Source organism: Clostridium sp. AF27-2AA, from assembly GCF_003478505.1.
Classification (GTDB): domain Bacteria; phylum Bacillota; class Clostridia; order Lachnospirales; family Lachnospiraceae; genus Brotaphodocola.
Genome location: NZ_QUFI01000017.1, coordinates 1 through 57,671 on the forward strand (window position 1 = coordinate 1; position 57,671 = coordinate 57,671).

At 50.6% G+C, this 57,671-nt stretch carries 52 protein-coding genes (1 of these 52 running past the window's edge); 32 read left to right on the forward strand and 20 right to left on the reverse strand.

Translation table 11 applies throughout. The features are described 5' to 3' along the window. Positions 1 to 59: 59 nt before the first annotated feature. On the reverse strand, positions 60 to 920 hold the full coding sequence (locus tag DWY84_RS10615) for a class I SAM-dependent methyltransferase (RefSeq protein WP_118533084.1): 861 nt from the start codon (positions 918 to 920) through the stop codon (positions 60 to 62). A gap of 274 nt (positions 921 to 1,194) precedes the next feature. Here DWY84_RS10615 and glf point away from each other — a divergent pair, with 274 nt between their 5' ends. The 4 genes from glf to DWY84_RS10635 all read left to right on the forward strand — a co-directional run bounded on the left by glf (position 1,195) and on the right by DWY84_RS10635 (position 5,410). Next, positions 1,195 to 2,298: a UDP-galactopyranose mutase gene (gene glf / locus DWY84_RS10620; RefSeq protein ID WP_118533086.1), complete on the forward strand. Its 1,104-nt coding sequence runs from the start codon at positions 1,195 to 1,197 to the stop codon at positions 2,296 to 2,298. 105 nt (positions 2,299 to 2,403) lie between these two features. Next, positions 2,404 to 3,396, forward strand: a complete 993-nt coding sequence (locus DWY84_RS10625) for a glycosyltransferase family 8 protein (RefSeq protein WP_243024831.1) — start codon at positions 2,404 to 2,406, stop codon at positions 3,394 to 3,396. Positions 3,397 to 3,500: 104 nt separating this feature from the next. After that, on the forward strand, positions 3,501 to 4,529 hold the full coding sequence (locus DWY84_RS10630) for a glycosyltransferase family 2 protein (protein ID WP_178716259.1): 1,029 nt from the start codon (positions 3,501 to 3,503) through the stop codon (positions 4,527 to 4,529). Beyond that, positions 4,526 to 5,410, forward strand: a complete 885-nt coding sequence (locus tag DWY84_RS10635) for a glycosyltransferase family 2 protein (RefSeq protein ID WP_118533090.1) — start codon at positions 4,526 to 4,528, stop codon at positions 5,408 to 5,410. The genes DWY84_RS10630 and DWY84_RS10635 overlap by 4 nt, the downstream gene beginning before the upstream one ends. Positions 5,411 to 5,637: 227 nt before the next feature. Here DWY84_RS10635 and DWY84_RS10640 read toward each other — a convergent pair whose 3' ends face one another. Further along, positions 5,638 to 6,522, reverse strand: coding sequence for a LysR family transcriptional regulator (locus tag DWY84_RS10640; protein WP_178716370.1), 885 nt, complete (start codon positions 6,520 to 6,522; stop codon positions 5,638 to 5,640). A gap of 248 nt (positions 6,523 to 6,770) precedes the next feature. Here DWY84_RS10640 and DWY84_RS10645 point away from each other — a divergent pair, with 248 nt between their 5' ends. Next, positions 6,771 to 9,152 carry a phosphoketolase family protein gene (locus DWY84_RS10645; RefSeq protein WP_118533092.1) on the forward strand — a complete coding sequence of 794 codons (2,382 nt, stop codon included), beginning with the start codon at positions 6,771 to 6,773 and terminating at the stop codon, positions 9,150 to 9,152. Positions 9,153 to 9,235: 83 nt separating this feature from the next. On the opposite strand, the gene DWY84_RS10650 is transcribed toward DWY84_RS10645, so the two are convergent. After that, positions 9,236 to 9,898 (reverse strand): GntR family transcriptional regulator, encoded by a 663-nt coding sequence (locus tag DWY84_RS10650; RefSeq protein WP_178716905.1) that lies wholly within the window; start codon positions 9,896 to 9,898, stop codon positions 9,236 to 9,238. Positions 9,899 to 10,107: 209 nt separating this feature from the next. Between DWY84_RS10650 and DWY84_RS10655 the strand changes: the two genes are divergently transcribed. The 4 genes from DWY84_RS10655 to DWY84_RS10670 are packed head-to-tail and all read left to right on the forward strand — an operon-like array spanning position 10,108 to position 14,155. Beyond that, complete coding sequence (locus DWY84_RS10655; protein ID WP_178716907.1) at positions 10,108 to 11,193, forward strand: TRAP transporter substrate-binding protein; 1,086 nt, start codon at positions 10,108 to 10,110, stop codon at positions 11,191 to 11,193. Between the two features lie 19 nt (positions 11,194 to 11,212). After that, complete coding sequence (locus tag DWY84_RS10660) at positions 11,213 to 11,695, forward strand: TRAP transporter small permease (RefSeq protein ID WP_118533098.1); 483 nt, start codon at positions 11,213 to 11,215, stop codon at positions 11,693 to 11,695. Continuing rightward, a complete protein-coding gene (locus DWY84_RS10665) occupies positions 11,692 to 12,966 on the forward strand; it encodes a TRAP transporter large permease (protein WP_118533100.1) in 1,275 nt (424 codons plus the stop codon). The genes DWY84_RS10660 and DWY84_RS10665 overlap by 4 nt, the downstream gene beginning before the upstream one ends. Before the next feature lie 13 nt (positions 12,967 to 12,979). Next, positions 12,980 to 14,155 (forward strand): mandelate racemase/muconate lactonizing enzyme family protein, encoded by a 1,176-nt coding sequence (locus DWY84_RS10670; protein ID WP_118533102.1) that lies wholly within the window; start codon positions 12,980 to 12,982, stop codon positions 14,153 to 14,155. Positions 14,156 to 14,266: 111 nt separating this feature from the next. Here DWY84_RS10670 and DWY84_RS10675 read toward each other — a convergent pair whose 3' ends face one another. The 4 genes from DWY84_RS10675 to DWY84_RS10690 form a co-directional block, all read right to left on the reverse strand. Then, complete coding sequence (locus DWY84_RS10675; protein WP_118533104.1) at positions 14,267 to 16,009, reverse strand: [FeFe] hydrogenase, group A; 1,743 nt, start codon at positions 16,007 to 16,009, stop codon at positions 14,267 to 14,269. Next, positions 16,003 to 17,835, reverse strand: a complete 1,833-nt coding sequence (locus tag DWY84_RS10680) for an NAD(P)-binding protein (protein WP_118533106.1) — start codon at positions 17,833 to 17,835, stop codon at positions 16,003 to 16,005. Before DWY84_RS10680 ends, DWY84_RS10675 begins: the two co-directional genes overlap by 7 nt. A 309-nt stretch (positions 17,836 to 18,144) precedes the next feature. Further along, positions 18,145 to 18,474, reverse strand: a complete 330-nt coding sequence (locus DWY84_RS10685) for a cupin domain-containing protein (protein ID WP_178716749.1) — start codon at positions 18,472 to 18,474, stop codon at positions 18,145 to 18,147. A gap of 79 nt (positions 18,475 to 18,553) precedes the next feature. After that, complete coding sequence (locus tag DWY84_RS10690; protein ID WP_118533108.1) at positions 18,554 to 20,443, reverse strand: PfkB family carbohydrate kinase; 1,890 nt, start codon at positions 20,441 to 20,443, stop codon at positions 18,554 to 18,556. Between the two features lie 291 nt (positions 20,444 to 20,734). On the opposite strand from DWY84_RS10690, the gene DWY84_RS10695 reads away from it, so the two are divergent. From DWY84_RS10695 to atpC, 18 genes are all read left to right on the forward strand, one after another. Continuing rightward, positions 20,735 to 22,321, forward strand: coding sequence for an ABC transporter substrate-binding protein (locus DWY84_RS10695; protein ID WP_118533110.1), 1,587 nt, complete (start codon positions 20,735 to 20,737; stop codon positions 22,319 to 22,321). An 81-nt stretch (positions 22,322 to 22,402) separates the two neighbouring features. Beyond that, positions 22,403 to 23,335: an ABC transporter permease gene (locus DWY84_RS10700; protein ID WP_118533112.1), complete on the forward strand. Its 933-nt coding sequence runs from the start codon at positions 22,403 to 22,405 to the stop codon at positions 23,333 to 23,335. A gap of 8 nt (positions 23,336 to 23,343) precedes the next feature. After that, positions 23,344 to 24,222 carry an ABC transporter permease gene (locus tag DWY84_RS10705; RefSeq protein WP_118533114.1) on the forward strand — a complete coding sequence of 293 codons (879 nt, stop codon included), beginning with the start codon at positions 23,344 to 23,346 and terminating at the stop codon, positions 24,220 to 24,222. Positions 24,223 to 24,237: 15 nt separating this feature from the next. After that, entirely contained in the window at positions 24,238 to 25,281 is a 1,044-nt protein-coding gene (locus DWY84_RS10710) for an ABC transporter ATP-binding protein (RefSeq protein WP_118533116.1), read from the forward strand. Continuing rightward, positions 25,281 to 26,270, forward strand: coding sequence for an ABC transporter ATP-binding protein (locus DWY84_RS10715; protein ID WP_118533118.1), 990 nt, complete (start codon positions 25,281 to 25,283; stop codon positions 26,268 to 26,270). The genes DWY84_RS10710 and DWY84_RS10715 overlap by 1 nt, the downstream gene beginning before the upstream one ends. A gap of 32 nt (positions 26,271 to 26,302) precedes the next feature. Beyond that, positions 26,303 to 27,199, forward strand: coding sequence for a ribokinase (locus DWY84_RS10720; RefSeq protein ID WP_118533120.1), 897 nt, complete (start codon positions 26,303 to 26,305; stop codon positions 27,197 to 27,199). Between the two features lie 23 nt (positions 27,200 to 27,222). Then, positions 27,223 to 28,263, forward strand: a complete 1,041-nt coding sequence (locus DWY84_RS10725) for a nucleoside hydrolase (RefSeq protein WP_118533122.1) — start codon at positions 27,223 to 27,225, stop codon at positions 28,261 to 28,263. A 122-nt stretch (positions 28,264 to 28,385) separates the two neighbouring features. Then, positions 28,386 to 29,552, forward strand: coding sequence for an NADP-dependent malic enzyme (locus DWY84_RS10730; RefSeq protein WP_118533124.1), 1,167 nt, complete (start codon positions 28,386 to 28,388; stop codon positions 29,550 to 29,552). Between the two features lie 314 nt (positions 29,553 to 29,866). Next, positions 29,867 to 30,196: an AtpZ/AtpI family protein gene (locus tag DWY84_RS10735; RefSeq protein WP_178716753.1), complete on the forward strand. Its 330-nt coding sequence runs from the start codon at positions 29,867 to 29,869 to the stop codon at positions 30,194 to 30,196. A 2-nt stretch (positions 30,197 to 30,198) separates the two neighbouring features. Further along, a complete protein-coding gene (locus tag DWY84_RS10740) occupies positions 30,199 to 30,663 on the forward strand; it encodes a hypothetical protein (protein ID WP_118533128.1) in 465 nt (154 codons plus the stop codon). 19 nt (positions 30,664 to 30,682) lie between these two features. Then, a complete protein-coding gene (gene atpB / locus DWY84_RS10745; protein ID WP_118533130.1) occupies positions 30,683 to 31,384 on the forward strand; it encodes a F0F1 ATP synthase subunit A in 702 nt (233 codons plus the stop codon). A 203-nt stretch (positions 31,385 to 31,587) separates the two neighbouring features. Next, positions 31,588 to 31,848, forward strand: a complete 261-nt coding sequence (gene atpE / locus DWY84_RS10750) for an ATP synthase F0 subunit C (protein ID WP_118533132.1) — start codon at positions 31,588 to 31,590, stop codon at positions 31,846 to 31,848. 53 nt (positions 31,849 to 31,901) lie between these two features. After that, positions 31,902 to 32,417, forward strand: a complete 516-nt coding sequence (atpF, locus tag DWY84_RS10755; RefSeq protein WP_118533134.1) for a F0F1 ATP synthase subunit B — start codon at positions 31,902 to 31,904, stop codon at positions 32,415 to 32,417. Continuing rightward, positions 32,405 to 32,953 carry an ATP synthase F1 subunit delta gene (gene atpH / locus DWY84_RS10760; protein ID WP_118533136.1) on the forward strand — a complete coding sequence of 183 codons (549 nt, stop codon included), beginning with the start codon at positions 32,405 to 32,407 and terminating at the stop codon, positions 32,951 to 32,953. Before atpF ends, atpH begins: the two co-directional genes overlap by 13 nt. Positions 32,954 to 32,974: 21 nt before the next feature. Continuing rightward, on the forward strand, positions 32,975 to 34,477 hold the full coding sequence (gene atpA / locus DWY84_RS10765; RefSeq protein ID WP_118533138.1) for a F0F1 ATP synthase subunit alpha: 1,503 nt from the start codon (positions 32,975 to 32,977) through the stop codon (positions 34,475 to 34,477). Positions 34,478 to 34,496: 19 nt separating this feature from the next. Beyond that, positions 34,497 to 35,360 carry an ATP synthase F1 subunit gamma gene (atpG, locus tag DWY84_RS10770; protein ID WP_118533140.1) on the forward strand — a complete coding sequence of 288 codons (864 nt, stop codon included), beginning with the start codon at positions 34,497 to 34,499 and terminating at the stop codon, positions 35,358 to 35,360. Positions 35,361 to 35,445: 85 nt separating this feature from the next. Next, positions 35,446 to 36,837, forward strand: coding sequence for a F0F1 ATP synthase subunit beta (atpD, locus tag DWY84_RS10775; protein ID WP_118533142.1), 1,392 nt, complete (start codon positions 35,446 to 35,448; stop codon positions 36,835 to 36,837). An 11-nt stretch (positions 36,838 to 36,848) separates the two neighbouring features. Continuing rightward, complete coding sequence (gene atpC / locus DWY84_RS10780; protein ID WP_118533144.1) at positions 36,849 to 37,247, forward strand: ATP synthase F1 subunit epsilon; 399 nt, start codon at positions 36,849 to 36,851, stop codon at positions 37,245 to 37,247. A 78-nt stretch (positions 37,248 to 37,325) separates the two neighbouring features. Here atpC and DWY84_RS10785 read toward each other — a convergent pair whose 3' ends face one another. From DWY84_RS10785 to DWY84_RS10805, 6 genes are all read right to left on the reverse strand, one after another. Beyond that, positions 37,326 to 37,685: a cupin domain-containing protein gene (locus DWY84_RS10785; protein ID WP_118533146.1), complete on the reverse strand. Its 360-nt coding sequence runs from the start codon at positions 37,683 to 37,685 to the stop codon at positions 37,326 to 37,328. Positions 37,686 to 37,797: 112 nt separating this feature from the next. Next, the gene (locus DWY84_RS10790) at positions 37,798 to 38,496 is read right to left on the reverse strand and encodes a response regulator transcription factor (protein WP_118533148.1); all 699 of its coding nucleotides are present in this window, start codon (positions 38,494 to 38,496) and stop codon (positions 37,798 to 37,800) included. Then, on the reverse strand, positions 38,489 to 40,378 hold the full coding sequence (locus tag DWY84_RS10795; protein WP_178716755.1) for a DUF4118 domain-containing protein: 1,890 nt from the start codon (positions 40,376 to 40,378) through the stop codon (positions 38,489 to 38,491). Before DWY84_RS10795 ends, DWY84_RS10790 begins: the two co-directional genes overlap by 8 nt. Before the next feature lie 189 nt (positions 40,379 to 40,567). Then, positions 40,568 to 40,741 (reverse strand): hypothetical protein, encoded by a 174-nt coding sequence (locus tag DWY84_RS17420; protein WP_178716757.1) that lies wholly within the window; start codon positions 40,739 to 40,741, stop codon positions 40,568 to 40,570. Between the two features lie 16 nt (positions 40,742 to 40,757). Continuing rightward, positions 40,758 to 41,405, reverse strand: a complete 648-nt coding sequence (locus tag DWY84_RS10800; protein WP_118533152.1) for a TrkA family potassium uptake protein — start codon at positions 41,403 to 41,405, stop codon at positions 40,758 to 40,760. Positions 41,406 to 41,424: 19 nt separating this feature from the next. Next, positions 41,425 to 42,756, reverse strand: coding sequence for a potassium transporter TrkG (locus tag DWY84_RS10805; protein ID WP_118533154.1), 1,332 nt, complete (start codon positions 42,754 to 42,756; stop codon positions 41,425 to 41,427). Between the two features lie 254 nt (positions 42,757 to 43,010). Here DWY84_RS10805 and DWY84_RS10810 point away from each other — a divergent pair, with 254 nt between their 5' ends. The 3 genes from DWY84_RS10810 to glgB all read left to right on the forward strand — a co-directional run bounded on the left by DWY84_RS10810 (position 43,011) and on the right by glgB (position 47,935). After that, positions 43,011 to 44,045, forward strand: a complete 1,035-nt coding sequence (locus tag DWY84_RS10810) for an NB-ARC domain-containing protein (protein ID WP_118533156.1) — start codon at positions 43,011 to 43,013, stop codon at positions 44,043 to 44,045. 23 nt (positions 44,046 to 44,068) lie between these two features. Next, positions 44,069 to 45,169, forward strand: coding sequence for a DUF3810 domain-containing protein (locus DWY84_RS10815; protein ID WP_118533158.1), 1,101 nt, complete (start codon positions 44,069 to 44,071; stop codon positions 45,167 to 45,169). Positions 45,170 to 45,286: 117 nt separating this feature from the next. Then, complete coding sequence (glgB, locus tag DWY84_RS10820) at positions 45,287 to 47,935, forward strand: 1,4-alpha-glucan branching protein GlgB (RefSeq protein ID WP_118533160.1); 2,649 nt, start codon at positions 45,287 to 45,289, stop codon at positions 47,933 to 47,935. Positions 47,936 to 47,950: 15 nt separating this feature from the next. Here glgB and DWY84_RS10825 read toward each other — a convergent pair whose 3' ends face one another. Together DWY84_RS10825 and DWY84_RS10830 are read right to left on the reverse strand one after the other, a co-directional pair. Then, positions 47,951 to 49,258 (reverse strand): GHKL domain-containing protein, encoded by a 1,308-nt coding sequence (locus tag DWY84_RS10825; RefSeq protein ID WP_118533162.1) that lies wholly within the window; start codon positions 49,256 to 49,258, stop codon positions 47,951 to 47,953. 54 nt (positions 49,259 to 49,312) lie between these two features. Then, on the reverse strand, positions 49,313 to 50,053 hold the full coding sequence (locus DWY84_RS10830) for a LytTR family DNA-binding domain-containing protein (protein WP_347560788.1): 741 nt from the start codon (positions 50,051 to 50,053) through the stop codon (positions 49,313 to 49,315). Between the two features lie 165 nt (positions 50,054 to 50,218). Between DWY84_RS10830 and DWY84_RS10835 the strand changes: the two genes are divergently transcribed. Further along, complete coding sequence (locus DWY84_RS10835; protein WP_118533164.1) at positions 50,219 to 51,676, forward strand: sodium:solute symporter family protein; 1,458 nt, start codon at positions 50,219 to 50,221, stop codon at positions 51,674 to 51,676. A gap of 68 nt (positions 51,677 to 51,744) precedes the next feature. Here the strand turns inward: DWY84_RS10835 and DWY84_RS10840 are convergent, their stop codons facing one another. Together DWY84_RS10840 and DWY84_RS10845 are read right to left on the reverse strand one after the other, a co-directional pair. Next, the gene (locus tag DWY84_RS10840; RefSeq protein ID WP_118533166.1) at positions 51,745 to 53,082 is read right to left on the reverse strand and encodes an MATE family efflux transporter; all 1,338 of its coding nucleotides are present in this window, start codon (positions 53,080 to 53,082) and stop codon (positions 51,745 to 51,747) included. Then, on the reverse strand, positions 53,079 to 53,426 hold the full coding sequence (locus DWY84_RS10845) for a winged helix-turn-helix domain-containing protein (protein ID WP_118533168.1): 348 nt from the start codon (positions 53,424 to 53,426) through the stop codon (positions 53,079 to 53,081). Before DWY84_RS10845 ends, DWY84_RS10840 begins: the two co-directional genes overlap by 4 nt. A gap of 486 nt (positions 53,427 to 53,912) precedes the next feature. Between DWY84_RS10845 and DWY84_RS10850 the strand changes: the two genes are divergently transcribed. Then, the gene (locus DWY84_RS10850; RefSeq protein ID WP_243024832.1) at positions 53,913 to 55,886 is read left to right on the forward strand and encodes an AAA family ATPase; all 1,974 of its coding nucleotides are present in this window, start codon (positions 53,913 to 53,915) and stop codon (positions 55,884 to 55,886) included. A 33-nt stretch (positions 55,887 to 55,919) separates the two neighbouring features. On the opposite strand, the gene DWY84_RS10855 is transcribed toward DWY84_RS10850, so the two are convergent. The 3 genes in view from DWY84_RS10855 to DWY84_RS10865 are tightly spaced (at most 19 nt apart) and all read right to left on the reverse strand, a layout consistent with a single transcriptional unit that may run on beyond the window. Beyond that, positions 55,920 to 56,861 (reverse strand): M14 family metallopeptidase, encoded by a 942-nt coding sequence (locus DWY84_RS10855; protein WP_118533170.1) that lies wholly within the window; start codon positions 56,859 to 56,861, stop codon positions 55,920 to 55,922. 19 nt (positions 56,862 to 56,880) lie between these two features. Then, complete coding sequence (locus DWY84_RS10860) at positions 56,881 to 57,660, reverse strand: dipeptide/oligopeptide/nickel ABC transporter ATP-binding protein (protein ID WP_118533172.1); 780 nt, start codon at positions 57,658 to 57,660, stop codon at positions 56,881 to 56,883. Next, positions 57,653 to 57,671, reverse strand: partial view of an ABC transporter ATP-binding protein gene (locus tag DWY84_RS10865; RefSeq protein ID WP_118533174.1) — the 3' portion only. Its footprint extends 815 nt past the window's final position; only the last 19 of its 834 coding nucleotides appear in the window; its start codon lies beyond the right edge, outside the window — the gene reads right to left on this strand; the stop codon is at positions 57,653 to 57,655. The genes DWY84_RS10860 and DWY84_RS10865 overlap by 8 nt, the downstream gene beginning before the upstream one ends.

Here is a 57,671-nt window from a genome sequence, read left to right on the forward strand (position 1 = left end):
AAGAATTCAATTCCCCGTACGCCCGGACTCTTTATTAGTTCTGTCTCAATATTGTTATTTTACTTCTCCCACCGTCCGGATGCGCCGCATGGCAGTACAAGTTCGGTTTCGGTGACGGGGAGTCCAATTTCCTGAGCTTCTACATGTCCACCGAATTTTGGTACGATCTCGGTACTCATCATGTAGGTGAGGACCGCCGGGGCCAGGCCAGTGGTATAGGAGTTGATGAGGAAGAACAACGGGTCATCGGATAAGAGCTGTACGCACAGTTTTACGAGCGGATGAATTGCGTCCTCAATTTTCCAGATCTCGCCCTTCGGGCCGCGGCCATAGGATGGCGGATCCATGATGATGGCGTCATAATGGTTGCCGCGGCGGATCTCACGCTCTACAAATTTTACACAGTCATCGACCAGCCAGCGGATCGGAGCATCACTGAGGCCGGAGGATGCGGCATTCTCTTTTGCCCAGCCGACCATGCCCTTGGAGGCATCCACGTGAGTTACGCAAGCACCTGCTTTGGCAGCAGCAAGGGTTGCGCCGCCAGTGTATGCGAAGAGATTTAAGACCTTGACCGGGCGGCCGGCATTGCGGATCTTGTCACTGAACCAGTCCCAGTTGGCAGCCTGCTCCGGGAAGAGTCCGGTATGCTTAAAGCTGAATGGTTTTAAGTTGAAGGTCAGGCCTTTGTAGCCTATGGTCCACTGCTCCGGAAGATCAAAGAACTCCCACTCGCCACCGCCTTTGGCGCTGCGGTGATAGTGACCGTTCATGTGTTTCCAGCCTTTGTGGGTTTTTGGGGTGTCCCAGATGACCTGCGGGTCTGGGCGGACCAGAAGGTACTCGCCCCATCTTTCCAGTTTTTCTCCTTTTGAACAGTCAATGACCTGATAATCTTTCCAGCCATCTGCTAACCACATATATTTTTCCACCTTTCCAATTCGGATATTATAGTTCTTTGTGTTTTCGTTTGTTTTGGACCAGTTTTGTCCATGTTGTTTCCTGATTCCGCGCAGGATTTCCTAACCATTATAACAGTAAAAGACGGCGGTGTCCACGACAACAAATTTACTTTTTGACCAAGCTATAGTATAGTAGTAAGCAGAGAAAAAGGCCGTTTCTGAACCTGGCCGGGATTTGTCCGGTGGAATCAGAAAAAGGTCAGATCAGAACAAAAATAAGGTGGACGATTTTATGAAGAAATATGATTATGTACTGGTTGGAAGCGGACTTTATGCAGGTGTATGGGCGTACGAGGCAAAAAAGCGTGGAAAAACCTGTCTGGTTGTGGAAAAACGCGATCACATTGGCGGAAATGTGTATTGTGAGGAGGTAGAAGGCATTCATGTGCACCGCTATGGCGCGCACATTTTTCACACCAGTGACCGTCAGGTGTGGGATTATGTGAATCAGCTGGCCGAGTTTAACCGCTACACCAACAGTCCGGTGGCTAACTACAAGGGTGAGATGTACAACATGCCGTTTAACATGAATACCTTCAGCAAGATGTGGGGCATCAGTACTCCGGCAGAAGCAAAGGCTATCATTGAAGAGCAGAAGAAAGCGGTGACCGGCGAGCCGAAAAACCTTGAGGAGCAGGCCATCAGCCTGGTGGGAACTGACATTTACCAGAAGCTGGTAAAGGGCTACACCGAGAAACAGTGGGGACGGGACTGCAAAGAGCTTCCGGCCTTCATTATCCGCAGACTCCCGGTGCGTTTTACGTATGACAACAACTATTTCAATGATTTATACCAGGGTATTCCGATTGGCGGCTACAACGTGATCATCAATAAGCTGTTTGAAGGCTGTGATGTTGAGACCGGTGTGGATTATCTGGAACACAAGGAGCATTATGACGCGCTGGGCGGGACCGTTGTATACACCGGAACCATTGACGCCTACTATCAGTATCAGTTTGGCAAGCTGGAGTACCGCAGCCTGCGCTTTGAGTCCGAGGTATTAAACGAGGAGAATCATCAGGGTGTTGCGGTGGTCAACTACACAGACCGTGAGACTCCGTATACCCGCGTAATCGAGCACAAGCACTTTGAGTTTGGCACTCAGCCGAAGACCGTCATCACCAGAGAGTATCCGGCAGACTGGAAAGAAGGCATGGAAGCTTACTATCCGGTGAATGATGAGAAGAACCAGGCACTGTATCAGCAGTATGCGGCACTGGCAGAGAAGGAGGAGCATGTAGTCTTTGGCGGACGTCTGGCAGAGTATAAATATTATGACATGGACAAGGTTATTGCGTCCGCATTGAATCGCACGGCAGAGTACATTGGAAAATAAAAATGATAGCTGGACGGGCAGTGGTTGTCTGACAGCAAAAAGATGGACTGTGGCAGGCAGAAGAGTCAGCTGCGGCAGCCCGAATGAGAAGGAGAAAATGCAGACATGGACCGGGAATGTATGAATGTGGTTTACGCCTCTAACGATGGCTATGCGAGACATCTGGGAACGTCACTGTATTCCCTGCTGGACCGAAACCGGGACTTTGCGGAGATCAGCGTTTATGTGCTGACCCTGGGCCTTTCTGAGGAAAATCAGGGAAAGCTCCGGGAAATTGCAGAGCATTTTGGGAGAAGGCTGATCTTTTTAAATCTGGATGATCTGCTGGAGCGTATTGGATATGAAGTAGATACCGGCGGCTTTGATATCAGCGTTATGCTGCGCCTGTTTATGGGAGATATGCTGCCGGAGTCCGTGGAGCGTGTCTTATATCTGGACTGTGACACCGTGGTGCTGCAGTCATTAAAGCATCTGTGGAAGGAAGAACTGGAGGGAAAGATTGTGGGAGCAGTGATGGAGCCGACCATCTACCAGGCCGTGAAGGAATCCATTGATCTGGGTGAGGATGATCCCTATTATAATTCCGGAGTTCTTTTAGTAGACCTGAAACAGTGGCGTGAGCAGGAAATCCAGAAGAAGCTTTTGGGGTTCTGGAAGAGCAAGGGTGGAAAACTTTTTGCCAGCGACCAGGATGTGATCAATGGTACGCTGAAAGGGCAAATTCATACCCTGATGCCCCGCTACAACTTCTTTACCAATTACCGGTATTTTTCTTACCGGGAGCTCACACATCTTGGAAAGACCTACAAAGCCGTGACGCCGAGAGAACTGCAGATTGCAAAGCGGCATCCTTCTATCATCCATTACATGGGAGATGAGCGGCCCTGGATTGCAGGCAATCTGAATCATTATCGCAGAGCCTATGAACTGTATCTGGCAAAGACTCCCTGGGCGGGGGCACCGAAGCAGGAGGGAAAACGGGCATATATGCTGGGGTATCATATGCTGGATTATGCCACCGCAATCTGTCCGCCGGTGCGCCGTCTGGTGAGTCGGAAGCTGGGAATGAAGCTGGTGGAGAGCCGTAAGAAAGCGTAGGCGGGTCGTTGCGGACGGGGTTCGCAGGAGCGGAAAGCGTAAGCATATGGTAGTGCGGAAACAAAGGAAATGCTGGTTTTGGGACAAACATGGAGGAAAATACAATGGTAACCGTTTTAATGGCAACGTATCGGGGAAAGCAGTATCTGGAACAGCAGCTGGACACGATTCTGGCTCAGACCGTTCCGGTGAGGATTCTGATCTCAGATGATGGTTCCGATGACGGAACCCGGGAAATGCTGGAGAACTACGCCGGATGGTATCCGGAACAGGTGTTTCTGCATCATAGGACACAGCACACTGGCGGCGCGGCCGGAAACTTTTTCTGGCTGATGCAGGAGGCTCTGAAGGATGAGAAAAATGAGTACATTTTCTTCAGTGACCAAGATGATGTCTGGGAGAATAACAAAGTCAGTGTTATGCTGCATCGAATGAAGGTACTGGAGAAGGGCCTGGGAAAACAGTGCCCGATCCTGTTATATTCGGATATGGAAGTGGTGGATGAAGATCTTTACGAGATCAGTCCGAGCTTTGCCGCTTATACTCATCAGGATCCGGACCGCAGCAGTTTTGCGGAACTTCTGGTGGAGAACCAGGTGACCGGCGGCGCCTCCATGATCAACCGGGCGCTGCTCACGCATTGCGCGATGGAGCCGGAAATCTGCTGTATGCATGACTGGTGGATTGCGCTTACCGCATCCTGCTTTGGTGTCATTGAGTTTATGCCGAGAGTGCTTTCCAAATATCGCCAGCACGGAGATAATGTACTGGGCGCGAAGGACGCAGGCAGCTTTGGAGAAATGAAGGCCCGTCTTGGCCGCGGTAAAGAAGTGGAGCAGAATTACCGCCGGATGTTAAACCAGGGCATTGCTTTCGGACGCAGGTTCTGGAAAAATATGGATACGGCGCAGCGCATGACCCTGCGCGCGTTTCTGGCTTTGCCCTATCAGTCTGCAGCAGGACGGTTAAAGAATATCCGTTACAATCGCTTTTATAAAAATTCCGCGCTGCAGACACTGGCCATGTGTCTAACGATGCCGCGGGCAGAAAAGCTGCGGCAGCCGAAAAATGAGCAGGCTGCGGAGTGTGAAAATTGCGAAGTGAAAACAGCAGGGCAGGAGCAGAAAGCATGAGCGTGAGGCTGAGCTGTGTGATTTTGAACTACAACGATGCAGAGACCACGGAAAAGCTGGTAAAGCAGATCGCGGATTACAACGTACTTCATCAGATTATTGTGGTGGATAATGCCTCCACGGATGATTCTCTGGAACGATTAAAAAAGCTTGAAGCAGACCAGCCTGGCAGGCTTCATGTGCTTTCCGCTGATCATAACGGCGGCTATGGCTCCGGCAACAACCTCGGGGTCCGATATGCTGCAGGGCAGGGCGGAGCCACCCATGTTCTGATTGCGAATCCGGATGTTGTATTTTCGGAGCAATCTCTGGAAGCCATGCTGTCAGTCTTTGCCCGTCACCCCGAGGTGGGAATTGTGACTGCCCGGATTCACGACGCGCGATTCCCGGACCTGAAAAATGGCTGGCCACTGCGCAGCTTCACCCGGGAACTCTTAAGCATGGGGCCAGTGAGCCGCCGCTTATTTAAAAGGAGCTTTGACTACCCGGATTCGTATTTCGCGGGCCACAATGCTGTATATGTGGGGGCCGTGCACGGATCCATGCTGATGGTGGACACGGAAAAATTTCTGGAAGCCGGAGGTTATGATGAGGGAGTCTTCCTTTATGAAGAAGAACAGATTCTTGGCCGCCGGCTGCAGAATGCCGGTTACCGCAGTGTACTTTTGTTAAACCAGTATTATGATCATGAGCACTCCACATCCATCAGCAAATCCTTCTCCGACGCCATGAAACGCCAGCAGCTTCGGGAGAAGAGTACCCTTTACTATATGAAACACTATCTGCATATCAACCCGGTTCAGGAGCAGATTGCAAAAATGTGGTTTGCCGGGATCCGGATGGAGATGCGGATGGCAAAGTTTGTAAGAATAAAAATTTAAGAATATTCACGAAAGGTCCGAAGCAGGCCAGGGTGATATCCCGCTGCGCAAAATATAAGTGCCGTGTCCGGCTATGCAGCGACTGGTGTTTGAGGTAGGCGGACATCTTGTCCGACTATCCGCAAACATCTGTCAGCTGCATCGTCCGAACACAATACCCATATTTTGCGCAGCGGTATGCCGGGATTACCGGCTTCGGACCTGTAGTGGGTTCTGTCTCTATATTGTTATTGGGCGAATTTCTGGAATGCTTTTGAGGCCACGCTTTGCGGATATTCCGAATCGGAAATCAGAAGGATATTACGTTCTGGGAATTGCTCCTCAATCTGGATCTGGAAGATGTTTCCGGCGGCGAGTTCGCTGTGGGCGAAGGCTTCCGGGATGAATCCGATGCCGAGGTTGTGGCGCACAGCGGGCAGAATCAGGTCGGTGGTGGCCAGTTCCATATCTGGTGAGAAGGAGAGACCATACTGTGCAAAGTAGGTATTCAGGAAGGTACGGCTGATGGACTCCGAGGTCAGGCTGATCCAGGGATAGGAGGCCAGTTCCCGGAGCGAGACCGGACGGTCCTTCAGCTCTTCAAAGCGCCTGCCGCTGATGAGGATGTCCCGGTAGGTGTGCAGTTTTTTCATGCGCAGCGGTTCCGAAATGTGAAGCGGAAGGGAGGAAACCACGGCGAAATCTACCTTACCGTCCCGTACGGCCTGAATAGAATCCTGGGTGCTGTGATTTAAAATCTGGAAATGGACGCCCGGGTATTCCTGGTGAAAGGCCTCCATGGCCGCAAAGAGCCAGGAATGCAGGGCCGTTTCGGTGGCGCTGATGGAGATGCTGCCGTTTTCCAGCTGGAGCAGATCGCTTAAATGGTTTTCGGCCCGGAAAAACTGCAGGCAGCCGGCGGAGACATATTCAAAGAAGCGGCTTCCCTCCGCAGTCAGCTCCATGCCGGATTTGCTGCGGATGAAAAGGCGGCAGCCCAGGTCCGATTCCAGCTTATGGATGACGCGGGTCACGGCAGGCTGGCTGGTGTTTAAGGCAGCAGCGGCCCGAGTCAGGTTGCCGTATTTCGCCACGTAGTAAAAAATCTTATAATATTCAAAATTGGATGTCATGTGCTGGTAATCTCCCTGTTTTATCAATCTGTTTTTCTCAGAAACTTGTCTTTCTTTATCTCCATTATAATACAGAAACCCGGGAAAATCCACGCTTTGCGCTGTATCCATATCAGATTGATATGAATACAATGCGGAAACGGCATTTTACAGATTGCATTGTATGTGCGAAAATACAATCGTAAGCGTTAGAAAAATAACAAACCACTGCAATGGAATGAGACAAGCTAAAAGAAAGAGGTAATGTTATGGAGAACAACACCTGTCTGGAAAAGCAGCCTTTATGTGAGGAAATGCTGGAAAAGATGAATGCCTACTGGCGTGCGGCAAACTATCTGTCTGCCGGTCAGTTATACCTGTTAGACAATCCGCTGTTAAAGAAACCGCTGAGCATGGATCAGATCAAAAAGAAAATCGTCGGACACTGGGGAACCGTGCCGGGACAGAATTTCGTATATATACACTGCAACCGTGCCATCAAACGATATGATCTGGATATGATCCTTCTTTCCGGCCCGGGCCACGGCGGAAACTTTCTGATCGCCAACACCTATCTGGACGGAAGCTACAGTGAGGTATATCCGAACATCAGTCAGGACGAGGAAGGCATGAAGAAAATGTTCAAGCAGTTCTCCTTCCCCTGCGGCGTTCCGAGCCACTGTGCTCCGGAGACTCCTGGTTCCATCAACGAGGGCGGTGAGCTTGGCTATTCCATTGCCCATGCATTCGGCGCTGTATTTGATAACCCGGATCTGATCGCAACGGTGGTTGTGGGAGATGGCGAGGCAGAAACCGGCCCGCTAGCAACCTCCTGGCAGTCCAATAAATTCTTAAACCCGATCACCGATGGTGCGGTTCTTCCAATCCTGCACTTAAATGGATATAAGATCAGCAACCCGACCATCTTTTCCCGTATCCCGCACGACGAGATCAAGTCCTTCTTCGAGGGCTGCGGCTGGAAGCCGTACTTTGTTGAGGGCGACGATCCGATGACCATGCATAAGAAGATGGCAGAGACCATGGATACCGTCATCGAGGAGATCAAGGCTATCCAGAAACACGCAAGAGATGAGCAGGATCCGGAGCGTCCGAAGTGGCCGATGATCATCCTGCGCACTCCGAAGGGCTGGACCGGTCCGAAATTCGTAGATGGCCAGCAGATTGAGGGATCCTTCCGCGCCCATCAGGTTCCGATCAGCATGGAGAAGCCGGAGCATTTACAGCTTCTGGAAGACTGGTTAAAGAGCTATCACGCAGAGGAGCTGTTCGATGAGAACGGACGCCTGATCCCGGAGCTGGCGGAGCTGGCACCGAAGGGCAATGCCCGCCTGGGCGCAAACCCGCACGCAAACGGAGGCCTGCTGTTAAAAGATCTTCGTCTCCCGGATTTCCGTGAGTACGGCATTCCGGTGGAGCCGGGCAAGACCAAGGCTCAGGATATGATCGAGCTTGGCGGTTATATCCGTGATATATTCAAACTCAATGAGGACAGCAAAAACTTCCGTATCTTCGGACCGGATGAGAGCATGTCTAACCGTCTGTATAAGGTATTTGAGGAGCAGAACCGCGACTGGAACGGCGAGCTGCTTCCGACCGATGACAAGCTGGCAAGAAATGGCCGTATCATGGATGGCATGCTGAGTGAGCATATGTGTGAGGGCTGGCTGGAAGGATATCTGCTGACGGGCCGTCACGGTTTCTTCGCAAGCTATGAGGCGTTTATCCGCATCGTGGATTCCATGGCCGCACAGCACGCAAAGTGGCTGAAGGTCTGCAACCAGTTGTCCTGGAGACGTCCGATCGCATCCTTGAACTTTATCCTGACCTCCAATGTATGGCAGCAGGACCACAACGGATTTACCCATCAGGATCCAGGCTTCTTAGACCATATTGCCAACAAGAAAGCAGATGTTGTCCGTATGTATCTTCCGCCGGATACTAACTGCCTGCTTTCCTGCTTTGATCATTGCATCAAGAGTAAGAACTACGTGAATGCCATCGTTGCTTCCAAGCATCCGAGCTGCCAGTGGCTGTCCATGGCGCAGGCTGTGAAACACTGCACCCAGGGCATTGGCATCTGGGAGTGGGCAAGCAATGACTGCGGCGAGGAGCCGGATGTGGTTATGGCATGCTGCGGTGATACCCCGACCCTGGAGACCATGGCTGCAGTTACTATCCTGCGGGATGAGCTTCCGGAATTAAAGATCCGCGTAGTGAACGTAGTAGACCTGTTTAAGATGGAGAGTGATCACAAGCATCCGCATGGCTTAAGCGATGCCGAGTATGACGCAATCTTCACCCCAAATAAGCCGGTAATCTTCGCGTTCCACGGATATCCGACTCTGATCCATGAGTTGACCTATGAGCGCAATAATCACAACATGTCTGTTCACGGCTATCAGGAGGAAGGCACCATCACGACACCGTTCGACATGCGTGTCCAGAACCAGCTTGACCGCTTCAGTCTGGTAAAAGACGCGGTAATGCATTTGCCGCAGTTGGGCAACCGTGGTTCCTTCCTGATCCAGAAAATGAATGATAAGCTGGTAGAGCACAAGCAGTATATTGCCGAGTACGGACAGGATATGGAGGAAATCCGCAACTGGGAGTGGCACGTACCGGAAAAATAAGCGCAGTTAATAAATAGAAATATCATATATAAGAAACGCCGCCACGGCAAAACCGTGGCGGCGTTTTCATGTTGCGATAGGAATTATATAGCGGAAATCTGCTTCTGGAACAGGCTATTGACAGCTGCTTCCTTAGATTTGATGAGGTGCAGGGTAATAGCCGCGGATGCCTCTTCTTTTTGATCATTTAAAATATAGCGGATCAGTTCGATATGTTCCCGGGCCGCTTCAATATGTCGCTCCCAGATATCCTGGCCGGAAAACAGGCGGATGCGCTGGTTCTGATCATAGATATGATCGAGCATATCGTTAAAGAATTTGTTGGGGCAGGCCTTGTTGAGCAGTCGGTGCAGTTTATCGTCAAGGTAGCAGAATTCTTCTGGAGTTTTTGCGGACGGTACAGTCTGAATGAGCTGTTCGGAGGTTTTCTGGATATCAATCAGTGCATTTCGGTCGATTCGGTTCATATAGTTGTTAATGATAAATGGTTCCAGAAGGATGCGGGCTTCAAAGGTCTGGTTGATCTCGACCAGAGTAAGTCCGGTTACCATAACCCCTTTTTTGGGAATGATCTGGACAAAGCCTTCCTGCTCCAGTTTGTTGAGTGCTTCGCGTATAGGGGTACGGCTGGCATCGATCTCTTCAATCAGGTCGGCTTCATTTAAAAAGGTGTTTGGTTTGTAATCGCAGGACATAATCCGCTCTTTGATAATCTGATATGCCTTGTTTTTCAGATTCGTAGTCATGAAACTATCCTCCCGGTATATTGGTTCGTTCATATTATATTTTACCACATAACGTTATAAATAACATATCAAGAAATGCAGAATAAATTAGAAAATATGAAATTCATATTTATGATGTATACATCATACATCCTTTTTCTTTTCAGAATCGTTGTGCTAACATGAAATTACACAAAAGATGTTGTAAAAACCAGGAGGGAAAAGAGAAAATGAACAAAAAACTTGGTGTAGTATTAGCAGCCGCAATGGCAGTTACCAGCATGACCGGATGCGGAGGAAGCTCCTCCAGCACTTCCACCACCGCAGCAGACACTGCAGCAGCAACCACCGCAGCAGAGGCAGCCGCTGATAAGGCTGCAGCAGATGGCAGCGAGGCAAAGGCTCCGGTTGGTGATCCGATCGAGCTGACCTTTGGACATGGACAGGCTGAGGGTCATCCGTACCAGCAGGCAGCTCTCTATTTCAAGGATCTGGTTGAGAAAGAGTCCGGCGGTTCCATTACCGTTACCGTAGCTCCGAACGGCACCCTTGGTGATGAGCGTGAATCTGTAGAGGCTCTGCAGATGGGCACCATGGATATCAGCGTAGCCGTAGCAGCAGCACTGAGCGGATTTGATTCCAACATGGACGTATTCAACATGCCGTACCTGTTTGATTCTCGTGAGGAAGCATTCAAGGTTCTGGACGGCGAAGTAGGACAGGAACTGTTTGGAAATCTGGAAAGTCAGGGCATTAAGGTATTCGGTACCTACGATCTGGGCTTCCGCAGCATGACCAACTCCACCAGACCGATCGAGACTCCGGATGACTGCAAGGGTCTTCGCGTTCGTACTCTTGAGAGCTCTGTATGTGTAGATGCTCTTGGCGCTCTTGGTATGGATGCAGTTTCCATGAGCTTCAGTGAGCTGTTCACCGCACTTCAGACTGGCGCTGTAGATGGTCAGGAGAACCCGCTGTTCACCATTTATAACTCCCGTTTCTATGAGGTTCAGAAATATCTGTCCCTGACCGAGCACTTCTACCCGGTATGCCCGCTGATGATGAGCGAGATCACCTGGAACAAGTTAAGCCCGGAGCAGCAGGATATCGTCGCAGACGCTATGAAGAAGTCTGTTGATTACGAGCGTGAGCTGGCAGGCGAAGAGTTAGACAAGATGCTGGAAGGCTGCAAAGAGAAAGGCATGGAAGTCAATGAAGTAGACAAGGCTCCGTTCATCGAGGCAGTACAGCCGGTATATGAGAAATACAATTCACAGTTTGGCAGTCTGATCGAGAAGATCAACGCAGCAAAATAACAGAGGAGGCAGTCAGGTTATGACGAAAATGATTAAGGGAATCGACAAAGCAGTAAACGGATTTCTGACATGGGTCGTTGTACTGATGCTTGCCGTGATGTCAGTGGTTGTGTTTGGACAGGTGGTTTTCCGCCTTGTCCATGCCACCATTCCGTGGAGTGAAGAGTTATCCAAGTACATGCTGATCTGGACCACGTTCCTTGGTTCAGCGCTTTGTGTGCGTAAGGGCTCTCTGGTAGGTCTGGAGATCCTGTTTATGATGCTCCCGAAAAAAGCGGTCAAAGCAGTAATGCTTCTGGTACAGGCAGCAACCGCGGCATTCATGGTATTTCTGATCGTAATGGGATATAAGACAGCAGGTCTTGTATGGAATCAGACCACACCGGTATTGAAAATGCCTATGGGACTGATGTATGCTTCCATTCCGACTGGTGCAGTATTCATGCTGATCAATACCATTATCGTAGTTTACTATCAGATCACAGGGGAGGACGTAAAATGACAGCAGTATTGTTCATAAGTATGGTAATCCTGCTTTTTGCAGGAGTTCCGATCGCTTTTGTGCTGGGCGGCTCCTCCGTGCTGGCACTGGCCGCTGACAGCGGTACCAATATGTCAATCGTGATCCAGAGAATGTTTTCCGGAACCGGAAGCTTTACTCTGCTGGCAATTCCGTTCTTCGTTCTTGCCGGAAACCTGATGAGCTCCGGCGGTATTTCCCGCCGTCTGGTAAATTTATGCAACAGCTTCCTGGGTCATATCCCGGGCGGCCTGGCTATGGTTGCCGTGGCAACCTGCGCCTTCTTCGCAGCAATCTCCGGTTCCAGCGCAGCAACCGCAGCGGCTGTTGGAGCGATCATTGTTCCGGAAATGCTCAAACACAAATATGACCGCAACTTTGCGGCTGGTACCATTGCTTCTTCCGCTGAGCTTGGCGTTATCATTCCGCCGAGTATTGGCCTGATCCAGTACGGTGTTGCTGCAGAGCAGTCCATCGGTGATCTGTTTAAGGCAGGTTTTCTTCCGGGATTATTCATCTGCGGAACCATTATGGCTATGGCTCATCATCTTGCAAAGAAACAGGGATTCGTTCCGGTGGAAAAAGCAAGCTGGGCTGAGCGTGGAAAAGCATTTAAGGATGCAATCCTCGCAATCCTGATGCCGGTCATCATTCTGGGCGGTATCTACAGCGGATTCTTTACCCCGACTGAGGCAGCCGTTGTTTCTGTATTCTATGGCCTAGTTGTTGGTGTCTTTGTATACAGAGAGATCAAGCTGAAAGACTTAAAGAAAATCTTCTATGAGTCTGTTCTGACCATGGCTACGGTTCTTCTGATCATGTCCGCATCCACCATCTTTGGATGGATTCTGGCAAAACAGCAGATCCCGCAGGCTCTGGCAAAAGCATTCCTGGGAATTTCTGACAGTAAGTATGTATTCCTGCTTCTCATCAATGTTATGCTTCTGGTAGTCGGCATGGTTTGTGAGGCTGGCGCAGCTATGGTAATCCTGGCTCCGCTGCTTGCCCCGATTGCCCAGACCCTTGGCATCGACCTGATCCATTTCGGTATCATTATGATGACCAACCTGGCTATCGGCATGATGACACCTCCGGTAGGTGTAAACCTGTACGTTGTCTGTGATAGCGCCAATGTAAAGATTGAGGGCATGATGAAGTACCTGATGAGGTATTTCGCGGTTCTGATTGCGGATCTTCTTATTATTACATATTTTCCGCCGCTGTCTTTACTGATTCCAACATTGCTGAAATAAGGAGAAACTCATCGTGAAGATTACAGATATCAAAACAATTATCCTGAAATATCCCTATGAGTCCTTTATCGCTGACGGTCAGTCTGCGTGCTTCGGAAGAGGCGCGCTGCTGATCCAGGTGGAGACGGACGCAAAGATTACAGGACTTGGAGAGTGCGCAACCTTTGGTGCCTCCATGACAGCTATGGCTGACATCATTGAGAACCAGCTGAAGGGGCTTTTGATCGGACAGAACCCGCTGGATATTGAGCGGCTATGGGAGACTATGGTGTGGAGTAATTTTGCCAATGGACGCCGCGGTATTGTGATGGGCGCGATCAGCGGTATCGATATTGCGCTGTGGGACATTGCCGGTAAAGTGGCAGGACTTCCATTATACCGTCTGTTGGGCGCAAACAGCGATAAGGTAAAGGGCTATGCCAGCGCAGGCTTCTATGCTCCGGAAAAGAGCATTGATGACCTGAAGCGTGAGATGGAGAGTTACATGGCCAAGGGCTATACCGCTTTCAAGATGAAAGTCGGAAGAAGCCGCAACAACATCGGTATGCCGCACCGATATGTGAATAAGGGTGATTTCAATATTTCCTTTGAGGAGGATATGGCTCGTGTCGCAGCAGTACGTGAGACCATTGGCCAGGATGCTGTTCTGATGATTGACATGAACTGTACCTGGGATGTGGATGCAGTGCTTGCAGCCGAAAAATATTTCGATGAGTATAACATCTACTGGATTGAGGAGCCGTCCCGCTCTGATGATGTGGCAGGCTACGCAAAAATCGCAGCCGGATTAAAGCGCACGAAGGTAGCTGGCTGCGAGTCTGAGCAGGGACTGGCACGCTACAAGGAACTCCTGGAGCGTGGCGCTCTGGATGTGGTACAGGCGAACCTGGGCTGGAGTGGAGGATTTACCGAGTGCCGCAGAATCGCAGCTTTGTCACTTGCCTATGATAAACTGTTTACTCCCCACACCTTTTTCTCAGCAGTTCTGACAGCAGCTAATGTTCATTTTGCAGCATCCCTGCCGAATGTTCCGTTCATTGAGTCAGAGGAAAATTACAATCCGCTGAGAACAGAACTGTTAAAAGAGCCGATTCAGTGCGACAGCGAGATGAATTACCTTGTACCACAGGGAGCAGGTCTTGGTGTAGAACTGAATATGGATGTTGTAGAAAAGTATCGCGTGAGATAAGGAAAACTGTATCCATACATTTATAGAAGAAACGCCGCCACGGCAAAACCGTGGCGGCGTTTCTTTTGGCAAAATAGAAGGATAATAAAAAGTGAGTGACTTTTGCACGAATTATGGTTCTTCGTGCATGGACCAGGCATTGTGGTCCGTGTGTAAGATCATATGGGACTTGTGGGAAAGAGGATGTTCAAGGAAATCCTGGTACAGCTTTGCCACGTCCTGGTTCTCATGGGAGAAGCGGATCTTACTGTTCTTGTCTAAGAAGTGCAGGTTTTCACCGCGCACTCCCGCAAGTTCTTTGCCGTCACAGATCGGCTGTCCACCGCCGCCGACACAGCCGCCGGGGCAGGCCATGACTTCTACGAAGTCATAAGATACATCGCCGCGCCGGATAGCCTCGAGGAGTTTTCTGGTGTTGCCGAGGCCGCTGACAATGGCGGTGCGGACTGTAGTTCCGTTAAAGTCGAGGATTGCTTCTGTGAGTGCATACTCCTCATTGACAGTACGGATGTCGTTAAAGAAATCCGGGTCTGGATTTTTGGCGGACAGAGCATGGTAAGCGGTACGAAGTGCTGCTTCCATGACGCCGCCGGTAGCGCCAAAGATGACGCCGGCACCGGTCCACTCCTGCATGAGGCTGTCTGGCTTGCGGTCAGTCAGCACTTCCGGCCGGAGGTGGGTTTCACGCAGCATGCGGGTGAACTCTCGTGTGGTCAGTACGATGTCCACGTCCTTACCTGCGTATTCTTTATAGTAGAAATCCATGTTTGCCTCTGCTTTTTTTGCAACACAGGGCATAACGGATACGGTCACAATGTTTTCAGGATCCACGCCGATGGACTGCGCAAAGTAAGTCTTCATAACCGCGCCAAACATCTGCTGCGGAGATTTCGCGGTAGAAAGCTGCGGCACCATTTCCGGGAACTGGGTTTTAACAAAACGCAGCCAGCCCGGGCAGCAGGAGGTGAACATCGGCCAGTTGTTTAAGGAACCGTTCTGGAACCGTTCCAGGAACTCCGTTGCCTCCTCCATGATGGTTAAGTCTGCGGAGAAGGAGGTATCGAACACATAGTCCGCTCCCATGCGCTTCCAGGCATCCAGGATCTTGCCTACGGTAGCGTCCTCGCGCTTCATGCCCATGGCCTCGCCCCATGCGGCACGCACGGCCGGAGCAATCTGAACCACAACGATTTTCTTTTCATCTGCAATGGCATCCCATACCTTCTCGGTATCATCCCGCTCACGCAGGGCGCCGACCGGGCAGTGGGTGATGCACTGGCCGCAGAGAACACAGTCCGCATCGGTGATTTTGCGGTTGCCTTTGACATTGACGGTGGTCCTGGAACCGGTGCTGGTCACATCCCAGATGCCAAGTCCCTGCACCTTGTCGCAGACCTGGATACAGCGCATGCACTTGATGCACTTTTCGGTATCGCGGATCAGTGGGAAGTTCTTGTCCCACGGTGCATGCTCCACGCGCTCTTTGAAGGGCAGATCGATGATGTTTAAGTCGTTGGAGAGGGTCTGCAGGGTACAGTTGCCGCTGCGGACGCAGGTCGCGCACTTAAAGTCGTGCTGGGAAAGAATCAGCTGCACATTCTGCTTTCTTGCCACGCGGACCTTTGGACTGTTGGTCAGAATCTCCAGATCTTCCTGTACCTTGTTGTTACAGGAGGTTACAAGCTTCTCCTTGCCGACTACTTCCACGAGGCAGACACGGCAGGCCGCAATCTCGTTGATATCTTTTAAGTAGCAGAGCTTCGGAATGTCGATTCCTGCAAGGGCTGCCGCTTCCATAATGGTGGTTCCCTCTGGAACCGAGATTTCGTTATGATCGATCTTTAAATTTACCATCTGTTTTCACGACCTCCTTTGAAGATTCCATAGCCGAAGTGGTCGCAGCCGAGGCATCGGCTGGCTTCCTGTCGGGCCTCTGCTTCCGTCATGCAGTTTTCCACGCCTTCAAAGTCGCAGACGCGCTCGCAGGCCTCGCGCTCAGTCATATTGACACGGCCGCACGGGATACGGTCGCGCAGGTCAGGCTCCGGAAGCACAACATCGCAGCCGATGGTGTGGCGGAAGCCAAGGTATTCATCAATGTTTGCCGCAACAACTTTTGCTGCCGCAATGGCTTTGATAACGGATGCCGGTCCGGATGCGCAGTCACCGCCGGCAAATACGCCAGGCATATTGTCAAAACCACCGTAACGCTCGGTCTGAATCTTGCCGCGGTTAACCGGAAGACCGGCCTCCTCGAAGTGCTGGAACTCGATATCCTGTCCGATGGCCACGATCAGGGTCTGGCACGGAATGAAGATATCCGGCTCGCCGGTGGCACGCACGCTGGCTCTGCCGCCCTTGATTTTACTGATCATCTGAGGGGTGACATAGACACCGCGTACATGGTTGTTTTCATCTACATCAATTCTGGCCGGAGCCATCAGGGTTTTCACTTCAATGCCCTCGGCAACCGCGCCCTCAATCTCGCCCGGCAGCGCAGTCATATCGGCTACACGGCGGCGGTAGAGGATGGACACCTTCTTTGCGCCGAGACGTCTTGCGGTGCGGACCGCATCCATGGAAACGTTTCCGCCGCCAATGACAGCAACCTCCTGACCGGTCAGATCCGGATTTAAGTTCTTCCCTACATCACGCAGGAAGCGGACAGCGGAGATGACGCCTTCAGCGGATTCTCCCTCAATGCCGAGCTTTTTATCGGTGCTCGCGCCGATGGTAATGAGCACGGCATCGTATTCCTTGCGGAGCTCCTGAATGGTAATGTCAGTGCCGATGCGTTTGCCGTATTCCACCTTCACGCCGGTTTCCAGAATGGCGTCAATATCGTCATCGAGACGGTCTTTCGGAAGACGGTAATTCGGAATACCGTAGCGGAGCATGCCGCCCAGCTTCGGAAGCATCTCGAAAACCGTGGTTTGATGGCCCATGAGCTGTAAATAGTAAGCGGCGCTTAAGCCTCCCGGGCCTCCGCCGATGATGGCAATCTTCTTGCCGGTGGAAGCGGCGCAGGCTGGCGGTGGAACCTTGCCGGCATAGTCGGCAGCAAAGCGTTTTAAACCGCGGATATTGACTGCGTCATCAATGATGTTTCTTCGGCAGCGGGCCTCGCATGGGTGTTCACAGATGAAGCCGCAAGTGGTCGGGAACGGGTTGTCCTTGCGGATTAAGCGGATAGCGTCGGCATAGCGGCCTTCCCGCACCAGGGAAACGTAGCCCGGGATGTCCACGTGAGCCGGACACAGGGAAACACACGGAACCGGCTGGCTGTAGTTACAGGTGCAGCGGCCCTGGTGAACGTGCTCCTCATAATCTTCATAGCATTCTTTCAGGCTGCGGTATACGGCATGAGCTGCCTCATAACCAATTGCGCAGTCAGCACCATTCATAATGGTCTGCGCCAGCTCTTCCATCAGCGTTAAGGTATCCATGGTGGCTTCACCGTTCATAACATCGGTGAGCAGGTTCTTTAACTGCCACAGGCCGACGCGGCACGGTACGCATTTGCCGCAGGTGTGGGTGTGACACATTTCCACGAATGCTCTGGTCATGTCTACCGGGCAGAGACCTGGCGGGCTGGACTCGATTCTCCGCTCCAGGTCTTTGTACAGCTCTTCGATCATAAGCTGCGCCTGGTTGGGACTGGTAATCTCCAAACGACTCATATCTGATTTACCTCTCTTTTTGTTTGGCAACTATGGATGGGATAGTTACAATTTTGTTCATTTTGATTATGTTTCTCATTAGCGATTAATCCCCAGTATACAGAATGACGAGGAAAAAGGCAAGAGAAATCTAACAAAAATTTAGATTTTCTAAAACTTTGTTAGAAATAAAACAAAGGAGGCTGCACTCAGAAAGAAACCTCTCTCTATGCAACCCCCTTTGTCTGGGTTCAAGTATACAATAGAAGCATGGTTTTATGCAAGCCATGCTTCTGAAAGTGAATGTTTTTCTCAAAAAACAATCATTTCTTAAAATACGACAACCAGCAGCATCTTAAACTGCTCCTGACCATACACAGCATGCGGATGCTTGGCCGGCATAACGATGGACTCGCCTTCATGCAGCTCGTAAGCTTTGCCGTCGATGGTGATGCGGCCGACGCCGTCCAGGCAGGTAACGAAGGCATCACCGCCAGACTCGTGGGTGCTGATTTCCTCGTCCTTGTCGAAGGCGAAGAGGGTAACGCTTAACGCGTCATTCTGGGCAAGGGTCTTGCTGACTACCTGGCCTTTCTGGTAAGCAACTTCCTCTTTTAAGGTGAGAACCTCGGATTTGCTGATATTCTTAATAAAGCTCATGATGGAACCTCCTTGGTGTTTAAAATCTGCTTTTATTATAAACAGAAATGGAAAGAAAATCCGTTGTCTGGACAACAATTCAGTTTTTTAACAGCTTCGGATCCATCCGGCGGATGTAGGGCTCCAGGGTAAAGCGGTCTACCAGCGCGGTGGTGGTTCCCTGGCGGGTGGTACTGAGTCCAGCCGCGTATGTGGCAATTTTAGCTGCGGAGATCAGGTCATAGTCATACAGCAGGTAGGAAACCAGGGTGGCAATGAAGGCGTCACCGGCTCCGGAGCTGTCAACAGAAATCACATCAATAGCCGGAAGGGAACAGGAAAAATCATCGGTGCAAATGTAGCAGCCTTTGGCACCCTGAGTGACAATGACGATCTGAATGCCTTGGGAGAGAAGGTATCTGGCTTTCTCTTCCATGGATTCTTTGCCCGGGCAGATTTCATTTAACTCCTCCAGGTTCGGAACGATGATGTCGGTCAGCTTCAGGAGTCTGGTGGGAAGAAATGAGCAGGCACTGGGCTTGAGTACTGTGGTGACACCATGCTTTCTGGCCAGTTCCGCAGCCTTCATGATGGCATCCAGCGGAATCTCTGTCTGGATCATGCAGTAGCTGGCATTGGTAAAGAGCCGTTCGCTGTTTGCGATATCTTCCGCTGTGGTGGAGTTATTGGCACCGGACATGATGGAAATCATGGAATCACCGTCTTCCTGTACAAAAATGTAGGCCTGTCCGGTTTTCTGTCCCTTGCTGCGCCGGATTCCAAAGGTGTCAACCTGATAGCCTTTGGCATATTCGTATAAGAGATCCGCATCCGCATCATCCCCAACGCATCCGATGGCACAGACATTGTGACCGAGCTTGGCGGCTCCGATGGCTTCATTGATACATTTTCCGCCAGGATGAACAGCGGATGTGGGCGCGGTTACGGTTTTGCCGGTGTGGGGCAGTTCCTTGAAATTCATGTAGTTATCGATATTGATACTGCCAAGGGAAATGATTTTCTTCAGCCTGGAGTTGTATGGGATATCGATGGATAACGTGTTGGCCAGCTCCAGCGGAAAATCCGGTGAGAGGGTTCCATCCTTTTTCTCAATGGTCTGGATCAGGCGGAGGGTCAGGTAGCGGCTGAATTCAAAATGCGGGATGGTCAGCGTAGAAATCGGCGGGTAATCCTGGATCAGGCGCTCTGTGTCTTTCAGGGAAACCAGGGAAAGATCATAAGGGATGGAATAGTGCAGGGTGCTGACGGCCTGAAACAGCCGCACGGCCGTTGCGTAATGGGAGACAACAATGCCGCTGAACAGATGGTTGGCCATTTTGCTGATGGGAAGTCCGTCTTCAATGGAAAAAACAAACTGGTCTTTCAGGGAAATATTGTGCTCCAGCAGGCACTGACGGTAGCCCTGGAAAAATCCGGAGGTTCGGTTTCCCTTGCTGAGCAGGCAGGCAATCTCTGTGTGTCTGGCCTGGATCAGCGCTTCCGTTGCCAGGTATCCCATTTTCTGGTAGTCCAGATTTATGGCATCCGGTGTGTCTGCGTTTGTCAGGAAAAAAGGAATGCCGGCCCGCCGGATGTATTCGGCGGCCTCCAGGCTTTCCGGTGATACCGGCTCCCACAGGATGCCATCTACATGCAGATTGATCAGGGCCATGATATTTTTCACTTCCTGTTCCGGGGAAAGCGCGCTTTCATGAAAAATAACCGAGTATCCCTCCTCGCGCGCCGCACCCAGAATACCGCTGGTGGAAAGGGTATATTCCGAGGTGTTCCGGAAGATCACGCCGATGCACAGGCTTTTGACAGAAGCAGAGGTGATGACGGACGCGTAGGGCTTGTAGTGATATTCCTTTGCAATCTTCAGAACATGTTCCCGGGTTTCCGCACTGATGCTGCTGTCTTTGTTGTTCATGATCTTGGAAACAGTGGAAGCGGAAACACCAGCAAGCTTTGCAATTTCGTTAATTGTCATAATGAAAAATACCTCAAAATTCTAAAAAGTAAAAGATTGTGAATTTATTGTACAATAAAACCGGGAAAAAGCAAAGAAAATTATAGGTTTTGAATAAATGATATTGACACGAAAAAGAAGATGTGGTATGTTATGGATAACGAAAACGATTTCCGAAACAATTTTCCTGTCAGATAGCACTAACAAAATGACCGAAGAAAAATAAGGACTGTGAAAAGTGGATATAAATGGACCGCAAACCATTTAAAATTTTTCAGTGAAGTCGTGCAAACGAAAGGAGAGGGAACTATTATGATGAAAAAAACAGTGTCATTGCTTATGGCGGCAACGCTTGCAGTAGGTATGCTTGCAGGCTGCGGCGGACAGAAGAGCGCAGAGACTTCTGCCAGTGCGGCAGGAGCTTCCGAACCGGCAGCCGTTGAGGAACCGGAAAAGAACGAAAGCACAAACTACAAAAAAGAAATCCGTATCGGTACGCTGGCTGACCTGACTGTGAAAAACCGCTATGCAGGCACCGCAACCGTGACCACACAGACCTGTAACTCTACTTTTAATGGCCTGGTAAGCGTCGGAACAGATGGGGAAGCTGCTCCGGAGCTGGCTACAGAGTGGAGCAGCAACGACGATTCCACGGAATGGACCTTTAAGCTTCGTGAGGGCGTTAAGTTCCATGACGGCAGCGACTTCACCGCAGAGGATGTCAAGTTCACCTGGGAATACGCATCCACCACAGAGAATGACGGCATCACACAGCCGATCACCGGTGTCAGCATGGTAGACGAGGTCGTAGTAGACGATCCGTACACCGTAACCTTCAAGCTGAACACAAGCTCTGCTGACTGGCTGTACTACGCAGCACAGGATATCATCTGCAAGAACGCCATTGAGACCAAGGGCTTTGAAGAGGGCAGCGCCATCGGTACCGGCCCATACTACTTTGACAATCTGGAATCCGGTGTTTCATGGACCATCCGCCGTTTTGAAGATTACTGGGGTGAGAAACCAGTGACCGAGGCTATCACCTTCGTAGTTATCACAGACGCAAGCGCAAGAGCACTGGCACTTCAGTCCGGTGACATTGACGCAATGTACGACGGCAACCCGTCTGATATCGTAAACATGATGAACGACGGCAATTACAACGTATACAAGGCAGACAACATTCAGGTTGTATATGCCGGCTTCAACGCTCTGACCGAGAACGGCTCCAATAAGATCGTCCGTCAGGCAGTAGCTATGGCAGTAAACCGTGACGATATTGTAAACGCATGCTATGAGAACGGAAACTGCGGCGTGGCAGCAGAAAACTTCATCAGTACCGTAGCAGCGGGCTATGCACCGGTAGAGGCTTACCAGTATGATCCGGAAGGCGCAAAGAAACTCTTGGAAGACAACGGACTTTCCGGTCTTACCTTAAAGCTTTACACCTTCGCAAAATACATCCCGGTAGCAGAGGTTATGCAGGCAAACCTGGCACAGGCCGGCATCAACCTGGAGATTACCGAGTATGCACAGACCGGCTTCACCAAGGCTATCAAAGAGGATAACAAATACGATCTGGCAATCAACTGTACTTCCCAGTACGGCGGCATCATGACCGTTATGGTTGAGTACCTGATGACCAACGCAGCAAGATCCTTCATGAACTACTCCAACCCGGAGTTTGATGCAAAGCTGACTGACGCATTAGCAAGCCCGAACTACGAAGAAATGCTTACAAAGTATGCAGACCTTCAGCAGTATGTTGCAGAAGAAGTACCGGGCGTGCCGATCTGCATGGCGAACCTGTTCTGCATCGGAACCAAGAACTTCTACGGTGTAAACCTGAACGCTCAGGCAGTCGATGTAGATTTCACCAACTGCTATGTAATCGAATAACGAAGACACATTTGACAGAATGAATAACAGGGCTGTCGCTGGAATCACAGCGGTGGCCCTGTGCTATAAGAGGAGCTGACTATGTTAAAATATGTTTTAAAACGTATTGTGATGATTATTCCTGTAGTTCTGGCGGTTTCATTCATTGTATTTTTCATCATGGATTTTGTCCCGTCAGACCCGGCGGTTACGGTGCTTGGAGACGGTGCTACAGAACAGCAGATTGAGTATTACCGTGAAACCCATGGCTTAAACGATCCGCTTCCGGTCCGCTATGTCCGTTACATGGCCGGAATCGCGAAAGGTGATCTTGGCACCAGCTACGCCCAGAACCGTCCGGTATGGGATATCTTCTTTGAAAAATTCCCAAATACCTTTAAGCTGGCCATCGCGTCGGTTATCGTTACAGTACTCTTGTCCATTCCGCTTGGTATTCTGGCGGCGGTAAAGAACAATACCTGGATCGATACCATATGTTCGACACTGTCCTTTGTGGGACTGGCCATGCCGAACTTCTGGCTTGGCCTGCTGCTCATCATCCTGTTTTCCGTAAACCTGCACTGGCTGCCTTCCACCGGAGCGGTCGGATTTAAGAGCCTGATCCTTCCGGCCATTACCTGCGGTACCGGCAACATGGCGGCGCTGACCCGTATCACCCGTTCCTCCATGCTGGATGTACTTCGCCAGGACTACCTGAGAACGGCCCGGGCCAAAGGCCAGAGTGAGGGAATGATCATTACCCATCACGCGTTCAAGAATGCCCAGATCCCGGTGGTAACCCAGGTCGGCATCCAGATGTCTACCCTGCTTGGCGGAGCAGTCCTTACTGAGAGAGTATTCGCATGGCCGGGCGTGGGAGCGTTCCTGGTAGACTCCATTCAGAAGAGTGACTTTGAGGTGGTAACCGGTTTCGTTATCATGCTGGCTATTTTTGTATCCATTATCCTGCTGATCGTTGATGTAGTTTACGCATTTCTGGATCCCAGAATCAAAGCGCAGTATTCTAAAGGTTGAGGTGGCTTATGAGCAGTTCAAAAGAAAAATCAAGTGTAAAACAGAACCGGATGCTGGAGGTGTGGAAGCAGTTCAGACGCAACAGGGGTGCGATGATTGGCCTGGTTGTGCTGATCTTCCTGATCCTGATTGCGGTTTTTGCAGATGTAATATGGGATTATGATACGGATATCACTGCCATGCAGGTCGGTGACCGGTTATTGAAGCCGTGTCTGGCTCATCCGTTTGGAACCGATAACTATGGCCGGGATATGCTGGCGAGAATCGGATACGGAACCAGATATTCCCTGGCTATTGGTTTTGCCTCTGTATTTATGGGAAGTGCGGTAGGTGTTCCTCTGGGGGCATTAGCCGGTTATATCGGCGGAAAATTCGATACCATTCTGATGAGATTTATTGATACCTTTACCATCATTCCAAGCCTTCTGATGACCATCATCCTGGTATCGGTACTCGGAACCAACCTGTTCAACCTGATGCTGGCTCTCTCCATCAGTACGATGCCGGTCATGACACGTATTACCAGAGCTTCTGTTATGGTAACCAGGAATAACGACTATGTGGAATCAGCCCGTGCGATCGGTGCACCTGTCCATGTCATTCTGCTACAGCATGTTCTGCCGAACTGTTTCTCTCCGATTCTGGTGCAGGCCACGCTGAGAGTGGGAACCTCCATTATCTCCGCAGCAGGACTCAGCTACATTGGACTGGGCGTGCCGCTTCCGACTCCGGAGTGGGGCGCACTGTTAAGCGCATCCAAGTCATTCATCATCAATGCGCAGCATATGTGCCTGTTTCCGGGTCTGGCAATTATGATCACAGTTATGGTAATTAACCTGGTAGGCGACGGTCTGAGAGATGCACTGGACCCGAAATTGAAACGATAAGGCGGGGTGAAAAGAATGTTTGGCAGAAAGAGAAAAGGCGATAGCGGACTCGACAAAATACGTGAAACTACAGATCTGGCGGTTGACGTGGAGAATCTGGTTGTAAAATATGTTACCTCCGAAGAGACTGTGGAGGCGGTCAACTCCATTGATCTGAAACTGAAACGAAAAAGAACCCTGGGACTGGTAGGTGAGACCGGCGCCGGCAAAACGACAGCCATGCTGGCTCTGATGAATATGGTTCCCTCCCCTCCTGGCGTGATCACAGAGGGCTCCATCAAAGTAAACGGACTGGATATGCGTAAGCTTACTCCGGCACAGCTTCAGGCCGTGCGCGGAAGTGAGATCGCCATGATCTTCCAGGATCCCATGACTTCCTTAAATCCAGTTCTTACCGTAGGCGACCAGATTGCGGAAAGTATCTCTCTCCACCGCAATCTTTCCAAGGTCGAGGTAAAGCAGGAGGTAGGAAAGCTGCTTGCGAAGGTAGGCATTGACCCAAGACGGGCATCGGAGTATCCGCATCAGTTTTCCGGCGGTATGCGCCAGAGAGTAGACATTGCGATTGCTCTGGCCTGCAACCCGACTGTGCTGATTGCTGATGAGCCGACTTCCGCACTGGATGTTACCATTCAGGCCCAGATCCTGCAGATGATGCGCCAGTTAAAGGAAGAAAACGATACCTCCATGATCCTGATCACCCATGACCTTGGCGTTGTGGCAGAGATGTGCGATGATGTGGCAGTTATGTATGCCGGACATATTGTGGAATACGGTACGCTGGAAGAGGTATTCAACCATACAAAGCATCCGTATACAGAGGGCTTGTTTGTATCATTGCCGAATATTCACAAACGTGTGGAAAAGCTGCATCCGATCCAGGGCCTGATGCCGGATCCGTCCAATCTGCCGAAGGGCTGCGCGTTTGCGGAACGGTGTCCATACGCGACAGACGCGTGCTGGGAAAAAGCGCCGGAAACCTTTACGTTTTCCGAGACACACAGAGTTGCGTGCAGCGCATACAGAAATCCTGAGTTCAGAATTAGGAGGAACGGGTAATGGCAGATAATATTCTTGAAGTACGAAATCTGAAGAAATACTTTACAACCCACAAGGGAAACGTTCATGCGGTAGATAATGTCAGCTTTACCCTGGAACGGGGAAAAACACTGGGAATCGTGGGCGAGTCCGGCTGTGGAAAATCTACCACGGGCAGAACGATTTTACGGCTGATCGAGCCGACTTCCGGTGAGGTGTATTTTGAGGGAAAGGACATCAGTAAGCTCTCTAATAAAGAAATGACAAAGCTGCGTAAAGATATGCAGATCATTTTCCAGGATCCCTTCTCTTCCCTGGATCCCCGCATGACCGTCAGCCAGCTGATTGCAGAGCCTCTGAAGTATCATCCGATCCTGAAAGCAAAGAATAAAAAGGAACTTGAAAAAGAGACGGAAGAAACTGTTCTGGAGCTGATGCGGACGGTAGGACTGGCCGAGCGTCTTTACAACGCATATCCTCATGAGCTGGACGGCGGACGCAGACAGAGAATCGGAATTGCGAGAGCCCTTGCGCTGCAGCCAAAGCTGATTGTATGCGATGAGCCGGTATCCGCGCTGGATGTGTCTATTCAGGCGCAGATCTTAAACCTGCTGCAGGATCTTCAGAAGGAGCGCGGACTGACCTATATTTTCATTACCCATAACCTGTCTGTAGTAAATCATATCGCGGACGAAATCGCGGTTATGTATCTGGGAAGTGTTGTGGAGAAAGCACCGGTGGAGGAGCTGTTCGAGAATCCGCTCCATCCCTACACGAAAGCGCTGCTGTCAGTTATTCCGATCCCGGAAATTCACGAGGTGAAAAAGGAACTGGCCATTCAGGGCGAGGTGGTATCCCCAATCAATCTTCCGGATGAATGCCGGTTTTATAAGAGATGTCCGGTCCGCTGCGATGCCTGCAGACAGGGAGTACCGGCACTGCGGGAGGTAAGTCCGGGTCATTTTGTAGCCTGTGCGAAATGTCAGCAGGCTCCTGCGGGACAGTGCTGAAAACAGAATCGTATGAGGCAGGAGGTAGATGCATGAGATTTGTCAATTTTGGTTCTTTGAACATTGACTATACATTTGGGGTTGATAAGATTGTCTGCGCAGGTCAGACTATCTCATCAGTCTCCGAACAGAGATTTCCGGGAGGAAAGGGACTGAATCAGAGCCTGGCAGCGGCTCGGGCCGGCTGCGAGCTGTATCACGCAGGTTTGATCGGTGATGACGGCGGTTTCTTAAAAGAACTGCTGCAGGAGGCCGATGTGGACTGCCGGTTTTTGAAAGAGGTATCAGGCGGAACCGGAAAAGCGTTTATTCAGGTAGAGGCATCCGGCCAGAACTGTATTGTCCTGAGCGGAGGAGCCAATCAGAAGAACACGGAGGCATACTGCGACGAAGTATTAAATTATTTTGGCAGGGGTGACTATCTGCTTCTTCAGAATGAGGTAAACTGCCTGAGCTATCTGATTGATAAGGCTTATGAGAAGGGTATGAAAATTGTCCTGAATCCGTCTCCGATGGATGAAAAAATCCTGGCCTGTGACCTGAGCAAGATCTCTGTATTCATTATGAATGAGGATGAGGGCAGCCGCATTTCCGGGGAAACAACACCGGAAAAGATTCTGGATAAAATGGAAACACTGTATCCGGAGGCGGAGGTAGTACTGACCCTGGGAGAAAAGGGCTGTGCTTACTCTTACAAAAAACAGCGGATTTATCAGAAGAGCTATCCGGTGTCCGCAGTGGATACAACAGGAGCAGGTGATACGTTTACCGGATATTACCTTGCGTGCAGCCTGGAAAATATGAATATCAGGGACTGCCTGGAATATGCTTCCCGGGCCGCGGCCATTGCAGTGACCCGAAAGGGAGCAGCCTCCGCAATTCCGTGGAGACAGGAAGTGGAAGCTTTTAAAGAAAAAGCGGCAGTCTGAAGCAGGACAGAGAGGACAGACACATGGATGAGAAATTAAGAAGGGAACGGCTGACGGTTCCCACGGGGAAAATCCGTCTGGTGATCGATACGGACGCAAAGAATGAGGTGGATGACCAGTTCGCAATTGCCTGGGCGCTACGCTCGCCGGAGCGTTTTCAGGTTGAGGCGGTTTACGCAGCTCCGTTTTCCCATACTGTTTTCCGGCATAATATCGGAGATCTGGATTTTGCGGTTCAGGAGGATCCGGCGGAAGGAATGGAGCAAAGTTACCAGGAAATCCGGAAGATCTTTCAGCTACTGGATGAGAATCCGGACGGAAGAGTATTCCGCGGAGCGACCGGCTATCTGAATGAAAAGCGGGACCCAGTTATGAGTGATGCAGTGCGCGACCTGATTGAGCGCGGTATGAGCAGTGATGAGCCGCTTTATGTGGCATCGATCGGGGCCTGCACCAATGTGGCTTCCGCGCTTCTGGCAGAGCCGCGTCTGGCGGACCACATTGTTGTGATCTGGCTTGGCGGTCAGCCGCTGTATTTTGACCATGGCTATGAGTTCAATATGGGCCAGGAAATTCGCGGGGCACAGCATCTGTTCAACTGCGGAGTTCCCCTTGTGTGGGTACCCTGCATGAATGTGGCTTCCCTGCTGACCTTTTCCGATGATGAGGCCCGGTGCAAGCTAAACGGAAAGAGCCGGATCGGCACATATCTGACGGACATTGTGCTGGATCAGTTTACCAATCTGGAAAAGGCGGTTAACCGCGGGAAGATGCACCGCACGCTTCAGCTAAAGGGCCGGGAAGACCAGCCGGAAGAATATTTTGCCGGATTTGAGACAAAGCATGTGGCGTGGTCCAGAACCATCTGGGATATTTCCACCATTGCGTTTCTGAAGAATCCGGGATGGATCCAGTCCACGCGCGTGCCCTCGCCGGTTCTCGGTGATGACTGTCGCTGGGTAAAGAATGCGGATATGACCGGCCGTCACGAAATAAGAGTGGCAAATTACTGTCAGAGAGATCTGATTTTCGGAGATCTTGTGTCCTGTTTGGATCATGACTGATAAAAGTACCGGGAACGGTTTCTTTTGCCTTGGTTGACGCAGGCTTTCCTTTGTACTAAAATAGAATAAAATTTAACAACATATTTCAGGAGCACAAACTGGTGGATAAGAAATAGCTTGCAATTGAAAAACACAAAGAGTGGAAAGGTAAGATCGAGGTCATCTCCCGTGCGAAGGTGACAACTCCGGAGGAACTTTCCATCGCCTATACTCCGGGTGTTGCAGAGCCGTGCCTGCTGATCGCGGAGGATGAGTCTCTGGCGTACGATTACACCAGCAAGGGCAACCTGGTAGCTGTTATCACGGACGGAACCGCGGTTCTGGGACTTGGAGATATTGGGCCGTCTGCAGGAATGCCGGTTATGGAGGGAAAATGTGCTCTGTTTAAAGAGTTTGCAGGCGTAGACGCGTTCCCGCTGTGCGTAGATTCCAAGGATGTGGATACCATCGTCAATACCATTGCGCTGATCTCCAAGAGCTTCGGCGGCATCAACCTGGAGGACATTGCGGCTCCGAGATGTTTTGAGATCGAGAAAAAACTGAAAGAGCGCTGTGATATCCCGGTATTCCACGATGACCAGCACGGTACCGCCATCGTAGTTGGCGCGGCACTCCTGAACGCGGTAAAGGTGACCGGCAAGAAGATGGGCGAACTGAGAGTCGTCATCAACGGCGCAGGTGCTGCAGGCGTGGCAATCGGCAAGCAGCTCATTGCCATGGGATTCGGAAACATCATTATGTGCGATATCAACGGCATCATCTGCGAAGGTGATGAGAACTTAAACTCCGGCCAGGAGGAAATCTCTCACATCAGCAACTTAAACAAAGAACACGGAAAACTGGCAGACGCGTTAAAGGGAGCAGACATCTTTGTCGGTGTTTCCAGACCGCATCTGGTTACCAAAGAGATGGTAGCCACCATGAACAACGGTATCGTATTCGCCATGGCAAATCCGGTTCCGGAGATCATGCCAGATGAGGCAAAGGCAGGCGGCGCAGCAGTGGTTGGAACCGGCCGTTCTGATTATCCGAACCAGATCAACAACATACTGGTATTCCCGGGACTTTTCAAAGGTGTCCTTGCTGTGCGGGCAAAAGATATCACTGAGAACATGAAGATCGCGGCGGCTCATGCCATCGCAGCAGTCATTCCGGAAGAAGAACTGACCCCAGAGTATGTCATCCCGTCCTCTTTTGACAAGCGCGTAGCTCTGGCTGTAGCAAATGCAGTGGCAAAAGCGGCAGTGGAGGAAGGTATCAACCGTGTGCCATATGAGGAGATCAAATAAAGGCATAAGAAAAATCTATAGGGCCATATAAAAAACTTATATTTAAGATAAGAAGAAAGTTATTTGACCTGAAAATCGTTAAAACCGTCACATTTTTTGGATGTGGCGGTTTTTTTGGTATAAATGTGCACCAAACTGGCAAGTATGACAATTTTTATCAGTTATTTTTGTTGAAATGTTCGATAAAAAAATGACAGAAATGTTTGTGATGTGCAAGATTCACCATTTTTTAACGAACCAACTATTCATAATGGACAAAATCAAAAAGTTTGGGTATAATAGTTTGTACATGCAAAATGCAAAGAGAGGTGGATATGGTGCATTATAAGAAAAGCGTATTCCGCAGCCTGGCTATGGTGACACAGCTTGGCTTTAGTGTGCTGACTCCGGTTCTTTTATGCGTTTACACAGGTTATCTGGTGGATTCCCATTTTGGGACGAAGCTTATGGTACCGATGCTGATTCTGGGTGTGCTGGCTGGCGGACGCTGCGGCTGGGTCATGGCGAAGAATACTCTGATGCAGGAGCAGAAAGAGGATGAGCGCTTACGACAGCAGCAGAGTGCCGGGCAGGCACGAAGCGGAATCAGCAAACCAAAACAGCCGAGCCGTATTTTTCATGAAGACAGCAAAGGAGGCAGGTAACGATGGAGTGGCTGAGTAAGTCAACAAAACGGCTGCTTGCTGAGATGTCAGCAGGAATCCTTTTTTACAATGTGATTCTGATCATCCTTGCGGTCCTGCTTCTTCCACGGATTTCCTATCCGGTGGTCCCGGTAGTTCTGGGACTCATCGTGGGAGCAGTGGGAGCCATCTGCATGCTGATCCATATGGCGGTGACGACCGAGCGGGTACTGGACAGCGGAAGCGAAAGCTATGCAAACAAATATACCGTAGCGCAGAGTATGCTGCGCAAGCTGGTACTGGTTGCGGCTTTCCTGATCTGCTGGAAAGTCTTAAAGATCGATCTTCTGGCAGCGGTGATCGGAACCATGGGCATGAAAGCAGGCGCATACCTGCAGCCACTGGTTCACAGAATTTCCGGTGGAAAAGAACCGGAAGCTTCTGCGCAGGCAGATACTTCCGACAATGACCGGCCGGGGATATCATGAGAGAAAGGAGGAACCGTGAATGGGAATGCTGATATCCAATGAGCCTGACTTTATGATACACGGGGTATTAAAATACCAGTTATTCGGTCAGGACTTCTGGATCACAACAACGACCATAGGCATGTGGATCATCACAGCGCTCATCCTGATTCTTGCGGTACTGGCAAACCGGACTTTGAAAAAAGCGACGGATCAGCCGGGAACATTTCAGAATGTGCTTGAGATGGCCTACGAGGCACTGCAGGGCATGACATCAGGAATCCTGGGAGGCAACGCAAGACGTTTCATCAACTACATCGGAACGATCTTCGTATTCATCCTCTTTTGTAACCTGAGCGGCCTGTTAGGACTTCGTGCTCCGACAGCCGACTATGGCGTTACTTTCCTGCTTGGTATGTTTACGTTCTTCATTGTAAACTACCAGGGCATCAAGAACAGGGGTGTAAGACATTTTACCAGCCTGTTTGAGCCGACCCCGATCTTATTCCCGATTAACTTAATCGGTGAGATCGCAAACCCGATTTCCATTTCCCTGCGTCTGTTCGCAAACCTGCTGTCAGGCGTTATCATTATGGGATTATGGTACGGCATGATGCCGATCTTTACCAACATCGGTATTCCGGCGGCACTTCATGTTTACTGTGATGTATTCTCCGGTGCGATTCAGACATACGTATTCTGTATGCTGACCATGGTTTATATTAACGATAAGATGGAATAAGCCAAGCCATGCTCCGATGAAACAGACAGCGTAGGCTGGGAATGCTTGCATTCACACGCCGAAGCAGGATGGTTCAGAGGAATAGGGCGCAGCCCGACACCGAGATGAAGCGAAGCGGAATCGAGGTGGGCATAGCCAGAAAAGCGCAGAATCATCACACTTCAACAGGATTCAATTTAATTTATATTTAGGAGGACTTAACTATGAATGGTATCTCAGGACAGGACTTTATCTTTGGTTGTTCCGCAATCGGCGCTGGTCTGGCAATGATCGCCGGTATCGGACCTGGTGTAGGACAGGGTATCGCAGCTGGTCACGGTGCATCTGCAGTTGGCCGTAACCCGGGCGCTAAATCCGACATCACTTCCACCATGCTTCTTGGTCAGGCAGTAGCAGAGACCACCGGTCTGTACGGTCTGGTTGTAGCTATCATCCTGATGTTCGTTAAGCCGTTCGGCGCATAAAGAACGGAACGTTGCGGAGACGCAGCGATTATTAACGAAAGGAGGCGTAAGACTTGGACAGACTGATAGGATTTGATCCGCAGCTTCTGCATGACGCAGTGCTGACCGGTATCAACATCTTCATTTTATTCTTTGCATTGTCCTATCTGCTTTTCAATCCGGTGCGCGACGTGCTGGAAAAGAGAAAACAGAAGATTGCCGGCGAGCTGGCGTCTGCTGCGGAAGACAAATCTTCTGCAGAGGCTATGAAGGCTGAGTACGAGGCAAAATTAAGAGACGTGAACAAAGAAGCTGAGAGCATTCTGGAGACTGCACGGCGTAAAGCCAAAGCCCGTGAGGAGGAAATGCTCGATGAAGCCAAGGCCGAAGCAGCCAGAATCATTGAGCGGGCAAACCGCGAAGTTGAGCTGGAGAAGAAGAAAGCTCTCGATGACATGAAGCAGGAGATCGTAGACATCGCCGCATTCATGGCAGAGAAGGTTGTTGGAAACTCCATCGATGTTAAGATTCAGGATGCTTTGATTGATGAGACTTTGAAGGAAATGGGTGAACATACATGGCAAAGCTAGTTTCAAAGGTGTACGGCGATGCATTGTTTGAGACAGCCATGGAAAAAGAGCTTGTGGATATCCTCTACGAGGAAACCTCTGCTCTGCTCCCCATTTTACAGGCCAACCCGGAGCTCTTTTCCGTTCTCGGAAACCCGCAGATCGTAAAAGAAGAGAAGGTTGCCTTATTACATCAGGTCTTTTCCGGAAAGATTGCGGAGGAGCTGATGGGCTTCTTGAGCATCATTGTTGAGAAAGACAGACAGAACGAGATAATCTCGATTCTGGAATATTTCATCCAGAGGGTGAAGGAATTCAAAAAGATCGGAGCTGCTTATGTGACCAGCGCAGTGGAGCTGGGCGCGGAGCAGAAGGCCGCTTTGGAAAAAAGACTGCTTGAGACCACCGGTTATGTGCAGTTTGAAATGCACTACGATGTGGACGCGTCCCTCCTCGGGGGCATGGTCATCCGCATCGGAGACCGCGTAGTGGACAGCAGCATCAAGACAAGGCTTTACGAGCTGAAGAAGGAGTTATCCGCGCTTCAGCTGGCATAATAAGTCGGAAAGGAACAGACAATGAATTTGAGACCAGAAGAAATCAGTTCGGTAATCAAAGAACAGATTGCAAAGTATTCTACCAAACTGGAAGTCTCTGATGTCGGCACCGTTATCACGGTTGCGGACGGTATCGCTCGAGTTCATGGACTGGAGAAAGCCATGCAGGGTGAGCTTCTGGAATTCCCGGGAGAGGTATACGGCATGGTCCAGAACCTGGAGGAAGACAACGTAGGTGTCGTTCTCTTAGGTGATACCAGGAACATCAGTGAGGGAGATATCGTTAAGACAACCGGCCGCGTGGTTGAGGTCCCGGTAGGCGATGCCATGACCGGACGAGTTGTCAACGCGTTAGGTATGCCGATTGACGGCAAGGGCCCGATCGAGACTGACAAATTCCGCCGTGTTGAGCGTGTTGCTCACGGCGTAATCGAAAGAAAATCTGTAGACACCCCGTTACAGACCGGTATCAAGGCAATTGACGCCATGATTCCGATTGGCCGCGGACAGCGAGAGCTGATCATCGGTGACCGTCAGACCGGTAAGACCGCCATCGCGATCGATACCATCATCAACCAGAAGGGTCAGGGCGTTCACTGTATCTACGTTGCAATCGGTCAGAAAGCATCTACCGTTGCCAACATTGTAAGAACCTTAGAGGAGTTCGGCGCTATGGACTACACCACCATCGTAGTTTCCACGGCATCCGACCTGGCTCCGTTACAGTACATCGCACCATATTCCGGATGTGCGATCGGTGAGGAGTGGATGGAAAACGGAGAGGACGTACTGGTAGTCTATGATGACTTGACCAAGCACGCTGCCGCTTACCGTACCCTGTCCCTTCTTCTGAAGAGACCGCCGGGACGTGAGGCTTATCCGGGCGACGTATTCTACCTGCACTCCAGACTGCTGGAGCGCGCATCCCGTCTGTCGGATGACTTAGGCGGCGGTTCCTTAACCGCTCTGCCGATCATCGAGACGCAGGCGGGCGATGTATCCGCATACATCCCGACCAACGTAATTTCCATTACCGATGGTCAGATCTACCTTGAGACTGAGATGTTCAACTCCGGCTTCCGTCCGGCTATCAACGCTGGTTTGTCCGTATCCCGAGTAGGCGGCGCGGCACAGATCAAGGCAATCAAGAAGATTGCAGCGCCGATCCGTGTGGAACTGGCACAGTACCGCGAGCTGGCAAGCTTCGCCCAGTTCGGCTCCGAGCTGGATGCAGCAACCACCGAGCAGCTGGCACAGGGCGAGCGCATCCGTGAAGTCTTAAAACAGCCTCAGTACCAGCCGATGCCGGTTGAGTACCAGGTAATCATCATTTACGCAGCAACCAGAAAGCATCTTCTTGATATTCCGGTTGCAGATGTGCTGGCATTTGAGAAAGACTTATTCAAATACATTGACAGCAAGTACCCGGAGATCCCGGCAGCAATCCGCGATACCAAGGTTCTGTCCGAGGAGAACGAGGCTCTGCTTGTAAAAGCGATCAAAGAGTGCAAAGAGCAGCGCTAGATAAGGCAGGTGAACGATCATGGCATCGATGAGAGATATTAAACGCAGAAAAGCAAGTATCCAGAGCACCGGCCAGATTACCAAAGCCATGAAGCTGGTTTCTACAGTCAAGCTGCAGAAATCCAGACAGAAAGCAGAAGGCTCCAAGCCTTATTTCGACTTGATGTATGAGACGATCTCTTCCATGCTGAAAAAGTCAGGAACCATCGACCACAAATACCTGCGGGCAGGCAATACGGATGGAAAGGCGGTCATTGCGATCACTTCCAACCGCGGCCTTGCCGGCGGCTACAACAACAACATTGTCAAGCTCATCGCAGGAAATGAGGCGCTGACTCCGGAGAAGACCCGGGTTTACGCCATTGGCCGCAAGGGCCGTGACGGACTGGCTAAGAAGGGCTATGAGATTGCCGAGGATTATTCCGAGGTTATCGACGAGCCAGCCTACCAGGATGCAGCAGATCTCACAAAAGAGCTGTTAGCCGCATTCGGCCGTGGAGAGATCGGTGAGATCTATCTTGCATACACTTCCTTTAAGAACACCGTAGTTCATATTCCGAAGCTCATCAAGCTCCTTCCGTTTACCATGGAAGAGAGCAGCGAGAGCGAGACTTTGAAAGCCGAAGCCCTCATGAACTACGAGCCGAGCGAAGAAGAAGTGCTGGATATGATCATCCCGAAATATATGAGCAGTCTGATCTTTGGTGCGCTGCAGGAAGCAGTTGCCAGTGAAAATGGCGCGCGTATGACCGCCATGGATTCGGCAACCAACAATGCAGAAGAAATGCTGGGCAAGTTAGAGCTGCAGTACAACCGTGCGCGTCAGGGTTCCATTACCCAGGAGCTTACGGAGATCATTGCAGGCGCAAATGCGATCAATTAATCCGTTTTGGCAGGGCCTGGTGCTCTGCTGAAGCGATCGCGCTCCAAGGAGTGCATTCGAGAAAGAATTATGAAGGAGAAGCAAGATGGCAGAACAAAATACTGGTAAGATCACACAGATCATCGGTGCGGTCATGGATATCAAGTTCTCCCAGGGCAAGATTCCGGAAATCAACGAGGCAATCCGAGTTCCGCTGGAAGACGGCGGCAGCCTGACCGTTGAGGTTGCGCAGGATCTTGGTGACGATACCGTAAGATGTATCGCAATGGGAACCACCGATGGTCTGAGACGTGGTATGGACGCCATTGCAACCGGCGCGCCGATTTCCGTACCGGTTGGTGAGAATACGCTGGGCCGTATTTTCAATGTACTGGGCGAGCCGATTGACAATAAAGAAAAGCCACAGGTGGAAGAATACCTTCCAATCCACAGAAAAGCTCCTACCTTCGAGGAACAGTCTACCCAGACTGAGATCCTTGAGACCGGTATCAAAGTCGTAGACCTGCTCTGCCCTTATCAGAAGGGTGGTAAAATCGGTCTGTTCGGCGGTGCCGGTGTAGGTAAGACCGTCCTGATCCAGGAGCTGATTCGTAACATCGCTACCGAGCACGGCGGATATTCCGTATTCACCGGTGTAGGTGAGCGTACCCGTGAGGGTAATGACCTTTACTACGAGATGACCGAGTCTGGCGTTATCAATAAGACTACCATGGTATTCGGTCAGATGAACGAGCCGCCGGGAGCACGTATGAGAGTCGGCCTGACAGGCCTTACTATGGCTGAGTACTTCCGTGATAAAGGTGGTAAGGATGTCCTGTTATTCATCGACAACATCTTCCGTTTCACCCAGGCAGGTTCCGAGGTATCCGCTCTGCTTGGACGTATGCCGTCCGCAGTAGGTTACCAGCCGACTCTGCAGACAGAGATGGGTGCTCTTCAGGAGCGTATCACCTCTACCAAGAACGGTTCCATCACTTCCGTACAGGCAGTTTATGTGCCGGCCGATGACTTAACCGACCCGGCTCCGGCAAACACCTTCGCACATCTGGATGCAACCACGGTATTAAGCCGTGCCATCGTAGAGCAGGGTATTTACCCGGCAGTAGACCCGCTGGAGTCCACCTCCCGTATCCTCGACCCGCGTGTTGTAGGTGAGGAGCACTACAAGGTAGCCCGCGGCGTGCAGGAGGTTCTGCAGAAGTACAAAGAGCTGCAGGATATCATTGCCATGTTAGGTATGGATGAGCTTTCCGAGGAAGATAAGCTGACTGTATCCCGCGCACGTAAGATCCAGAGATTCTTATCCCAGCCGTTCTTCGTGGCAGGACAGTTTACCGGTCTGGAAGGCCGTTACGTACCGCTGAGCGAGACCATTCAGGGCTTCAAGGAGATCCTGGAAGGCAAGCATGATGACATTCCGGAGCAGTATTTCCTGAATGCAGGTAATATCGATGACGTTCTTGCCCGTGTGAAATAGGGGGTACGTCTATGGCTGATGGAATGAAATTAAAGGTTGTCACCCCGACCGGCGGTTTCTACGACGGAGAAGTCTCCATGGTAGAGCTGACTACCACCGAGGGTGAGATCGGTGTATACCCGAACCACATTCCGCTGACTGCTGTAGTAGCGCCTGGCGTTCTCAAAATCCATGAGGACGGCGGCGAGAAGGAAGCAGCACTGCTGTCCGGATTCATCACCATTCTGCCGGAGCAGGTTACTGTTATGGCAGAGGTGGTTGAGTGGCCGGATGAGATCGACTTTAGCCGTGCAGAAGAGGCACGTTCCCGCGCGGAGCGCCGCCTTGCAAGTCATGAAGCTGATCTGGATGCAGCGCGTGCGGAAGCAGCGCTGAAGCGCGCAATGGTGCGTTTGAAATTGAAACACTAAAGATAAAAGTCCCACAGAAAGCAGTATGCATGTGCTGTTTCTGTGGGACTTTTCTTTGCCGGATTCTACACGGTTTTCTTACTCGTATAAAAATCCCGGCTTATTGTAGATCAGAGCCATGAACTCTACATCCTCATTGGAATTATTTTCAATGCTGTGGAACTGTCCGACTTCGATGATGCAGCAGTCGCCAGGGCCAACCTTGGTGACGGACTTGTCGTTGTCGATGAAGTCAGCCTGTCCCTTTAAAATGTAGTACGGCTCGGTGTCATGTACGTGCTGGTGCCAGCCTACGCTTGCGCCCGGAGGAAGTACCACCCTCGCGTACATTCTGCCGTGACCTAAAAACTCTTCTTTGGAAATGATGTGATGAACGTAAGCCGTGCCCTTGCCGCCGCCTAAGTGTTCCACCGCAACTGTGTTTTCTTTGCGAACCATAATTTCAGCCTCCTTAGTCTGTAATACCGTGACTGTTCAATATTTTCCAGGTCACGTGTTATCAAAAGTATATCCCAAATTGAAACAAAATGAAATATAAAATTATGGAATATTACAGCCGCAGCATCCGGTATCCGACTCCGATATGGGTCTGGATCTGCTGGGGCGCGCCCGGAGCGGATTCCAGTTTTTTGCGGAGCGTTGCCATAAAGACCCGGAGAGAGGCTACATCGCTTTTAAAACTGCTCCCCCATACATGCTCGGTGATATAGGTGTGGGTCAGAACCTTTCCCACGTTGCGGGCCATCAGGCACAGAAGCTTGTACTCGGTAGGGGTCAGGGCCAGCGGCTCCTCGTTTAAGCAGGCGCATCCGGCAGAAAAATCAATCTTCAGAGGGCCGTTGACAAACACGGAATCCTGGGCGGACATGGTTTCCTGCATGAAGCTTAAGCGGCGCTGGGTCACGCGCAGGCGAGCCAGAAGCTCATCAACGGAAAAGGGCTTGGTCAGGTAATCATCGGCGCCATTGTCCAGAGCTTCAATCTTGTCGGTATCTTCGCTGCGGGCGCTGATGACGATAATGGGGGTCATGCTCCAGGTGCGGATCTGCCGGATGATGTTGATGCCGTCAATATCCGGAAGTCCAAGATCCAGCAGAATGATATCCGGATTGTGGGAAGATGCCTCGATCAGCGCGGTATCTCCGTTTGCAGCGGTCAGAAAGCGGTAATCGTGCAGCTTTAAGGTGGTGGTGATCAGGTTGCGGACGGGCGCATCGTCTTCCACAACCAGAATCAGCGGTTTATTCATGGATTGCTACCTCCTCGCAGGGTAATGTAAAGGTAAAGATACAGCCGGATGGCGTGTTGTCAGATACGGAAATTTCTCCGCCATGGGCCCGGATGATGGAGCGGCATAAGCAGAGCCCGAGACCAAGGCTTCGGCGGCTGTCCGCAATGCGGTTTGCGCCGGTATAGCACATATCAAAGACAAACGGCTTTGCCTCATCCGGAATGCCCGGACCGTCATCCGTGACACGGATCCGCACGTTGGATTCCAGCTTATCCGTCAGAATCTGGATCCGGCTGCCTTTTTGTGTGTATTTGATGGCATTGTCCACAAGGTTGATGATGACCTGCACAATGAGCCGGGCATCCATGCGGGCAAGCAGAAAATCATCCGTGCTTTCTGCTGTAATGCTATGTTCAACGCTTTGACGGCTGACATGACGGAGCGCTTCGGAAATGACCTCGCTGACCAGTTCGGTTTCCATGCGCAGGTTCATGCGTCCGTCTTCAATGCGGGTGACAGCCAGCAGATTTTCCACCAGATTGATCAGCCACATGGAGTCGTCGTAGATGTCCGCGTAGATCTGCAGCCGGGTGGCTTCGTCGATGGCGGAATGGTTGGAGAGCAGGTTGCTGGCATTGCCGGATATGGCAGTCAGCGGGGTGCGCAGATCATGGGAGATGGTACGCAGCAGATTGGCCCGGAGCCGTTCCTTTTCCATCAGAAGCGCTGCCTGCTCTTTTTCCCGGATATTCTGGCGGTTTTCCATGGCCAGGGCGCCCTCTCCCAGCATGGAAACCAGAACGCTGTATTCAAAGGAATCCATGGGATGCTCTCCGGCTTCCATGCCGGCAACTCCATAGACAGCATCCTGTACCCGGATGGCCAGATAATGGCACAGAGCATCCGGAAAGGTGTCGGTATAGGCACCGGCCCGTTTGTTGTGTGCCAGAACCCACAGGGCGGCCTCCTGTTCCCGGGGGCGGGTCAGAAATTCGGATTTTTCCGCAGAAGCAGAATCCGGGGAGAGGATGGGGGTTCCTAATGTCCCATGCTGAACCGGGTAAATGATGATGTGTTTTCCGAGTAATTTTTGAATCTGGGAAATCAGGGTATTCAGGATTGCTTCGTCGGTTTCTGCTTTTTGCAGAAGCTGGTTGGTGTCAAACAGGACCTTGGTGCGATAGGCCAGCTTGGCGGACTGGCGGGCGTGATCCTTTAGGCGGGTGGTCAGGGCACTGCTTAACAGGGCCACAACAAACATCACAATAAAGGTGACCGGATAATCCTTTCCGTACACATGAAAGGTGAAGCGCGGAGTGGTAAAAAAATAGTTAAAAACAATAACGCTGCAGGCAGAAGCCAGCAGACTGCAGCTCCATCCGGTCGTGGTGATGGAGGCCAGCAGGACTCCGAGGATATAAAGCGTGATGATGTTTGCCTCAGACAGTCCGGCCTGGTAGAAGAAGAGACCGGTCAGTGTCACGGAGATCAGAATGAAAATGGTACGCAGCAAATCTGTGGCCTGAATATGCCAGCCTGTGGACCGGAGATGCTTGTTGAGGTGGTAGCTGCTATGAACGGAGGCGGCATCCGGAATGATGTAGATATCCAGATTTGGCGCGATCTCAGTCAGCTTTTCTGTCAGGGACGGCTTGCTCCAGAGATGCCGCCGCCGGATATTGCTGCGGCCAAGGACAATTTTTGTAATATTGTTGAGGCGCGAAAATTCCGCGATCTGGTAGGAAACATCGTCACCGTATACGGTTTCGATGGAGGCTCCAAGCTGCTCGGCCAGACGCATGTGTTCTTTCAGACGGCTCTGATCTTCTTCGGACATGGCAGAATGATCCGGCGTCTGGACATAGAGCGCAGTCAGTGTGCCATGAAAAGCATCAGACATACGGGCACCCGTCTGCACGATCCTCAGGTTTGATGGCGCAGAAGAAAGACAGACAAGGATATGCTCCCTGGTCTGCCTTTCGGAATGATATGTTTCAGAAAAATTGTTATTCTGTATCATAATGCTGGATCCTTCCATATTCGGGCATGGTTTTTCTGATTTCCATCATAAAACGGATTCTTTCGCAAATCAATCGAAAGAATCATTTTCGTCCGGTATTTTTCGATCAGGATCCGGCCGCTGCTGTTCCATGCGCAGATTCCCTTTGCGCAGCCGGTCCAGAATCCGGTCAATCCGGCTCATAAGCAGATAGATGAAGGCAAAAAACAGGACGAGAAGAAGGATCAGAATCAGATTTCTCATAAGATCACCTCCAAAATCAGATCCGGAAACATTTCTGCAGATCGCGGTAGCGGCCAAGGACCAGGATGGTATCTCCTGCGCAAAAACTGGTCTGCGGCGTAACCGAATACTCAATTTTGCCATTATGGCGCACTCCGATGATGTTGATGCCATACTGCTTCCGGATGTCGATCTGCGCGACACTCATGCCAATCCACTGGTCAGGCAGATCGACTTCAAACAGATCATGATCTCCGTCGAGATCAACAAAATCCCGGATGTGGTCAGAGCTGCAGCGAATGGCGGTCCACTTGGCCAGCTGTTTTTCCGGGTAGACGACTTCATCCGCACCGTTGCGCAGCAGAAACTTGGCATGGACATCTCTGGCAGCCCGGGAGACAACCAGTCTGGCTCCCAGCTCCTTTAAGAGCGATGTAGTTTCCAGAGAGCTTTGAAAGTCAGTTCCGATGGCAACAATGCAGACATCGAAATTGCGTACGCCCAGGGAAGAAAGAAAATCCTCCGAGGTGCTGTCACCAATCTGAGCGCTGGTCAGGAAAGGAAGAGCTTCGTTGACACGCACCTCATTATGATCGACTGCCATCACCTGGTGCCCCAGGGAATGCAGCTCCATGGCAATATGTTTTCCAAAACGGCCGAGGCCAATCAGTAAAATTGATTTCATGATCTTGCTCCTTTACGTGTTATCCTACAGTGATTTTTTCCAGCGGATATTTGCCAAACCGGATCCGGTGTCCGGACAATGCGGCGTAGATTAAAGTCAGTCCTCCGACTCTTCCCAGATACATCAGAATGATCAGGATGATCCGGGAGATACTTCCGAGTCCGGGAGTAATGCCGAAGCTGAGACCGACCGTGCCTACCGCTGAGGCTGTTTCAAACATACATGCCATCATGGGAAGCTCCTCTATGCGGCTGATGAGAAATGCGCCGGTCAGACAGAGACAGAGATACATCATCAGGATGGAGGCAGCATTTGCTACAGTTTCCGGGGCAATCCGGCGCTTAAACAGCTCCGGGTTTTCGTTCCGCCGAAAGACAGATACGGCAGTGGAGGTAAGAACTGCGACGGTAGTGGTTTTCATGCCTCCTGCTGTAGAACCGGGGCTTCCGCCGATGAGCATCAGAATAATGGTCAGTATCTGGCCGGATTCAGTGAGTTTACTGAAGTCTGCTGTGTTAAAACCGGCAGTTCGTGGAGTTACTGACTGAAACAAGGATAACAGGATCCTGGTTCCAAAGCCTCCCTGTCGGAATTCTCCGAAATAGAAATAGAGGGCCGGCAACAGGATCAGGATGGCCGTGGTGGTTAAGATGACCTTGCTCTGCATCCGGTAACGGCTGAAATGCAGATGGTTACTGCGGATATCTTCCCAGGTCAGAAAGCCGATTCCGCCGATGATGATAAGTGCCATGATGACCAGATTGACCAGTGGGTTTGCGGCATAAAGTGTGAGGGAAGAAAAGGGAATACGGATCCCCATCAGGTCGATCCCTGCGTTGCAGAATGCGGAAATGGAATGAAACAAAGCCATCCAGAGTCCGCGGACGGGGCCAAAGTCTCTGCAAAATACAGGGGCCAGCAGAGCGGCGCCGGACAGCTCGATCAGGAACGTGGCCCGGATGATAAAGCCGGTCAGGCGCACAATGCCGCTCATCTTTGGTGCGGCCACGGCTTCCTGCATGGTACTGCGCTGCATCAGACCGATCTTGCGTCCGGAAACAATGGTGACTGCCGCAGCGACAGTTACGACTCCCATGCCGCCGATCTGGATCAGCACCAGGATCACAGCCTGACCGAAAACGGACCAGTAGGTACCGGTATCCACCACGATCAGACCCGTCACGCAGACAGAGGTGGTGGAGGTGAATAATGCACTTAAAAACGGAGTAACGCAGTGGGTGGCGGAGGAAACCGGCAGCATTAAAAGAAGTGCACCGGCCAGAATGACCCCGGCAAATCCCAGGACAATGATCTGAAAAGAATTTAATGGTTTTATGGAAAATGGTTTCATGGATACAGCTCCAATCTTCTGTCGGGTAGTGATACCGCTGTTTTTGTTAGTTCCATTATAGAAAAAAAGAGTTAAAGAGGGCACAAAGGTATTTTGCCCGGTATTAAGACGGTATAAAGATTCCTGATTCTGTTTTTTTGCATCGTAATAGAAAATAGTAAAAATAAATAGTAAATAATAGTAAAAACATGCTATAATGGTAAAAGAAAATAGTAAACAAAAATAGTAAATTTAATGGGAAATGGAGGAAAACCATGCAGAATCCATATACATTAACATTCGGAAAGGAACCAATCGAATATATTAAGCGAATTGCGGAAGAACGGCAGATTTTAGAGGATTTTCTGTCACCAAACCCTCCTCAGCAGGTGTATATGATTTCCGGAGTCCGTGGATGTGGAAAAACGGTGTTTATGACAGATATTTCCCAGGAGATAGGAAGAGATGAAGACTGGATTGTTGTTGATTTAAATCCATACAAGGCAGACCTGATGCAGGAGGCTGCAGCATATCTTAGCAGCATTCAGGGCCTGGCACAGATATTTCAGAAGGCAAAACTCAATTTTTCTTTATTTGGATTTGGTCTGGAAGTATCAGATGCGGCACCGATTGCGGATATTCAGGTCGCTTTGGAACGGATGATTGAGAACCTTGCGCAGCATCACAAAAAAATTTTATTTACGATTGATGAGGTGACCGCTTCTCCTCAGATCAAGGCATTTACCTTTGCTGTTCAGCAAATGCTGCGCAAAAATTCGCCTGTATTTTTACTGATGACGGGTCTGTATCAGAATATTTCGGATCTTCAAAACGAGAAGAATCTGACATTTTTGTACCGTGCGCCCAAAATTATTCTTTCTCCGCTGAACATAGGAGCCATGGCAGATAATTACCGGCAGAACATAAAGCTTACAGCCGATGCTGCCAGAGAGATGGCAAAACTCACGAAGGGTTATCCTTTTGCATTTCAGGTTGTTGGTTATTTTCTGTGGAAGGATTCAACGAATTTCACAAAGGTGATCAGTCAGTCAAGGCAATATCTGGAAGAACAGTCTTATGAAAAAATATGGTCAGAATTATCAGCAAAGGACCGTGAGCTTGCAGGTGCCATTGCGCAATGTCCGGGTGGAAGTATTCGTGAGATCAAAGAATTGCTTCATATAGAGCAAAATGAATTAAATCCGTACCGGAAAAGATTGATCCGGAAAGGAATTGCGGATGGCTCAGTGCGCGGCTACCTCACGTTTTCTCTGCCATTTTTTAATGATTTTGTATTGGACAATATTTGAGGTACACATTTCAGGAGAGATTCATGAAAAAGAATAAGCGATATGGTAGTCAATATCTTGTGGCGGCAGGAATCTCCCTGCTGCTTCTGACAGCAGTATTTCAGCTTTCTGCCCGGACACTTCCGGGCTTTGGCACCTGGTATGCCCACCATATTTACTCGTGGATCGTGAAAAGTGTGGGCCGATTAACCGGGCTGCTGCCATTTTCTGTAGTGGAGATGGGGCTGTATGGTCTGCTGTGCCTGCTGTTTCTGGATGTGGTGCGACTGTCTGTGGCGGCAATCCGTGCGGAACATGCTAAAATCCTGACAGTCACTGGCAGGCGGTGGCTTTTGATCGTCAGTGCGTTGCTGTTTTTATACACCGTCAACTGCGGCATCAACTACTATGCATCCTCGTTTTCCTCATATGCCGGTCTGGAGGATGGCACTTACACCGTGGAAGAGCTGGAGGCCCTGTGCAGTGATCTGGTGGAGTTGGTCAATGAATCCGCAAAAACCGGTCGGCAGTCTTACCGGGAGCATCGCAGTGCCTGGCGGGTGGAAGCGGTAACAGCCATGCAGGCGGCGGGAGAACAATTCTCCTGTCTGGCCGGATTTTATCCAAAACCAAAGGAGGTTTTGGTATCCCGGATCCTTTCCGTGCAGCAGCTGTGCGGCGTTTACTCTCCGTTTACGGTGGAAGCGAACTATAACGGGGACATGCCGGATTACAACGTGCCCCATACCCTTTGCCATGAGTTATCCCATCTGAAAGGCTTTATGCGGGAGGATGAGGCGAATTTTATCGGATATCTGGCCTGTATTTCATCAGAAAACGAAGCGTTTCGCTACAGTGGTTACCTGACTGGCTGGGTTTACGCGGGAAATGCCATGGCGCGGGTGGACAGGAAACGCTACATAGAACTGACGGATCAGCTCTGTGAGGGAGCAAGGCAGGACCTGGATGAAAATTCGGATTTCTGGAACCGGTACGAAAGCAGGGTATCGGAGGCGGCAACCCGGATGAATGACACCTATCTGAAAATGAACTCCCAGGCCGATGGCGTGAAAAGCTATGGAAGGATGGTGGACCTGATGTTATCCTACCGAATTCTTAACGAAAACTTGATAAATTTGGATTAAACCAGTGGAAAACGCGGGAAAAATCGGCTATAATAAATTTCAGAATTAATGAACGGAAAATTTGAAAAGTCGCAATTTTTGTCGAATTTCCGACTCTATATTTTGGGAGGGCTATCAATGGATCAGGTATTATATGATTTAATGGACTGGGCTGGAATTGAGGAAATCGTGTATTCCGAGGCGGCAAATCCGGAACGCCTTCTGGGAGCGCATGAGGTGGAAGAGGGACTGCTGATCCAGGTGTTCATGCCGCACGCGGTAGCTGTGGCAGCGAAGGTTGGAAATGAGAGCTATCCCATGGAACTGCAGGACGAGGCCGGATATTATGCGGTGCTCCTGCATGGGAAGAAGATGAGCAAATATCTTCTGGAGATTACTTACGATAACGGGACAACGGAGGAATTGCAGGATCCTTACGCGTTTCCGTCTCAGTTTACGGACGCGGAACTGAAAAAGTTTGACGCAGGCATTTATTACGATGTGTATCGCAAGATGGGCGCGCACCCGATGACGATTGACGGTGTAAAAGGTGTTTATTTTGCCGTGTGGGCACCCTGCGCCATGCGTGTCAGCGTAGTCGGTGACTTCAATATGTGGGATGGCAGACGCCACCAGATGAAGCGCCTGGGAGATTCCGGCGTCTTTGAACTGTTTATGCCGGGTCTTGAAGTGGGAGCACTTTACAAATATGAGATTAAGAATCATCACGGCGAGCCGATGTTAAAATCTGACCCGTACGGAAACTATTCTGAACTGCGCCCGGATAACGCGTCTATCGTCTGGGATCTGGAGCAGTTTTCCTGGAACGATGAGATCTGGATGAAGAACCGGGAGCTGGAGGCATCCAAGGACAAGCCGCTTTCCATCTATGAACTGCATCTTGGTTCCTGGATGCGCCATGAATTAAAGATGGACGAAGACGGAGAGCCGGTCATCGGTTCCGAGTTTTACAATTACCGGGAGATCGCGCCGAAGCTGGCTGAGTATGTGAAGAAGCTGGGCTATACCCATGTGGAGCTGATGCCGGTGATGGAGCATCCGTTAGATGAATCCTGGGGCTATCAGGTAACCGGCTACTATGCGCCGACAAGCAGGTATGGCACGCCGGATGATTTTATGTATTTCATGAATTATATGCATGAACAGGGCATCGGCGTGATCCTGGACTGGGTACCGGCTCATTTCCCGCGTGATGCCCACGGCCTGGCATGCTTCGACGGAAGCTGTGTTTACGAGCATCAGGATCCGAGACAGGGCGCACACCCGCACTGGGGTACCCTGATCTACAACTACGGACGGCCGCAGGTTACTAATTTCCTGATTGCCAACGCGCTGTTCTGGGCCAAGCAGTACCATGCAGACGGCATCCGCATGGATGCGGTGGCTTCCATGCTGTATCTGGATTACGGCAAGAATGACGGAGAGTGGGTTGCCAATATCTACGGCGGTCATGAGAATCTGGAAGCAGTAGAGTTTTTAAAACACTTAAACAGCATCTTCAAGAAAGAAATCAAGGGCGGCCTGCTGATCGCGGAGGAGTCTACCGCATGGCCGCAGATCACCGGCTCCGTGAAGGAGAACGGCCTTGGCTTTGATTATAAATGGAACATGGGATGGATGAACGATTTCACCGGCTACATGCAGTGTGATCCATACTTCCGCAATCAGCATTACGGCGAGCTGACCTTCAGCATGTTTTATGCTTACAGTGAGGACTTCGTGCTGGTATTCTCCCACGATGAGGTCGTGCACGGAAAGTCTTCCATGCTCTGCAAGATGCCGGGGGAGACCTACGAGGAGAAGGCAGCAAACCTGCGTACCGCCTACGGATTTATGTACGGGCATCCGGGCAAGAAGCTGCTGTTCATGGGACAGGAGTTCGCTCAGATTTCCGAGTGGAATGAGAATGAAGAATTGCCGTGGAACATTCTGGAGTACCCGCTTCACAAAAATATGCAGGATTATGTGACTGCGTTAAATGAACTTTACCGTACGCACCCTGCTATGTATCAGAAGGATTTTGAGCAGGAGGGCTTTGAATGGATCAATTGTACTTCTGCGGCAGATAATATCGTTGTCTTTACCAGAAAGACAGATAAGCCGGAAGAGACTCTGCTCTTTGTCTGCAACTTTGCTCCGGTACTTCATGAGAAATACCAGATCGGACTCCCGTTTGCGGGCAGATACAAGGAAATCTTCAACAGTGACGCAAAACAGTTCGGCGGAAGCGGCAAGGGCAATTCCAGGGTGAGAGCGGCAAAGAAGGAAGAGTACGATGGCCGTGACTATTCCATGCAGATCACGGTACCGCCAATGTCCATGATCGTGTTCTCATGTGAGCCGGCAGTACCGAAGAAAACGGCGGCGAAGAAATCAGCCGCAAAGAAGCCTGCAGCCGAGAAGACCGCGGCAGCGAAAAAGACCGGTACGGAGAAGAGCACAGCCGCAAAGAAGACCAGCATGGGAAAATCAGCCGCAGAAAAGAAAACCGCGGCAGAGAAAAGCTCCGCAAAGACGGAAACTGTGAAAAAAGCAGTAGCGGAAGCAAAGAAAGCAGCAGCGAAAACAGCGGAAAATGGAAGAAAAACTGCGGAGGAAGCCGTAAAAGCGGCGAAGGAAACGGCTGCTGCCGCAGTGCAGGATGTGGTAAAGAAAGCAAAGAATACCGCAAAGAAGACCGCAGCCGAGGTAAAGAAAGCTGCAGATAAGGCCACGGAGAAAGCCACAGATAAATCCACAGAGAAAATCACGGAGAAAAAAGCATAAGACTGTGGCCTGGATTTACCGCTGTGGAATATCCGTTCCAATCTGCACCATGGCCGTAAAGGTATCATCATTAAAGTAAACATCAAATTCATCACCGGGGCGGTTCAGGATGCGCTGGATACTCAGCATCCCGAGCCCCCCGTCTTTTTTACTAGAAAGAATATTTCCGTTTTTCTCCTGAATACTGCCGTTGTAGGCATTCTCCACAAGCATCAGCAGATGGTCGCCGTCCATGCGGGCCTGAATGCGGATGAATGAATCTTTCTCCATTTTTTTGGAAGCTTCCATAGCATTTTCCAGCAGATTTCCGATGACGATGCAGAGTGTCAGGTCATCAATTGGAATATGGGCGGACAGATCCAGACGGGCGGTGAAGGAAATTCCGGCTTTTTCAGCCCGGACCGCATATTCCTGGATCAGTCCGTTTACAGCCTGATTTTCGCAGAAGATTTTCTGCTCGGAAGTTTCCAGCTCTTTCTGGAGATTCTTTAGGTATTTTACCTGCTGTTCCTTGTCCATGTAGAGCAGGGCGTGGATGTGATGCCGGAAATCATGCCGGATGATCCGCACCTGTTCAATGTAGTCCAGAGTCTGGTTGTAGTGTTCCCGCTGCTTGCTGATCATCTGGCGGGCAAAGGTCAGCTCTTCCTCGGTCTGCTTGCGTTTTACGATCTGGGCGGTGCTGTTTAAGGTGAGCACATAGAGTAAGAGCAGGCTGACGCAGAGCACCAGGAAGAATAAGAGGAGGCTCTGGCTCTGGCCGGATGGGATGCCGTAAGGAAACAGGGCGCGTTCACCGATCAACTGAATGAAGAGAAAAAGCGCCGGATAAGCAGCTACGAGCAGACAGAAGCGGGCAGAGAGACTGCCAAAAATCTGACGGGCGCGTTTCTTCAGCCAGAAATGCACAAACAGGCAGCAGAGCGAGGCACTGATCAGGGAAATGAGTGTGCAGAGCTGTTCTTCGGACAGAGGGAGCCATGTGTGGAAGCACCAGGCTGTAAAGCGATTCAGAAATGAGGAAAGGTCCGCCAGCATCCATGCCGACAGATAGAAAAACAGCTTTTCTACAGCAGAACCGTGGAAAAAGACCAGAAGCACCAGGAAAAACAGGCATGAAAAAAAGCCCTGGAAGATCCAGAAGATGTGATCCGGAATGTGAAACAGGGACTGGGTAAAGATCATGATAGCCCAGAGATAAACGGAGCAGGCCGCGATGGTCTCCCGGTTTTTCTGTTTCGGTTCCAGGCAGAGGAAGATGGGCATCATACGCACGGAAAGATTGATCAGATCCTGAAAAACATGGCAGGCTGCATCGTTCATGGGTAACGTTCTCCTTTGACGCCACGGCTGGGAGCGGACCGGTTCCGGCCGCTCCTAACGCAGGCGGTAATGATAGTAGGCATTTTTGGCTTCCTTATAGAAAGCGCGGGAAATGGGAATGGAAGTGCCGTCTTCCATCTGGAATGAGGAATCCTCCAGAGTGTGAACGTGAGCCAGGTTGACAATGTAGCTCTGGTGGCAGCGCAGAAAGATTTCCTGTTCCGAAACCGATTCCAGAATGGCAGAAAGCTTCTGGCTGAGCGGAATGACGCTGCCATCGGTGAGGGTGGCGTAAACCTTATGGAGACGGTTTTCAAAATGGGAAATGCGGTTCAGGGGAAGATCTACCGGAACCCGGTTTACCACAACGGAGAGGCAGGCATCCGGCTGGGAAAGCTTCTGGAGGCAGACCCGGTCCATGGTTTCCTCAAAATCCTCCCACCGCACAGGCTTTAACAGAAAGCCGGAGGCGCAGACCCGGTAGCTGTCTACCGCGGACTCCAGGGAGGAGGTAATAAAGACGATGACCGGATTGGAGTAGAGTTTTAAAAGGTCTGCCGCACCCTGGATGCCGCTTTTGCCTGGCATGAGCACGTCAAGAAGATAGAGGCCGTAGGCGGTGCCGGTGTCCAGAACATCCTGCATGGATGGAAATGTTTCCAGCTCCACCGGGCGGTTCTGTTTCTGGAAATACCGACGGGCATACTGCTCCACCAGCTCCCGTTCTTCTGTTGTATCATCGCATATGGCAATCTTCAGCATGGCATTATCATCTCCGCATATAGTGGTTTTCATAGCTGGGGGTTCCTGGTGCGCATATTTCGGCAGGAGTTTGCAGATTTGGTCCTGTTTTTGCATAATTGGAAGTTTTGCACACATGAAACCTGTGGTAAACTAAAAACATAAACAATTTATACAACTTTTTGACAGGGTTGTCAAATATTACAGGAGGGTATGTGTATGGGTACAAATTTAATGGTTACCGCAATCGTTATCGTGTATCTGCTGTTCATGCTGTGGATTGGCTGGTATTCTTCCACAAAGATTACGAGCAACACAGATTTCATGGTAGCAGGAAGAAGACTGGGGCCGTTCTTAATGGCGGGAACTCTGGCAGCAACGGAGATTGGCGGCGGAAGTTCTCTCGGTGTTGTTCAGAATGGTATGTCAGGCTTTGGTCTGAGCGCATCCTGGTATATTACCACCATGGGTATCGCGTTCATCATTTTAAGCTTTATCGCGCCGAAGTTCCGTGCTGCAACGGTTAAGACCGTTCCGGAGTATTTCCGCAGACGTTATGGCAAGGAGTGCGGACTGATCACCGCGATCATTATGCTGCTTCCGCTGGTAGGACTGACTGCAGGACAGTTCATTGCTTCCGCGGTTATTCTGTCTACCATGTTAAATATTGATTACCAGGTAGCAGTTATCATTGTAGCAGTGGTTGTTACCGTTTATTCGATCATGGGCGGTCTGTGGAGCGTTACCCTGACTGACTTTGTACAGGTTTTCCTGATCGTCATCGGCATGATCATCGCGGTTCCGTTTGCCATGAATTACGCAGGTGGATGGAGCAGCATTTCCGCAAACATTCCGGAAGGAACCATGAACCTGTTTGAAGGTTATGACCTGTTTGGCATCATTTCCCTGGTCATCATGTATACCGCAACCTTCTCCGTAGGACAGGAAGCCGTATCCCGTTTCTATGCGGCAAAAGACGAGAAGGCAGCAAAGGGCGGCGCATGGCTGGCGGCTCTGGTAAACTTCATTTACGCGTTTATCCCGACCATCCTGGGCATCATCACCCTGGCGCTGATCAACATGGGCAAGTTCAGCTCTGAGCAGTTCGCGTCCGTAGGTGCCCGTTACGCGCTTCCGGTTCTGGCTATCAACACCATGCCGGCCCTGATCTGCGGACTTCTATTTGCAGGCATCATTTCCGCAACCATGTCCAGTTCTGACTCTGACCTTCTGGGCGCAGGTTCCATTTTCGCGAATGATATCTACAAAGCAGTCTTAAAACCGGACGCATCCAGTGATTCTGTCATGAAGGTCACCAAAATCGTGATGTGCCTGGTAGGCGTGGCTTCCATGCTCATCGCGCTGTTCAACACCCAGAGCATTGTTTCTATCTTAATGTTCTGCTTCACCTTACGTGCGGCTGGTTCCTTCTTCCCGTACGTGATGGGACATTACTGGAAGAAAGCATCCACCGCGGGAACCATTGCTTCCTTACTTGCAGGTACCATTGTGGTTGTGTACCTGGAGCATGTTTCCAAGGGCGTGCTGTTTGGCATTAAGTTCAGCCAGCCGATCATCCCGGGTCTGGTTGCAGCGTTCATTGGATTTGTAGTATTCTCCAAGCTGATGCCGCCGAAGGTAGAGACTACCGAGCTGGCACCGGAAGAGGATGATTAAAAGCATATAAAACCTGCATAATAGAACCCGGCGGACCGTGATGGCCCGCCGGGTTTTGCTATGCAGGTTTATTTTATCTGTTTCCATTTCCCTGTCCGGTAATATCCGTAGGAGATCAGGAAGTTTGCGAGCCATCCCAGCGGCACGGCGTACCATATCATGGCAATGCCGTAGACAGGAGCTCCGAGCTTGGCAATGAGCACACGCAGCCCCAGGTTTACCAGATTGGCGATGGTAAAAACTTTTACGGCACCGGCGCCGCGCAGAATGCCGTCGACCGCCATTTTAAAGCCGATCATGCAGAAAAAGAAGCCGATGAATCGCAGGTATCCTTCTCCGGTAGCAACGGTCTGGGCAGAGGGAGCACCGTCCAGGAATAATGCGATCAGAGGGCGGTGGAGCAGTTCCAGGAACAGACACAGGATGACGGCGGTAATGGCGACCATGATGTTGGCAGCCCGGTATCCAAGGGGAATCCGTTCGTGTTTCTCTGCGCCAATGTTCTGGGCCGCATAGGAGGAAAGGGCATTTCCGATGGCGGACATGGGAACTACGCAGAGGGATTCAATCCGCATGCCGGCAGAAAATCCGGCCAGGATCTGTGTGCCAAAGCCGTTTACCACTGACTGGACCAGCATCATTCCGATGGAAACCGTGGACTGCTGGAGAATGGATGGCAGTGCGATGCGGGACATGGAGGAAAACTCTGCCTTACTGAACCAAGTTTCTGCTTTCCCATCTAACCGGCGGAGTGTGCGCAGGAAGATGAGGAAGGAACAGACTGCTGAAATGCCCTGGGCAATAAAGGTTGCGTAAGCAGCACCGGCAACGCCTAGATGCAGGGTGGCCACCATATATAGATCCAGGAAGATGTTCAGCACTGAGGAGAAAATCAGCAGATACAGCGGAATCCGCGATTCACCGAGAGCATTGAACATGGAGGAGAGGATGTTGTACATAAACAAAAAGGGCAGGCCGTAAAAGTAAATGTTTAAGTAGATTACAGCGATGTCCATGGCATCAGCCGGAGTGTTTAAGGTTTCCATGATCTGTCTGCTGAAGCACAGGCCAATGCCGCCAAGAAGCAGGCTGATGAGCAGGAAGGAAAGCATGGCGGTGCGGATGCTGTTTTTCATGCGGCTGTAGGCATGTCCGCCGAAGTGTTGGCTGATGATGACCGACGCGCCGATGCCGCCGCCGATGGCGACACAGATAAAAATGCTGGTCAGCGCATAGGACGCGCCGACCGCGGCCAGTGCAGTTTCTCCTACATAATGTCCCACAATAGCAGAGTCTACAATGGTGTATGCCTGCTGAAACAGATTTCCGATGATCATAGGAAGCGCAAAGGCAAACAGTGCCCGGGAGGGCTTCTCTGTGATCAGATAGTCTTTATTTTTGTTCATGATTTTCTGGAAGCTCCTCTCCGGCTGCAGGACGCAGCAAATTCACAGTCACAGTTTTCCTGGTCCCAGTGTGTTTTTTCGGTTTCTGACAGCGCCTGGCAAAAGGCATTGGCAGCCCGGAGCATCAGGCCTTTGTTCACCTGGTAATGCATCTGGTAATCAATTCGCAGGCCGGTGACCAGTCCGCATCTTTTTAATACTTGCAGGTGCTGGGATACCGCCGATTCACTGATGCCCAGTTTGGAGGAAAGCGCCTTGCCACAGTAATGATGATCCAGTAAAAGCATGAGAATCTGGTAGCGTGTAGGCATGGTGATAATATGAAGCAATTCAAGATCAGTCATGTGTGTCTCCTTTATAATGAAGTATTCACTTAATAAAGCTATTGCTTAATTATAAGGAGAAAAAAATAAAAGTCAAGTATTCATAATTTTATAGTTACGGGAAGATTGACAATGGTTATTTGTGGTTATATACTGATAAAAACTATATATAATACATTTACCCAGGGAGTCGAAGGGGCGATTATGTCAGCCGCCGGACGTTATACGGAAGGAGGCCGGTGCCAATGGTTACATATTCAGATTTGTTTCAGTTTGTAATTATGCTTTGTGCTGTAATCACACTCGTTGCTTATTTTACACACAAAAAATAGCGCCCTCGTCCCGGTAAGATGAAGCGCTATTTTTTGAATGCTTATTGCCGGCGGCTAGGTGTACTCTAGCTTTCGACTCTCTCGTTAAGTGTATTATAGGACATTCTTTATAAGTTGTCAAATAAGTTGCAAATAAAATTTTACTTGAAAATTTCACTGTAAAGGAGGTTTAGCTATGACGACCAATCCACGGGACCGGATCGAGGATATCGACGCACGTCTGAAAGAACTGCCGAAAGGCACACTGACCTACAAGACCATCAACGGCAAAAAGCAGCCCTACATCCAGAAAAGCGTAGATGGCAAGGTGACCAGCACCTATGTCAAGCTGGATGAGCGGGAGCAGGTCCTTCTGGAATTTGAGGAGCGGAGCCGTCTGCAGGAGGAGAAAAAGCACCTCTTGGCTTATATGCGGAAGCTTCAGAAAATTTTAAGCCGCAATCCCTATCTGGATGCTCGGGTGGGGATTGGTTTTCAGGATTTTGGGGATTACGCCTGCGGAAAACAGTTTTATGTGGATAAGACCCATTTCATTTCCGAGTGGCTCAGAAGCAATGTGGCGGTTACCCTGATCAACCGCCCCAGAAGATTCGGAAAGACCATGCTTCTCAGCACGGTAGAACATTTCTTTGACCCAAGATACGCGGATCAGCCGGAAGATTTTGAGCAGCTTCGTGTCTGGAAGGATGAAAGAAGCCGGAGCTTATTTGGAAAAATTCCGGTTATTTCCGTGAGTTTTGGAAGCTGCAAAGGACTGAATTATAAGCAGGCCATGCAGGGGATGGCAGTGAATCTGGGAAATATGTATGAGGCACACCGGTATCTTGCAGAGAGTATGGGACTGAGCGCAGAAGACCGGGAAAGATACAACGAGCTGCGTAATTCATTCCGGAAGGGAAATATAGAAAACGCCGGGAGTGCAATCCAGGAACTTTGCGGGCTGCTGTACCGGCATCATCATACAAAGCCGATTATCCTCCTGGATGAATATGATACGCCGCTTCTGGAGGCATACACAGATGGTTACTGGGATGAGATGATCGCTACCTGCCGTCAGCTGTTTCACTGTACGTTTAAAGAAAATTCCAGTTTTTTCCGGGCTATCATTACCGGCGTGACGAGAATTTCCAAAAACTCGCTGTTTTCCGACCTGAATAACCTGAAAACCTGCACCGTTACTAGCAATGACTACAGTGACTGCTTTGGCTTTACCGAGCAGGAGGTCATGGATGCGCTGAAATGCCAGAATATCGACACCATGAAGGATGTGAAGGCCATGTATGACGGCTTTATCATTGGAAACCGAAAGGACATCTACAATCCCTGGTCCATCTGCAACTATATGCAGCAGCGGGAATTGCAGTCTTACTGGATCAATACCAGCAGCAACAAGCTGATCGGAGACATGATCCGCCGCCATCCGCTGCGGAGTAAGCATGAGATTGAGGAACTGATGCGGGGAGAGCTGGTTCATAAACGGATCAATGAGAATATCACATTCCAGTATCTGGACGGAGATGAGAACAGCCTGTGGTCCCTACTTCTGTCGGTGGGGTATATTAAGGCCGATCATGTGGTAAAGGAGCAGGAAATCACAGAGTGTGACGTGTCGGTGACCAATAAGGAGGTCATGGGAATGTTCCGGACGGAAATCATGGGAATGTTCCATAATGGTATGTCCATCTGCAATGAGTTTGCCCAGGCACTGGTAAATCATAAGCTCGAGGATCTGAATGACATTCTGCTGGATCTTTCCTATGATTCCATGAGCTATTTTGATACAGGACGCGGTCCGGTGGAGCGCGTTCCCGAAAACTTTTATCATGGGTTAGTGCTTGGACTGATCGTGTGCCTGCGTGAGGAATATCGTATTGTATCTAACCGGGAAAGCGGCAGGGGACGTTATGACATTACCATGTATCCGCAAAAGGAAGACCGGGATGCTTTTATTCTGGAATTTAAGGTTCGGAATGAGAAGCAGGAGGAGAATCTGGAACAGACGGCAGACAATGCGTTAAAGCAGATTGAAGACCGGGAGTATGAAAAAGACCTGCTGGCTGTGGGAATTCCGGCAGCCAAAATCTATAAACTTGGCTTTGCGTTTTCCGGGAAAGATGTGCTGGTGAAAGAAAATGCCCAGGCACATTGAACATGCCTGGGTATCGGCCTGAGGGTAGCAGATTTACAGCTTTCCGTATGCAATGAGCGGATCTGCGCTTCTTACTCCAAGACTTAGAGTGTAGTAGAGCACCACTCCCTCAAACGGGGCAGTATAGCGGGCAATTTCATTTCCATAAGAATCCTTCAGGGTGCCAAGCAGGGCACCCTGTTTTAATTTCTGACCGGCTTCAGACATTGCGGGATACCAGAAGCCATCCGCGGGAGCTTCCTCGTAGATGGCTTTGCGGATTTCGGTCTGCGGAAAACAGGAGGATACCATGTCCACATGCAGGATTCCCAGATGCCGCATCAGCTCGTACACATTTTCCCGGCATGCAGAAACTTCTTCTCCACGCCACAGACCCCGCTCTCCGCGTTCTACTAAAAGGGCGGGGATGCCGCACTGGGCTGCCCAGCTGTAAAGTCCGTTTCTGGAGGTGGAGGCAACCCGGTAAGGAACGGAGAGGCTTTCGGCGGCTGCACAAGCTGCGGCAGACAAGGCTTCCGAAACGGCTGTTGGAAAGAAGATCAGCGGAGTCAGTGCTTCGTTGACATCACCGCCGTGCAGATCCATCAGGAAATCTGCTTCGGGGTACAGGGTTTCTTCCAGGACTCTGGCAAGCCGGCTGGAAAATGTGCCATCGGATTTACCGGGAAACATGCGGTTTAAGTTTTTTCCATCAGCCGGAATTGTCTGTTTGCTGCCCTGGTAAAAGCCTTCCGGGTTTACCAGAGGAAGAAGGATCACGCGGCCGGACAGGGCGGCGGGATCCAGCTCTTGTTTCAGGCGGTTCAGGGCTTCGATGCCGACGTATTCACAGCCGTGGACGCCGGCTGTCACCACCAGGGTTTTTCCGGGGCGGCAGCCGCAGACTACGGTCATTTCTATTGGAAAGGGGCTGGTGACAGGCAGCGGGAGGGTCTGTTTTACTCCGCTGCCGGCTTTTAAGTCAGACAGTCTCATAAGTCTCAAAAATTCTCCTTTAGTCAAATTCGATCATGGAAGCCAGAAGCTTCTTCGCGTATTCGTCTTTGGTCTTGGCAATGCGGGACACCGGGATGTGTTCGGTGATGCGGCCGTGGTAGAGGAAAAGCACGTCATCGCAGAGGTAGGTGACGGAAGTCAGGTCATGGGTGATGAAAATATAGGTCAGTCCCAGCTTTTCCTTCAGTTCACGCAGAAGGTCCATGATCTGGACCTGGGTGTGGGCATCCAGGGAGGAGATGGCTTCGTCAAAGAGGATGATCTCCGGCTGGCATGCCACGGCCCGGGCAATGCAGACACGCTGCAGCTGTCCGCCGGACAGCTCATGGGGATACCGGTCTGCGTAGGACGCATTTAGGCCGACCAGCTCTAAGAGGCGGCTGGTTTCTTCGGCCCGGTTTAACCGGACTTTCTGGTTGCGTTCCCTTGCGGAGAGTCCTTCTGCAATGATTTCCTTTACCCGGAAGCGGGGATTGGCAGAGGTGGTGTAGTCCTGGAATACGACGCTTAAGCGCTTCTGCAGGTTTTTTCTGCCGCTTCTGGAGGCGTAGACGGAAGTGTCGTGAATCTTCAGTTCACCGCTGTCGGGCTTTAACAGACCGCTGATCACGCGGCCCAGGGTGGATTTTCCGCTTCCGGATTCGCCGAGGATGCCAAGGCAGGTTCCCTGGGGTACCTTTAAGGAGACATCAAAGAGAACCTGGTCCCGGGTGATGCCGAACAGCTTTTCCTGTCGTTCGCTGCGGAAGCTGACGCAGACGTTATTTACTTCAAGCATGGGAACTCTCC

Bases quoted from the DNA above. Each gene is read 5' to 3' on its own strand.
- DWY84_RS10640 (WP_178716370.1), bottom strand. From the start codon at position 6,522: ATGACATCCAATTTTGAATATTATAAGATTTTTTACTACGTGGCGAAA.
- DWY84_RS10740 (WP_118533128.1), top strand. From the start codon at position 30,199: ATGGAGTGGCTGAGTAAGTCAACAAAACGGCTGCTTGCTGAGATGTCA.
- glgB (WP_118533160.1), top strand. From the start codon at position 45,287: ATGGATCAGGTATTATATGATTTAATGGACTGGGCTGGAATTGAGGAA.
- DWY84_RS10715 (WP_118533118.1), top strand. From the start codon at position 25,281: ATGGCAGATAATATTCTTGAAGTACGAAATCTGAAGAAATACTTTACA.
- DWY84_RS10830 (WP_347560788.1), bottom strand. From the start codon at position 50,053: ATGAAAACCACTATATGCGGAGATGATAATGCCATGCTGAAGATTGCC.
- DWY84_RS10825 (WP_118533162.1), bottom strand. From the start codon at position 49,258: ATGAACGATGCAGCCTGCCATGTTTTTCAGGATCTGATCAATCTTTCC.
- DWY84_RS10735 (WP_178716753.1), top strand. From the start codon at position 29,867: ATGGTGCATTATAAGAAAAGCGTATTCCGCAGCCTGGCTATGGTGACA.
- DWY84_RS10855 (WP_118533170.1), bottom strand. From the start codon at position 56,861: ATGAGACTGTCTGACTTAAAAGCCGGCAGCGGAGTAAAACAGACCCTC.
- DWY84_RS10835 (WP_118533164.1), top strand. From the start codon at position 50,219: ATGGGTACAAATTTAATGGTTACCGCAATCGTTATCGTGTATCTGCTG.
- DWY84_RS17420 (WP_178716757.1), bottom strand. From the start codon at position 40,741: ATGAGAAATCTGATTCTGATCCTTCTTCTCGTCCTGTTTTTTGCCTTC.
- DWY84_RS10635 (WP_118533090.1), top strand. From the start codon at position 4,526: ATGAGCGTGAGGCTGAGCTGTGTGATTTTGAACTACAACGATGCAGAG.
- DWY84_RS10630 (WP_178716259.1), top strand. From the start codon at position 3,501: ATGGTAACCGTTTTAATGGCAACGTATCGGGGAAAGCAGTATCTGGAA.
- atpA (WP_118533138.1), top strand. From the start codon at position 32,975: ATGAATTTGAGACCAGAAGAAATCAGTTCGGTAATCAAAGAACAGATT.
- DWY84_RS10845 (WP_118533168.1), bottom strand. From the start codon at position 53,426: ATGACTGATCTTGAATTGCTTCATATTATCACCATGCCTACACGCTAC.
- DWY84_RS10625 (WP_243024831.1), top strand. From the start codon at position 2,404: ATGGACCGGGAATGTATGAATGTGGTTTACGCCTCTAACGATGGCTAT.
- atpG (WP_118533140.1), top strand. From the start codon at position 34,497: ATGGCATCGATGAGAGATATTAAACGCAGAAAAGCAAGTATCCAGAGC.
- DWY84_RS10680 (WP_118533106.1), bottom strand. From the start codon at position 17,835: ATGAGTCGTTTGGAGATTACCAGTCCCAACCAGGCGCAGCTTATGATC.
- DWY84_RS10660 (WP_118533098.1), top strand. From the start codon at position 11,213: ATGACGAAAATGATTAAGGGAATCGACAAAGCAGTAAACGGATTTCTG.
- DWY84_RS10700 (WP_118533112.1), top strand. From the start codon at position 22,403: ATGTTAAAATATGTTTTAAAACGTATTGTGATGATTATTCCTGTAGTT.
- DWY84_RS10705 (WP_118533114.1), top strand. From the start codon at position 23,344: ATGAGCAGTTCAAAAGAAAAATCAAGTGTAAAACAGAACCGGATGCTG.
- atpE (WP_118533132.1), top strand. From the start codon at position 31,588: ATGAATGGTATCTCAGGACAGGACTTTATCTTTGGTTGTTCCGCAATC.
- DWY84_RS10850 (WP_243024832.1), top strand. From the start codon at position 53,913: ATGACGACCAATCCACGGGACCGGATCGAGGATATCGACGCACGTCTG.
- atpB (WP_118533130.1), top strand. From the start codon at position 30,683: ATGGGAATGCTGATATCCAATGAGCCTGACTTTATGATACACGGGGTA.
- DWY84_RS10710 (WP_118533116.1), top strand. From the start codon at position 24,238: ATGTTTGGCAGAAAGAGAAAAGGCGATAGCGGACTCGACAAAATACGT.
- DWY84_RS10685 (WP_178716749.1), bottom strand. From the start codon at position 18,474: ATGAGCTTTATTAAGAATATCAGCAAATCCGAGGTTCTCACCTTAAAA.
- DWY84_RS10800 (WP_118533152.1), bottom strand. From the start codon at position 41,405: ATGAAATCAATTTTACTGATTGGCCTCGGCCGTTTTGGAAAACATATT.
- DWY84_RS10805 (WP_118533154.1), bottom strand. From the start codon at position 42,756: ATGAAACCATTTTCCATAAAACCATTAAATTCTTTTCAGATCATTGTC.
- DWY84_RS10790 (WP_118533148.1), bottom strand. From the start codon at position 38,496: ATGAATAAACCGCTGATTCTGGTTGTGGAAGACGATGCGCCCGTCCGC.
- atpH (WP_118533136.1), top strand. From the start codon at position 32,405: ATGGCAAAGCTAGTTTCAAAGGTGTACGGCGATGCATTGTTTGAGACA.
- DWY84_RS10690 (WP_118533108.1), bottom strand. From the start codon at position 20,443: ATGACAATTAACGAAATTGCAAAGCTTGCTGGTGTTTCCGCTTCCACT.
- DWY84_RS10655 (WP_178716907.1), top strand. From the start codon at position 10,108: ATGAACAAAAAACTTGGTGTAGTATTAGCAGCCGCAATGGCAGTTACC.
- DWY84_RS10785 (WP_118533146.1), bottom strand. From the start codon at position 37,685: ATGGTTCGCAAAGAAAACACAGTTGCGGTGGAACACTTAGGCGGCGGC.
- DWY84_RS10725 (WP_118533122.1), top strand. From the start codon at position 27,223: ATGGATGAGAAATTAAGAAGGGAACGGCTGACGGTTCCCACGGGGAAA.
- atpC (WP_118533144.1), top strand. From the start codon at position 36,849: ATGGCTGATGGAATGAAATTAAAGGTTGTCACCCCGACCGGCGGTTTC.
- DWY84_RS10720 (WP_118533120.1), top strand. From the start codon at position 26,303: ATGAGATTTGTCAATTTTGGTTCTTTGAACATTGACTATACATTTGGG.
- DWY84_RS10665 (WP_118533100.1), top strand. From the start codon at position 11,692: ATGACAGCAGTATTGTTCATAAGTATGGTAATCCTGCTTTTTGCAGGA.
- DWY84_RS10645 (WP_118533092.1), top strand. From the start codon at position 6,771: ATGGAGAACAACACCTGTCTGGAAAAGCAGCCTTTATGTGAGGAAATG.
- DWY84_RS10615 (WP_118533084.1), bottom strand. From the start codon at position 920: ATGTGGTTAGCAGATGGCTGGAAAGATTATCAGGTCATTGACTGTTCA.
- DWY84_RS10815 (WP_118533158.1), top strand. From the start codon at position 44,069: ATGAAAAAGAATAAGCGATATGGTAGTCAATATCTTGTGGCGGCAGGA.
- DWY84_RS10695 (WP_118533110.1), top strand. From the start codon at position 20,735: ATGATGAAAAAAACAGTGTCATTGCTTATGGCGGCAACGCTTGCAGTA.
- DWY84_RS10650 (WP_178716905.1), bottom strand. From the start codon at position 9,898: ATGACTACGAATCTGAAAAACAAGGCATATCAGATTATCAAAGAGCGG.
- DWY84_RS10860 (WP_118533172.1), bottom strand. From the start codon at position 57,660: ATGCTTGAAGTAAATAACGTCTGCGTCAGCTTCCGCAGCGAACGACAG.
- glf (WP_118533086.1), top strand. From the start codon at position 1,195: ATGAAGAAATATGATTATGTACTGGTTGGAAGCGGACTTTATGCAGGT.
- DWY84_RS10810 (WP_118533156.1), top strand. From the start codon at position 43,011: ATGCAGAATCCATATACATTAACATTCGGAAAGGAACCAATCGAATAT.
- DWY84_RS10840 (WP_118533166.1), bottom strand. From the start codon at position 53,082: ATGAACAAAAATAAAGACTATCTGATCACAGAGAAGCCCTCCCGGGCA.
- atpD (WP_118533142.1), top strand. From the start codon at position 35,446: ATGGCAGAACAAAATACTGGTAAGATCACACAGATCATCGGTGCGGTC.
- DWY84_RS10675 (WP_118533104.1), bottom strand. From the start codon at position 16,009: ATGGTAAATTTAAAGATCGATCATAACGAAATCTCGGTTCCAGAGGGA.
- DWY84_RS10795 (WP_178716755.1), bottom strand. From the start codon at position 40,378: ATGTCTGATGCTTTTCATGGCACACTGACTGCGCTCTATGTCCAGACG.